Annotated in this window: 52 protein-coding genes and 1 riboswitch (1 of these 53 running past the window's edge); of the genes, 18 read left to right on the plus strand and 34 right to left on the minus strand. The window is 58.6% G+C overall.

Annotation, left to right across the window (positions count from 1 at the left end; all coding sequences use genetic code 11):
• Positions 1 to 269, minus strand: a 269-nt coding sequence (locus DWZ15_RS01510) for an arginine deiminase family protein (RefSeq protein ID WP_233504079.1), incomplete at its 3' end; no start/stop codon positions are given.
• Between the two features lie 558 nt (positions 270 to 827).
• Between DWZ15_RS01510 and ppk1 the strand changes: the two genes are divergently transcribed.
• The 5 genes from ppk1 (at position 828) to DWZ15_RS01535 (ending at position 6,986) form a co-directional block, all read left to right on the plus strand.
• A complete protein-coding gene (gene ppk1, locus DWZ15_RS01515) occupies positions 828 to 3,230 on the plus strand; it encodes a polyphosphate kinase 1 (protein WP_233544597.1) in 2,403 nt (800 codons plus the stop codon).
• A gap of 98 nt (positions 3,231 to 3,328) precedes the next feature.
• Positions 3,329 to 4,657: a 23S rRNA (uracil(1939)-C(5))-methyltransferase RlmD gene (gene rlmD, locus DWZ15_RS01520; protein ID WP_118448928.1), complete on the plus strand. Its 1,329-nt coding sequence runs from the start codon at positions 3,329 to 3,331 to the stop codon at positions 4,655 to 4,657.
• 106 nt (positions 4,658 to 4,763) lie between these two features.
• On the plus strand, positions 4,764 to 5,306 hold the full coding sequence (locus DWZ15_RS01525; RefSeq protein ID WP_055287259.1) for a DJ-1 family glyoxalase III: 543 nt from the start codon (positions 4,764 to 4,766) through the stop codon (positions 5,304 to 5,306).
• Complete coding sequence (locus DWZ15_RS01530) at positions 5,303 to 5,884, plus strand: nucleoside triphosphate pyrophosphatase (protein WP_118448931.1); 582 nt, start codon at positions 5,303 to 5,305, stop codon at positions 5,882 to 5,884. The genes DWZ15_RS01525 and DWZ15_RS01530 overlap by 4 nt, the downstream gene beginning before the upstream one ends.
• 100 nt (positions 5,885 to 5,984) lie before the next feature.
• Positions 5,985 to 6,986 (plus strand): P1 family peptidase, encoded by a 1,002-nt coding sequence (locus DWZ15_RS01535; protein ID WP_118448934.1) that lies wholly within the window; start codon positions 5,985 to 5,987, stop codon positions 6,984 to 6,986.
• A 376-nt stretch (positions 6,987 to 7,362) separates the two neighbouring features.
• Here DWZ15_RS01535 and DWZ15_RS01540 read toward each other — a convergent pair whose 3' ends face one another.
• Positions 7,363 to 8,394, minus strand: a complete 1,032-nt coding sequence (locus DWZ15_RS01540) for a glycosyltransferase family 2 protein (RefSeq protein WP_118448937.1) — start codon at positions 8,392 to 8,394, stop codon at positions 7,363 to 7,365.
• Positions 8,387 to 9,589 carry a UDP-galactopyranose mutase gene (gene glf / locus DWZ15_RS01545; RefSeq protein WP_118448940.1) on the minus strand — a complete coding sequence of 401 codons (1,203 nt, stop codon included), beginning with the start codon at positions 9,587 to 9,589 and terminating at the stop codon, positions 8,387 to 8,389. Before glf ends, DWZ15_RS01540 begins: the two co-directional genes overlap by 8 nt.
• Positions 9,590 to 9,821: 232 nt before the next feature.
• On the opposite strand from glf, the gene pta reads away from it, so the two are divergent.
• Entirely contained in the window at positions 9,822 to 10,802 is a 981-nt protein-coding gene (gene pta / locus DWZ15_RS01550; RefSeq protein ID WP_089573084.1) for a phosphate acetyltransferase, read from the plus strand.
• 352 nt (positions 10,803 to 11,154) lie between these two features.
• Here pta and DWZ15_RS01555 read toward each other — a convergent pair whose 3' ends face one another.
• From DWZ15_RS01555 to rnd, 9 genes are all read right to left on the minus strand, one after another.
• Positions 11,155 to 12,333 carry an acetate/propionate family kinase gene (locus tag DWZ15_RS01555; RefSeq protein WP_118448943.1) on the minus strand — a complete coding sequence of 393 codons (1,179 nt, stop codon included), beginning with the start codon at positions 12,331 to 12,333 and terminating at the stop codon, positions 11,155 to 11,157.
• 165 nt (positions 12,334 to 12,498) lie between these two features.
• The gene (locus tag DWZ15_RS01560; protein WP_006234305.1) at positions 12,499 to 13,677 is read right to left on the minus strand and encodes an acetate/propionate family kinase; all 1,179 of its coding nucleotides are present in this window, start codon (positions 13,675 to 13,677) and stop codon (positions 12,499 to 12,501) included.
• A 102-nt stretch (positions 13,678 to 13,779) separates the two neighbouring features.
• Positions 13,780 to 14,958 (minus strand): MFS transporter, encoded by a 1,179-nt coding sequence (locus tag DWZ15_RS01565; protein ID WP_118448946.1) that lies wholly within the window; start codon positions 14,956 to 14,958, stop codon positions 13,780 to 13,782.
• A gap of 119 nt (positions 14,959 to 15,077) precedes the next feature.
• On the minus strand, positions 15,078 to 15,968 hold the full coding sequence (locus DWZ15_RS01570) for a LysR family transcriptional regulator (protein WP_118448949.1): 891 nt from the start codon (positions 15,966 to 15,968) through the stop codon (positions 15,078 to 15,080).
• 41 nt (positions 15,969 to 16,009) lie between these two features.
• Positions 16,010 to 16,345: a histidine triad nucleotide-binding protein gene (locus DWZ15_RS01575; RefSeq protein WP_035137921.1), complete on the minus strand. Its 336-nt coding sequence runs from the start codon at positions 16,343 to 16,345 to the stop codon at positions 16,010 to 16,012.
• A gap of 49 nt (positions 16,346 to 16,394) precedes the next feature.
• Positions 16,395 to 16,661 carry an exodeoxyribonuclease VII small subunit gene (gene xseB, locus DWZ15_RS01580; RefSeq protein WP_006234311.1) on the minus strand — a complete coding sequence of 89 codons (267 nt, stop codon included), beginning with the start codon at positions 16,659 to 16,661 and terminating at the stop codon, positions 16,395 to 16,397.
• Between the two features lie 42 nt (positions 16,662 to 16,703).
• A complete protein-coding gene (xseA, locus tag DWZ15_RS01585) occupies positions 16,704 to 18,155 on the minus strand; it encodes an exodeoxyribonuclease VII large subunit (RefSeq protein ID WP_369833168.1) in 1,452 nt (483 codons plus the stop codon).
• A 115-nt stretch (positions 18,156 to 18,270) separates the two neighbouring features.
• Complete coding sequence (locus DWZ15_RS01590) at positions 18,271 to 18,975, minus strand: zinc metallopeptidase (RefSeq protein WP_118448952.1); 705 nt, start codon at positions 18,973 to 18,975, stop codon at positions 18,271 to 18,273.
• Between the two features lie 64 nt (positions 18,976 to 19,039).
• On the minus strand, positions 19,040 to 20,173 hold the full coding sequence (gene rnd / locus DWZ15_RS01595; RefSeq protein WP_117779286.1) for a ribonuclease D: 1,134 nt from the start codon (positions 20,171 to 20,173) through the stop codon (positions 19,040 to 19,042).
• A 98-nt stretch (positions 20,174 to 20,271) separates the two neighbouring features.
• Here rnd and DWZ15_RS01600 point away from each other — a divergent pair, with 98 nt between their 5' ends.
• From DWZ15_RS01600 to DWZ15_RS01620, 5 genes are all read left to right on the plus strand, one after another.
• Positions 20,272 to 21,189, plus strand: a complete 918-nt coding sequence (locus DWZ15_RS01600; protein ID WP_118448955.1) for a diacylglycerol kinase family protein — start codon at positions 20,272 to 20,274, stop codon at positions 21,187 to 21,189.
• A gap of 408 nt (positions 21,190 to 21,597) precedes the next feature.
• On the plus strand, positions 21,598 to 23,559 hold the full coding sequence (locus DWZ15_RS01605; protein ID WP_118448958.1) for a C69 family dipeptidase: 1,962 nt from the start codon (positions 21,598 to 21,600) through the stop codon (positions 23,557 to 23,559).
• Positions 23,560 to 23,961: 402 nt separating this feature from the next.
• Positions 23,962 to 24,534 carry a hypothetical protein gene (locus tag DWZ15_RS01610; RefSeq protein ID WP_118448961.1) on the plus strand — a complete coding sequence of 191 codons (573 nt, stop codon included), beginning with the start codon at positions 23,962 to 23,964 and terminating at the stop codon, positions 24,532 to 24,534.
• Between the two features lie 126 nt (positions 24,535 to 24,660).
• Positions 24,661 to 26,412: an ABC transporter ATP-binding protein gene (locus DWZ15_RS01615; RefSeq protein ID WP_118448963.1), complete on the plus strand. Its 1,752-nt coding sequence runs from the start codon at positions 24,661 to 24,663 to the stop codon at positions 26,410 to 26,412.
• Positions 26,405 to 27,151 carry an energy-coupling factor transporter transmembrane protein EcfT gene (locus tag DWZ15_RS01620; RefSeq protein WP_118448966.1) on the plus strand — a complete coding sequence of 249 codons (747 nt, stop codon included), beginning with the start codon at positions 26,405 to 26,407 and terminating at the stop codon, positions 27,149 to 27,151. The genes DWZ15_RS01615 and DWZ15_RS01620 overlap by 8 nt, the downstream gene beginning before the upstream one ends.
• A gap of 125 nt (positions 27,152 to 27,276) precedes the next feature.
• On the opposite strand, the gene DWZ15_RS01625 is transcribed toward DWZ15_RS01620, so the two are convergent.
• Positions 27,277 to 28,023: an aspartate/glutamate racemase family protein gene (locus DWZ15_RS01625; RefSeq protein WP_233544599.1), complete on the minus strand. Its 747-nt coding sequence runs from the start codon at positions 28,021 to 28,023 to the stop codon at positions 27,277 to 27,279.
• A gap of 84 nt (positions 28,024 to 28,107) precedes the next feature.
• Positions 28,108 to 29,364 carry an ATP-grasp domain-containing protein gene (locus tag DWZ15_RS01630; protein ID WP_118448972.1) on the minus strand — a complete coding sequence of 419 codons (1,257 nt, stop codon included), beginning with the start codon at positions 29,362 to 29,364 and terminating at the stop codon, positions 28,108 to 28,110.
• Positions 29,365 to 29,585: 221 nt separating this feature from the next.
• On the opposite strand from DWZ15_RS01630, the gene DWZ15_RS01635 reads away from it, so the two are divergent.
• Together DWZ15_RS01635 and DWZ15_RS01640 are read left to right on the plus strand one after the other, a co-directional pair.
• Entirely contained in the window at positions 29,586 to 30,218 is a 633-nt protein-coding gene (locus tag DWZ15_RS01635) for an MOSC domain-containing protein (protein ID WP_199580004.1), read from the plus strand.
• A gap of 233 nt (positions 30,219 to 30,451) precedes the next feature.
• Complete coding sequence (locus DWZ15_RS01640) at positions 30,452 to 31,585, plus strand: glucosaminidase domain-containing protein (protein WP_118448975.1); 1,134 nt, start codon at positions 30,452 to 30,454, stop codon at positions 31,583 to 31,585.
• Positions 31,586 to 31,637: 52 nt separating this feature from the next.
• On the opposite strand, the gene DWZ15_RS01645 is transcribed toward DWZ15_RS01640, so the two are convergent.
• The 7 genes from DWZ15_RS01645 to DWZ15_RS01675 all read right to left on the minus strand — a co-directional run bounded on the left by DWZ15_RS01645 (position 31,638) and on the right by DWZ15_RS01675 (position 36,557).
• Positions 31,638 to 33,053: a serine/threonine-protein kinase gene (locus tag DWZ15_RS01645; RefSeq protein WP_158572474.1), complete on the minus strand. Its 1,416-nt coding sequence runs from the start codon at positions 33,051 to 33,053 to the stop codon at positions 31,638 to 31,640.
• Positions 33,054 to 33,150: 97 nt separating this feature from the next.
• The gene (locus DWZ15_RS01650; protein WP_118448981.1) at positions 33,151 to 33,573 is read right to left on the minus strand and encodes an XRE family transcriptional regulator; all 423 of its coding nucleotides are present in this window, start codon (positions 33,571 to 33,573) and stop codon (positions 33,151 to 33,153) included.
• A gap of 40 nt (positions 33,574 to 33,613) precedes the next feature.
• A complete protein-coding gene (locus tag DWZ15_RS01655; RefSeq protein WP_118448984.1) occupies positions 33,614 to 34,156 on the minus strand; it encodes a DUF4352 domain-containing protein in 543 nt (180 codons plus the stop codon).
• A 164-nt stretch (positions 34,157 to 34,320) separates the two neighbouring features.
• Positions 34,321 to 34,590: a hypothetical protein gene (locus tag DWZ15_RS01660; protein ID WP_117564405.1), complete on the minus strand. Its 270-nt coding sequence runs from the start codon at positions 34,588 to 34,590 to the stop codon at positions 34,321 to 34,323.
• 83 nt (positions 34,591 to 34,673) lie between these two features.
• On the minus strand, positions 34,674 to 35,015 hold the full coding sequence (locus tag DWZ15_RS01665) for a HigA family addiction module antitoxin (RefSeq protein ID WP_118448987.1): 342 nt from the start codon (positions 35,013 to 35,015) through the stop codon (positions 34,674 to 34,676).
• The gene (locus DWZ15_RS01670; protein ID WP_118448990.1) at positions 34,987 to 35,268 is read right to left on the minus strand and encodes a type II toxin-antitoxin system RelE/ParE family toxin; all 282 of its coding nucleotides are present in this window, start codon (positions 35,266 to 35,268) and stop codon (positions 34,987 to 34,989) included. Before DWZ15_RS01670 ends, DWZ15_RS01665 begins: the two co-directional genes overlap by 29 nt.
• Before the next feature lie 101 nt (positions 35,269 to 35,369).
• Positions 35,370 to 36,557: an N-acetyldiaminopimelate deacetylase gene (locus DWZ15_RS01675; RefSeq protein WP_118448993.1), complete on the minus strand. Its 1,188-nt coding sequence runs from the start codon at positions 36,555 to 36,557 to the stop codon at positions 35,370 to 35,372.
• A 145-nt stretch (positions 36,558 to 36,702) separates the two neighbouring features.
• Positions 36,703 to 36,871: riboswitch (Lysine riboswitch) on the plus strand.
• A 65-nt stretch (positions 36,872 to 36,936) separates the two neighbouring features.
• On the opposite strand from DWZ15_RS01675, the gene dapA reads away from it, so the two are divergent.
• From dapA to dapD, 3 genes are read left to right on the plus strand one after another with little or no spacing between them, the layout of a single operon-like run.
• The gene (gene dapA / locus DWZ15_RS10640; protein ID WP_118448996.1) at positions 36,937 to 39,246 is read left to right on the plus strand and encodes a 4-hydroxy-tetrahydrodipicolinate synthase; all 2,310 of its coding nucleotides are present in this window, start codon (positions 36,937 to 36,939) and stop codon (positions 39,244 to 39,246) included.
• Positions 39,239 to 39,979: a 4-hydroxy-tetrahydrodipicolinate reductase gene (gene dapB, locus DWZ15_RS01685; RefSeq protein ID WP_199412215.1), complete on the plus strand. Its 741-nt coding sequence runs from the start codon at positions 39,239 to 39,241 to the stop codon at positions 39,977 to 39,979. The genes dapA and dapB overlap by 8 nt, the downstream gene beginning before the upstream one ends.
• Positions 39,980 to 40,018: 39 nt before the next feature.
• Positions 40,019 to 40,738, plus strand: a complete 720-nt coding sequence (gene dapD / locus DWZ15_RS01690; protein WP_117637490.1) for a 2,3,4,5-tetrahydropyridine-2,6-dicarboxylate N-acetyltransferase — start codon at positions 40,019 to 40,021, stop codon at positions 40,736 to 40,738.
• 244 nt (positions 40,739 to 40,982) lie between these two features.
• Here dapD and DWZ15_RS01695 read toward each other — a convergent pair whose 3' ends face one another.
• The 11 genes from DWZ15_RS01695 to DWZ15_RS01745 all read right to left on the minus strand — a co-directional run bounded on the left by DWZ15_RS01695 (position 40,983) and on the right by DWZ15_RS01745 (position 53,479).
• Positions 40,983 to 41,987 carry a nucleoid-associated protein gene (locus DWZ15_RS01695; protein ID WP_117583913.1) on the minus strand — a complete coding sequence of 335 codons (1,005 nt, stop codon included), beginning with the start codon at positions 41,985 to 41,987 and terminating at the stop codon, positions 40,983 to 40,985.
• A 111-nt stretch (positions 41,988 to 42,098) separates the two neighbouring features.
• The gene (locus DWZ15_RS01700) at positions 42,099 to 43,259 is read right to left on the minus strand and encodes an Mbeg1-like protein (RefSeq protein WP_118448998.1); all 1,161 of its coding nucleotides are present in this window, start codon (positions 43,257 to 43,259) and stop codon (positions 42,099 to 42,101) included.
• 114 nt (positions 43,260 to 43,373) lie between these two features.
• Positions 43,374 to 44,324, minus strand: coding sequence for an L-lactate dehydrogenase (locus DWZ15_RS01705; RefSeq protein WP_006234343.1), 951 nt, complete (start codon positions 44,322 to 44,324; stop codon positions 43,374 to 43,376).
• A gap of 201 nt (positions 44,325 to 44,525) precedes the next feature.
• Positions 44,526 to 45,689 (minus strand): pyridoxal phosphate-dependent aminotransferase, encoded by a 1,164-nt coding sequence (locus tag DWZ15_RS01710; protein ID WP_006234344.1) that lies wholly within the window; start codon positions 45,687 to 45,689, stop codon positions 44,526 to 44,528.
• 118 nt (positions 45,690 to 45,807) lie between these two features.
• A complete protein-coding gene (locus DWZ15_RS01715; protein ID WP_118449001.1) occupies positions 45,808 to 47,796 on the minus strand; it encodes an NAD(+) synthase in 1,989 nt (662 codons plus the stop codon).
• 133 nt (positions 47,797 to 47,929) lie between these two features.
• A complete protein-coding gene (locus tag DWZ15_RS10880) occupies positions 47,930 to 48,208 on the minus strand; it encodes a DUF4160 domain-containing protein (protein ID WP_117635420.1) in 279 nt (92 codons plus the stop codon).
• Positions 48,201 to 48,470: a hypothetical protein gene (locus DWZ15_RS01725; RefSeq protein WP_117635421.1), complete on the minus strand. Its 270-nt coding sequence runs from the start codon at positions 48,468 to 48,470 to the stop codon at positions 48,201 to 48,203. The genes DWZ15_RS10880 and DWZ15_RS01725 overlap by 8 nt, the downstream gene beginning before the upstream one ends.
• A 183-nt stretch (positions 48,471 to 48,653) precedes the next feature.
• A complete protein-coding gene (locus tag DWZ15_RS01730) occupies positions 48,654 to 49,562 on the minus strand; it encodes an AEC family transporter (RefSeq protein WP_158550973.1) in 909 nt (302 codons plus the stop codon).
• A gap of 58 nt (positions 49,563 to 49,620) precedes the next feature.
• A complete protein-coding gene (locus DWZ15_RS01735) occupies positions 49,621 to 50,832 on the minus strand; it encodes a hypothetical protein (RefSeq protein WP_118449004.1) in 1,212 nt (403 codons plus the stop codon).
• A gap of 118 nt (positions 50,833 to 50,950) precedes the next feature.
• Positions 50,951 to 52,375 carry a PTS transporter subunit EIIC gene (locus DWZ15_RS01740; RefSeq protein ID WP_117635424.1) on the minus strand — a complete coding sequence of 475 codons (1,425 nt, stop codon included), beginning with the start codon at positions 52,373 to 52,375 and terminating at the stop codon, positions 50,951 to 50,953.
• A gap of 267 nt (positions 52,376 to 52,642) precedes the next feature.
• Positions 52,643 to 53,479: a PRD domain-containing protein gene (locus DWZ15_RS01745; protein ID WP_117655301.1), complete on the minus strand. Its 837-nt coding sequence runs from the start codon at positions 53,477 to 53,479 to the stop codon at positions 52,643 to 52,645.
• Positions 53,480 to 53,736: 257 nt separating this feature from the next.
• Between DWZ15_RS01745 and DWZ15_RS01750 the strand changes: the two genes are divergently transcribed.
• Together DWZ15_RS01750 and DWZ15_RS01755 are read left to right on the plus strand one after the other, a co-directional pair.
• Positions 53,737 to 54,690, plus strand: coding sequence for a hypothetical protein (locus DWZ15_RS01750; protein WP_118449007.1), 954 nt, complete (start codon positions 53,737 to 53,739; stop codon positions 54,688 to 54,690).
• Positions 54,691 to 54,826: 136 nt separating this feature from the next.
• A complete protein-coding gene (locus DWZ15_RS01755) occupies positions 54,827 to 56,134 on the plus strand; it encodes a hypothetical protein (RefSeq protein ID WP_118449009.1) in 1,308 nt (435 codons plus the stop codon).
• A gap of 54 nt (positions 56,135 to 56,188) precedes the next feature.
• Here the strand turns inward: DWZ15_RS01755 and DWZ15_RS10390 are convergent, their stop codons facing one another.
• Positions 56,189 to 56,467: a hypothetical protein gene (locus DWZ15_RS10390; protein ID WP_158572475.1), complete on the minus strand. Its 279-nt coding sequence runs from the start codon at positions 56,465 to 56,467 to the stop codon at positions 56,189 to 56,191.
• 91 nt (positions 56,468 to 56,558) lie between these two features.
• Positions 56,559 to 57,671, minus strand: the 3' portion of a protein-coding gene (locus tag DWZ15_RS10395; RefSeq protein WP_147327747.1) for a hypothetical protein. It continues 15 nt past the right edge of the window; only the last 1,113 of its 1,128 coding nucleotides appear in the window; its start codon lies beyond the right edge, outside the window — the gene reads right to left on this strand; its stop codon occupies positions 56,559 to 56,561.

A 57,671-nucleotide genomic window follows, 5' to 3' on the forward strand; every position in this document is an offset into this window, starting at 1 on the left:
TGGTCGGTGAACTCGGCGCGGGCGCCGGGGACCTGGTCGAACACCTCTGCGACGAGGTTCTCGAGGTAGAGCACCTCCACGCCCTGGTCCCTCAGGATCTGGGCGAAGGTGTCGTGCTCCTGCTGCGCGACCTCCAGGAACGGGACGTCGTCGAACAGGAGTCGCTCGAGCTCGTCGGGCGGCAGGTTGAGGAGCTCGTCGCCGGGACGGTGCAGGCAGACCTTCCTGAGCTTGCCGATCTCGGAAGGCACGTGCAGACCTTTCGTCATGGCCTCCTACCTTTCTTTCGGGCCTTACTGGCCGAATGTATCAGCGCCCCTCCATATGGGACGCTGCTTGCTGACAGCTCTAGTTATATCCAAAAATCAGCCGCAATTCCACCTCGCCCCCGAACGGTCAACAAAGTGCGATGAACGGTATATCGCATGTGATTCCCCCATGATGTACTTCGGCGTTCTAAAGTAACTTTTCTAAGGTAAACGCTCTTTTTTCTCAAAAATCATTCGCAATTACAACTCCAATCTTTCGATTAAGAATTGCATATTGACAACGGTTTTATGTATATAAATGACGCTTGTTCGTGTTTCTGTCTGTATTCGATGATATTCAGCTACCTATCATTCTTATTCACACATACTCACCAGTTGAGTGAGGATATAGACCGTTTTTCACAACGCGACGGGCGTCAGCTCTATGGCTTGTCAGCGTAAGAAGTAGGTAAAGATACCGTTCACGCGATACGTCCGTGCCATAGGTCGACTAAATTGAGACAATAGTGAATAGTGTTAGGCAACCGTCCCCTGCGGGGACTGAACGGACAGATACATATGCCGAGCAAAATCGAAAAAAAGCAAGCCGCCGCAAAGCTGCGCAAACCGCCGCGCGACTTCTCGTACACGCAGAACCGAGAGCTCAGCTGGCTGCGCTTTGACAACCGTGTGCTTGACGAAGCCTTCGACGAGACCGTTCCGCTGTTCGAGCGTCTAAAGTTCGTCTCGATTTTCGAGTCCAACCTCGACGAGTTTCTCATGGTGCGCGTGGGCGGCCTGTCCGATCTGGCAGAGCTCAAAAAACAGCCTGTCGACAACAAGAGCAATATGACCGCCTCCGAACAGGTCGATGCTGTCATGGCCGAAATGCCCGGGCTCCTTACCCGATGGGAGTCCATCTTTAAGAGCATCGAGGGCAAGCTCGACACCCTGGGCGTTCACCGCGCCCGCATCGATTCGCTTACGCCCGAGGAGCGCACCTTTGTAACCCGCTACTTCCAGGCCTACGTGTCGCCGGTCATCTCGCCGTTGGTCATTGACCCGCGACATCCCTTCCCCAACCTGCGCAACGGTGCACTCTATCTGGCTTGTGGCCTGGACGGCGTCACCGACGAGGAGAGCCTGCTGGGCCTTATCGAGATTCCCGCCTCGATGAACCGCGTGGTCGAGATCCCCTCGCCCACCGGCACCTACTCCTACATCTTGCTCGAGGACGTCATCCTCGCCTGCCTGGACAGCTGCTTTGGCTCCTATAAGCCGCTCGACCGCGCGCTCATCCGCGTCACCCGCAACGCCGACATCGATCCGGACGGCGAGGGCGTCGAGGAGGAAGAGGACTACCGCCAGCACATGAAGCGCATCCTCAAGAAGCGCCTGCGTCTGCAGCCGGTAGTGCTCGCGGTCTCGGGGTCGCTCGAGAAGGCGACGCTCAAGACCATCCGCAAGGCGCTCGAGCTTTCTCGCCGCTCGGTCTTTACCTGCAATATCCCGCTCGACCTGGGCTACGTCTTCGGCATTGAGGGCAAGATTCCCGAGCATCTACGCAACGAGCTGCTCTTTACGCCGTTTAAGCCGCAGCCCAACCCCACCATCGATATGACCCGCTCCATCCGCGAGCAGGTGCTGCAGCACGACAAGCTGCTCTTTTACCCTTACGAGGCCATGAATCCGTTCTTGGACCTGGTGCACGAGGCCGCCTATGACCCCGAGTGCATCTCGCTGCGCATTACGCTCTACCGCGTGGCCAAGCAGAGCCGCCTGTGCGAGTCGCTGATCGATGCCGCCGAGAACGGCAAAGAAGTCACGGTGCTCATGGAGCTCCGCGCGCGCTTTGACGAGCAGAACAACATCGAGTGGGCCGAGCGCCTGGAAGAGGCCGGCTGCACCGTCATCTACGGCTCCGAGGGCTTTAAGTGCCACTCCAAGATCTGCCAGCTCACCTATCGCGAAGGCATGGCGCTAACGCGCCTGACGCTGCTGGGCACCGGCAACTTTAACGAGAAGACGGCCAAACTCTACAGCGACTTTATGCTCATGACCGCCCACCCCGGCATCGGCGAGGACGCCAACTTGTTCTTCCGCAACCTGTCGCTGGGCAACCTGCGCGGCGATTACCGCTTCCTGGGCGTGGCGCCCGTAGGCCTCAAGCCGCTCATCATGCGCGGTCTGGATCGCGAGATTCAGCGCGCTCTCGCTGGCGAGCCCGCCCGCGTGTTCTTTAAACTCAACTCGCTCACCGACCGCGAGGTTATCGACAAGATCGCCGAGGCATCGTGCGCTGGAGTCCGCGTGGACATGATCATCCGCGGCATCTCGTGCCTCAAGCCCGGTGTTCCGGGCAAGACCGAGAACGTGCATGTCCGCTCCATCGTCGGACGCTTTTTGGAGCACGCCCGTGTTTACGCTTTTGGCGTGGACTCGGACATGATTTACCTGAGCTCGGCAGACATGATGACACGCAACACCGAGCACCGCGTGGAGATCGCCTTCCCTGTGCTCGACCCCACCTGCCGCGCCCTGGTGCACGAGTACATGGGTATGCAGCTGCGCGACAACGTGAAGGCCCGCAGCCTCACGAGCGACGGCACCTGGGTCCCCGTGGAGCGCGCAGAGGGTGAGAAACCCTTCAACTCGCAGGAAGCTCTGCTGGAGCGCGCCTATCGCAACGCCGAGGCCGCGCCCGAGCCCGTCATTGAGGCGAAACCCGCCCCCGAGCCCGAGCCGCAGCCGGTAGCACCCAAAGTCCAAAAGGTCCAGGCGACCGTCATTGAGCCCGAGCCCGCACCTGTACCTCAGCCCGAGCCGCAGGTCACCAAGCCCGCACCCGAGACGAGCGCCCGTCACGATAAGCCCGCTGGCAAGACCAAGGCCATCGAGCGCCATCGCCCCGGTCGTGTGCGCATGGGCCTGGGCCTGATCGGCCTGGGTCTTAAGACGCTCATTACCGGCAAGACGAAATAGTCGCTTGTAGAAGCAGTTTGTAGAAGCGCCCCGCATTTGAGGAAAGCCTCGGATGCGGGGCGCTTTTCCCTGCTACCATGGTGCGAACAACAACACGAATGACAGGCAGGGATATGAAGCTCACTATAGAATCGATGACCTACGGCGCAGACGGGCTGGCGCACGCCGACAACGGCAAGGTCGTCTTTGTGCAGGGCGCCGTGGCAGGCGACACCGTCGAAGCCGAGGTCGTACAGGACGGCAAGTCGTTCATGCGCGCCCGCACGACCGAGATTCTGGAGCCGAGCCCCGATCGCATTCAGCCCCCCTGCCCCTTCGTTGGCATCTGCGGCGGCTGCTCGTGGGGCAATCTCTCACGCACGGCACAGCTTGTCGCCAAAGAGCAAAACCTGCGCTCCACGCTCGAGCGCATCGGCAAGTTCGCTCCTGAGCAGGTCGATAAGTTGGTACAGCCCATCTGCCACACCAAGGACGACTGGGGCTACCGCAATAAAATCGAGCTCGAACCGACCGTCGTCAACGGTCGCGTGCGCCTTGGCATGCACGGTGTCGACCCCAGCATAATCGTGACCGTCGATGCGTGCCCGCTGTTCGATAAGCGCTTCCCGAAGGCGCTCAAATCGGTCGTCGGCGCACTCAACTATCTAAGCGGCGGCCATGACTTGGGACTCGAACGCGTGGGCATTCGCGCATCGCGCCGCACCAAGGCGCTCGAGGTCGCACTCTGGACGCCCACAGGCTCTTTTCCGCGCTCGCAAGTCTCCCGCGTGCTGGCGGACGCCGCTCATCCCACGAGCATCGTGCGTGTGATGAGCAAGGGCGAGAAGAAGGCCCGTCGCGTCTCCAAGGTTGAGATGCTCGCCGGCGAGGGCTCCTGGACCGAGAACATCGCCGATGGCCAGATGCGCTTGTCTGCCCCGTCTTTTTTCCAGGTCAACACCAAGGGTGCCGAGATTTTGATCGAGCTTGTCATGGAAGCGCTCGACCCGCAGGAAGACGAGCTTGCCGTGGACCTGTACTGCGGTGCCGGCACCTTTACCCTGCCGCTCGCCCGCCGCTGCGACTTTGTCGCCGCCGTCGAGGCCTACGGCCCCGCCGTGCGCGATCTACGCCGCAACCTGGAGATCAACAAGCTCGATAACGTCGACGTCATTGGCGGAGACGCGGTGCGCGAGTTCCCCGACCAGGATGCCGACGTCTTGGTGGTCGACCCGCCGCGCGCGGGCCTCGCCCCCGAGGCGATCGACCTTATCGCCAGCACGAGTGCTCGCGATGTCGCCTACGTGAGCTGCGACCCGGCCACCCTGGCGCGCGATCTCAAACGCTTTGTCGAAGAAGGCACCTTCTCCCCCGTAAAGATCACGCCAGTCGACCTGTTCCCACAAACCTTCCACTGCGAGACCGTCGTCCACCTTAGGCGCAACTAGCCACTTAATCATTGCTCAGAAAAATCATTGGGAAATCGAGCGTGGCAAGCGGAGGTCTTCGGGGTATAAGACGGCTAATTGTATGCCGCCTATGAAAGGAACCCTCATGCCCAGCGTTGCCGTTCTCGCCGCCGATGGCTTTGAAACTATTGAATGCTTGACCATGGTCGATGTCATGCGTCGCGGCGGCGTGCGTGCCACGCTCGTCTCGATCATGCCCACGCGTGAGGTCGTAAGCTCGCTGCAGATCCCCGTGACCTGCGATGCGCTCTTTGATGAGATCAACTTTGACGAGTACGACTGCGTCGTGCTGCCCGGCGGCCTGCCCGGTGCTACCAACCTGCGCGCCGATCAGCGCGTCTGCGACGTGGTCTGCGAGTTCGCCGCGACCAAGCACGTTGCCGCCATCTGCGCCGCCCCGTTTATCCTGGGCGAACTCGACCTGCTCGAGGGGCGCCACGCCACGTGCTTCCCTGGCTTTGAGAAAAGCTTCCCCGAAGGCGCCTATACCGGCGAGAAGGTTACGCAAGACGGCAACATCATCACCGCCAGCGGCATGGCCCAGTCGCTCCCCTTTGCGCTTGAGCTGCTGCGCACGCTCGCCGGCGACAAGGCCGTCGAGAAGGTCGCCGAGGGCATTCAGCTATGATTTTGGCTTCGCAATCACCGCGCCGCATCGAGTTGATGCGCGAGGCGGGCTATGACATTCGCGTGATTCCCGCAGATATCGACGAAACGCCTTTTGATGGCGAGGCCCCGCTTACGCTCGTTGAACGCTTAGCACGCGCCAAAGCCGCCGCCGTTGCCGCCGAGCATGCCGAGCCCAACGAACTGACCGTCGCGGCCGATACTATTGTCACCTTCGATGGCAAGATTCTGGGCAAGCCGGCAACCGAGGACGAGGCGCGCACCATGCTCCGCGAGCTTTCGGGCCGCACGCACCAGGTCGCAACCGGCGTCTGCATCGTTAAAGCCGGCGACGCTACAGCTCCGCATGCCGCCGAGAGCCTGTCGTTTGTCGATGTGACCGACGTGACGTTCTATGAGCTTACCGAAGAGCAGATCGAGCGCTATGTTGCCTCCGGCGAACCCATGGACAAGGCCGGAGCCTACGGCATCCAAGGCACAGGCGGCCGCATGCTTGTGCACGATATTTCGGGTGACTTCTACAACGTGGTGGGCTTGCCCATCGCTCGCGTCGCACGCGCGATTCAAAAACTCTCGTAATTGCATCTGGCGCTGGTTATCCCCCAGCGCCTACAATTTTGCCGTACCGTACGGATCCCGACCGGGCATAAGGCCCGGCGGAAAACCGATAGGAGAAAACATGGACACACTGCTCGAAGCCATCGATGTTTGCAATGTCGATGGCTTTTGCTTTGGCAACTATACGGACGAGGAGGCTGGCACCGGCTGCACCGTAATCGTGGCGCCCGAGGGCGCCACCGGCGGCGTTGACGTTCGCGGCGGTGCTCCCGCTTCGCGTGAGACCGACCTGCTGCGTCCCGAAAACACCGTTGATAAGGTCCACGCCGTCTGCCTTTCGGGCGGATCGGCCTTTGGCCTCGAAGCCGCAAGCGGCGTGGCCCGCGAACTCGAGAGCCGCGGCATCGGCCTTCCCGTCGGCCCCACGCAGGTGCCTATCGTGTGCTCCAGCTGTATCTTCGACCTCGCCTTTGGTAACCCCACCGTTCGCCCCGACATTGAGGCCGGCATCGCCGCCGTGCGCGAGGCGCTCGACCACACCCCTGCCTCGCTCGAGCAGGGCAACGTGGGCGCCGGCACCGGCGCCACCGTAGGTAAGCTCATGGGACCTGCCACCTGCATGAAGGCTGGCCTTGGAGCCGCCGCCGTGGCACTCGGCCCCGTCAAGGTGGGCGCCGTGGTCTCGGTCAACGCCTGCGGCAACGTTGTCGACCCCTTCACCGGCGAGTGGGTCGCCGGTATGCGTGCCGCAGCCGATAGCGACCAGATCGTCGACATGGAACTCGCAGCCTTTGCCGCCGCCGGATCCATGCAGATGCCGCTCGACCGCACCAACACTACCATCAGCTGCATCGTCACCAACATGGAGCTCACTAAGGCCCAGGCCACCAAGGTCTCCCAAATGGCCGCAGACGCCTACGCACACGCCATCCGTCCCACGCACACCACCAACGACGGCGACACCATCTACACCCTCGCCAGCGGCAAACTAGACGCTCAGACAAGCGCCGCCGTGCCCCTGGACCTGCTGGGTATGCTCGCCGTAAGGGCTTTGCAAACCGCCATCGTAAACGGAGCCAAAACCGCCAAAACCTCCCACGGCATCCCCGGCGCCGCGAAGTAATCTCACTCGACCGTCGGTCGGAGGCGGGCGGGCATTACGTTTGCTGCTCTACAGTCCTATGCAAGACGAAGGCCACATTAAGTGGCCTTCTTTGCATGCGGAACTCGCGACAAACGTAATGCCCGCCCGCCTCCGACCGACTACCAACCAAAATCTTTTCAGCCCAGGCCCCTGTGTACCGCGCGTCCAAGATCTTCAAATTCAAACAATCCCAGAATCGATACTTATAGCAGAGGCCCCTTGGCCTTTAGTTTGATACAAGTTCCGCACGAGCCGGAAAGCACTTAATGTGCTTTCCGTGCGAGCAGGACTGTTCGCAGTAGCAAACTAAAGGCCAAGGGGCCCAGTCAACCTATCAGCAGCGATTACTCAGCAGCTAGTTGAATTTGAAGATCTTTGAGGCAAGATGGTATAGGCCGAGTGTGGTTTTGTCTCCGGCCCGTCCATGCAGGTTGGTAAAGAATCCGACCACGCCGTAGCGAGCGCGACGATACATGCGCTCGTCGTACTCCTTCAGGTCCTTCCACAGCGTCTTCAGGCGCTCATCGGCACAATCTTCCTCGGAAAGCTTGGTGAGCACCGAGCAAATCGCCATCATCATGGTGAAGTAGCCCATCATGTACGAACGCAGACGCGAGGACTCAACGTCCTGGTACAGGTGGAACGATTCCATCATGATGCGCGTTACGCGGAACTGCTGGCCCAGGCGCTTGACCATCGTAGCCTCGTTGACGCTCTGGCCCTCGCGACCGATAAAGTAGCGATAGAGGTCGATGTCGGCGTAGTACATGGTCTTGCAGCGCGGCAGCGGCACGTATGCGTAGATATTATCCACGTAGAACGTGTGTGCCGGCATAGGCAGATTGGACTCACGCAGCACATCGGTGCGATAGCACAGGCTGTGCATAAGCAGGTTCTGATCGGGACGGAAGTGTCCGATCTGGTCCCAAGAGAAAATCTTTTTGCGCGGCAGGGCAAACTTGTAGCCAATAGCGGTATGCGTGCCCTCGTAAACCTTCTCGTACACGTAGTTCGAGATAAACAGGTCGACGCGCTGGCCGCGCTCCTCAAAGCCACGCAGAATCGACAGCATGGTCGAAAGCGCCGCACCGTCGAGCCAGTCGTCCGAGTCAACGACCTTATAGTACGTACCATGCGCCTCACGCAGGCCCGAGAGGACGGCGATACCGTGGCCGCCATTCTCCTGGTGCACCGCGCGGATGATTCCAGGATAACGGGCCTCCCACTCGTCGGCCTTGGCGGCCGTCTCGTCCTTGGAGCCGTCGTCCACCACGATAATCTCGATATCGGTGGCGTAATTGCTCCCCTCCAAGATGGAGGTGATGCAATGGTCCATATCCTTGGCGGCGTTATACGAGGGAATACCGAATGTTATGACTTTATGCATGGCAGGCGATAATCTCATCCGAAAGATCGAGGGCAGAATTGGTCACGGCGTCCATATCGTAGTAACGATACTCAGCCAGACGACCCACCGGGTGGAAGTTCGTCAGGTTCTGGACGCGCTCAAGATAGCGCTCGTAGAGCTCACGGTTCTCGGGCTCCAGAATAGCGTAGTACGGCGTCTCGCCCGAGCCGGGCGTATAGGCCTTGGAGTACTCCTTCATGATGGTGGTCTTGCCGGGCAAAACCTGACCGGTCATGTTCTTGAACTCGGTGATGCGCGTATAGTCCTCGCTCGTGGTGTAGTTGACGGTGCCCACGGGCTGGAACTGGTCCATATCGAGCGTCTCGAACTTCATATCGAGCGTGCGGTACGGCAGCGCGCCCAGGTCGAGGTTAAACAGCTCGTCGAGCGGACCGGTGTAGACGATCTCGCCACCATAGACCTTGCCGTCGATCTTGACGGTGGTCTCGTCGATTTCAAAGAGGTCACGGGCGTCTACGTCACAGAATACGTCGATCAGATCGTGATCGAGCATATGCTCGAACAGCGCGGTATAGCCGTCCTGCGGCATGCCCTGGAAAGGAGCCTGCGGGAAGTAGCGATCGTCATCGCCCACAAAGACGGGAACGCGGCCGGTGATCGAGGGGTCGATCTGGTCGGGCGTCTGGCCCCACTGCTTCATGGTGTAATGCAAAAAGACATTCTCGTAGACATAATCGGCGACCTCGGCAAGATCCGGGTCGTTCTTCTTGCGCAGCTCCATAATGGGCACCTTGACGTCCTTGCCAAAAGTCTCCACGAGCTTCTGATACAGCTCCTCGCCGCGCTCATCGCCAAAGGCGAGCTTGAGGCTCGCGTGGTTAAAGGGCACGGGCATAAGGGTGCCGTTGATGTTGGCGAGCACCTTGTGCTGGTAGTCCGTCCACTTGGTAAAGCGCGACAGGAAGTTATGGACGCGCTCGTTAAAAGTGTGATAGATGTGCGGACCGTACTCGTGGACCAGGATTCCGGCCTCGTCAGCGCAGTCGTAGGCATTACCCGCGATGTGGCCGCGACGCTCCAAAACGGCAACACGATAGCCGATAGTTTCGGCAAGACGGCGGGCGCAAACGGCACCGGCATAACCGGCGCCGACAACGATCATGTCATACGCACCGGCATTAAAGCCTTCAGGCAGGCCTGAGGTAATCTGCATCGATACTCCTTGTCAAAAGCCACACGCTTTTTAACTGGGCTTTTTCTCGAACATACGTCGAGACATATTTATCAGAGCGATTATAGCGCTAATGCGTCCTATAATGAGCTTGCCACACAAGGAAAGCTCAAGCACCGCGGCGTACATAATTGTAAGGTAAACCCGCTAGCAGCGGGTTTATTCGTGTACAGCCGAGGGCCTGGAGCTTAGCGAAACGCTTGTAAGGAGTATCATGAGCGATTTCCTAAACCGTATGAAGTCTGCCGCCAAGGCCGACCTTAAGACCATCGTCCTGCCCGAGGGCGAGGATCCGCGTACCATCGTCGCGGCAAACAAAATCATCGAGGAGGGCCTGGCCAACATCGTCATCCTGGGCGATCCCAACGAGATCAACGTCCCTGGCGCCACCGTCATCGATCCGCGCAACGCCGAGAAGCACGAGGAGTACGCGCAGAAGTTTGCCGAGCTCCGCGCCAAGAAGGGCGTTACCATCGAACAGGCTCGCGCCCAGGTGATGGACGCCACCTACTTTGGCACCATGATGGTCAAGATGGGCGACGCCGACGGCCTGGTCTCCGGTGCCTGTCACTCCACCGCCGACACCCTGCGCCCCGCGCTGCAGATCCTCAAGACCGCTCCGGGCACCAAGCTGGTCTCGGCCTTCTTCGTGATGTGCACCGACACCCCGCAGTTCGGTACCGACGGCACGCTGATCTTCGCCGACTGCGGCCTCAATATCAACCCGTCCTCCGACGAGCTCTCCGAGATCGCCATCGCCTCGGCCCACTCCTGGTCCACCTTCATGGGCAATGTTGAGCCGCACGTGGCCATGCTCTCCTACTCCACCATGGGCTCCGCCGGTGGCGAGGTCGCCAAGAAGGTCCAGGAGGCCGTGAAGTTCTGCAAGGAGAAGGCTCCCGAGCTCGCCATCGACGGCGACCTGCAGCTCGATGCCGCTATCGTCCCCACCGTCGCCCAGCTCAAGGCTCCCGGCTCCTCCGTCGCCGGTAAGGCCAACGTGCTCGTGTTCCCCGACCTCGAGGCAGGCAACATCGGCTACAAGCTGGTCCAGCGCTTCGCTGGCGCTGACGCCTACGGCCCCATCCTGCAGGGCATCGCCAAGCCGGTCAACGACCTGTCGCGCGGCTGCTCTGCCGACGACATCGTGGGTGTCGTGGCCATCACCGCCGTCCAGGCTCAGATGGCTGAGTAGCGGACGCACTCGCCCGAAGGCCGTACGGGCTAACCCCTGAAAACGTCCTCGACCAATGAAACGCCCCCGTTCTGCTCCTTCGGAGCTACGAACGGGGGCGTTTCTGGTCTGCGGAATGTTTTCAGGGGTTAGCCCGTACGGCCTTCTACTGCTACGAAGCATTCAGAGCATCTGGAGTGGACGGCGGCTTGGCTACGAGCTGGGGCTGAGGATCTGAATGGATGGGTGTCATTGCTGGGAGCGCAGGCGTTACTGGTGATGATCACTTTGGGACTGGAATTTCCGCCTGCTAGCAAAAAGGCCTCCTGAGCTGCTGCTCAGGAGGCCTTTCGTTCAATCGCAAGCGAACGCACTAGTTATTCGCGGTCAGACGCTCGACGTCGTGGGCGATCATGTATTCCTCGTCGGTAGGGATGACCATGACCGTGACGGAAGAGCCGGCGGCGCTGATGACCTGCGGGCCGTTACCCACGGCCTCGCGGTTCTTGTTGTTGTCGATGCGCACGCCCAGCCACTCAAAGCAGTCGCAGAAGGCCTTGCGGATCGACCAGTCATTCTCGCCGATGCCGGCGGTAAAGGTAATGGTGTCCACGCCCGCCATGGAGGCAATCATGGAACCAGCCTGCTGCATGGCCTTGTATGCGAACATATCGAAGGCGAGCAGGCAGCGCTCGTCACCCTCGGAAGCGCGCGTACGAATGTCACGGGCATCGTTGGAGATACCCGAGATGGCAAGCAGACCGGACTGCTTGTTCATCATGTCGTCGACTTCCTGGTAACTGTAGCCGCCCTCGCGCTGCAGATAGCACACAGTGGCCGGGTCGATGGAACCGCAACGGGTACCCATCATCAGGCCGTCGAGCGGTGTGAGACCCATCGTGGTGTCGCGGCACACACCATCCTCGATGGCGGCAAGCGAGGCGCCGTTGCCCAAATGGCACGAGAGCAGGCGGTGGCAGCGCGAGCCCAGAATCTCCTTGGCCATCATCCACTCGTAGCGGTGGCTCGTACCGTGGGCGCCGTACTTGCGCACGTGGTACTTGTCGCACACGTCCTTGGGCAGCGCATAGGTGTAGGCAACCTCGGGCATGGTCATGTGGAACGAGGTGTCGAAGACGGCCACGTTGGGCAGCTCCGGATACTTCTCGCGGCAATATTCGATTGCCGCGGCCTCGCCGTAATTGTGCAGCGGGGCGAGCGGTGCCACCTCAAGAATCTTAGCCATGACCTCATCGTCGACGACCGCGGAATCATCGAAGTGCCAGCCACCCTGAACGATACGGTGGCCGATGCCATCGATCGTAAAGTCGGTCTTCTCGAGCTCCTCGAGCACGCGCGCAATGGCGCAGCGATGATCGGGAAAAGGAATCTCCTCGGTCAGCTTGGCACCACCGTTCTCGGAGTGGCCAAAGATGCCCATCTCCGAGCCGATACGCTCGCAGTTGCCCTTGGCGAAAACCTCGCGGGTATCGGTATCCAAAAGCTGATATTTAAGGCTCGAGCTACCGGCGTTGACAACAAGTACGTTCATGAGACTCCTTCGTGATTACAGTACGGTCGGCAAACCTATAAGGCGGCCGTACCCTTAATAAGAAGTTATCAGAATCCAATAAATAGCTATTAAACTCTTCGCTCAAAGAGCGTAAAAGGGGGGCTGAACGGCACAAGGCCATCCAGTCCCCTCCCCTTGCATCAATTACTTGCCGTTGACAATGCGCTCGACGTCGGAAGCGATCATGAACTCCTCGTCCGTGGGGATGACGAAGATCTTGACCTTGGAATCCTTGGCGGACAGGCACCAAGCGCCGTCGCCGCGCAGGGCGTTGCGGGCATGATCCATCTTGACGCCCATAAAGGCCAGACGGTCGGCAACGCCGGCGCGAACGGCCGGAGCGTGCTCACCGATGCCGGCGGTGAAGACCAGGGTGTCCATGCCGCACATGGAGGTGGCCATCTCGGCGGCCTTGGCGGCAATCTTGTAGACGAACATGTCGAAGGCGAGCTGAGCCTCGGGGTCGCCAGCGGCGGCGAGCTCCTCGACGTTGCGGCAGTCGTTGGTCTTGCCACCGGTCACAGCCAAAAGGCCGGACTTCTTGTTCATCATCTCGTCGACCTCGTCGAAGGTGTAGCCGCCCTCGCGCTGCAGGTAGCACACGGTAGCCGGGTCGATGGAGCCGCAGCGGGTGCCCATCATGACGCCGTCGAGCGGCGTCAAGCCCATGGTGGTGTCCATGCACTTGCCGTCCTCGATGGCGCACAGGGAAGCGCCGGAGCCGATATGGCACACGACGACCTTGCGGGCCTCGCCGTTGGTCATCTCGGCGACCTTCTTGGAGATGTAGCGGTAGCTGGTGCCGTGGGCGCCGTACTTACGGATGTGCAGCTTGTCGCAGACGTCCTTGGGCAGGGCGTAGGTCTTGGCGACCTCGGGCATGTTGAAGTGGAAAGCGGTGTCGTAGACCGTGACGTTGGGCAGGTCGGGATACTGCTCCAGGCAGTACTCGATAACGTTGGCCTCGGGGTTGTTGTGCAGCGGGGCGAGCGGAGCGACCTCGCGGATCTTGGCGAGGACGTCCTCGTCGACGAGGGAGGAATCGCCAAAGTACCAACCGCCCTGAACGATACGGTGGCCAATGCCCTCGATCTTGACGCCGTTAGCCTCGAGGTCCTTCAGGACAACCTCGATGGCGACCTTGTGGTCGGGGAACTCGATGTTCTCGGTCACCTTCTTGGAGCCGTTGGCAGCGTGGGTGAAAGTGCCGCCGGTAAAGCAGACGCGCTCGCAGGAGCCCTTTGCGGACACCTTGTGGGACTTGGTATCGATGACCTGATACTTAAGGGTCGAAGATCCTGCGTTGACGACCAGAACGTTCATGTGTCTCCCTACTAACAGGCGGTGTGGCGCCGCCAGGTTACATACGTTTCAATAATAAACCCAAACGCCCTCGCGCTCGGGTTTATTGCGTTGATATATAAGTTATCGGTGTCTAAATACCCATGTCCTTTGGCTTGTAAGACGAAAGAGCGCGGGGATATACACCAAAGAAGAGATTCCGAGTGCGACAAGCAATATGACTCGAATGCCCGCGATGCTGCTCAACGCAGCATTGAACAGATAGAAAAGGATGGCGCCCACCGCCACCATCTGGCTTTGAACCGAAATCAGTGAACAGCGCATCGAAGAATCGGCTGCTTTTTGAAAAATTGAGTATTTAATTGGAGCAAATAACGAGTACGCAACCGTCTGCAGCACATAGAACACGGGCAGCAAATTAGCCGGAGTAAGGGGAATCAAAAACAAAGCTGTCAGGAAAAGGCGCACGATGCCGCAAATACGCGCAAAGCGGCCCTTGTCGACATGAGCAATCGCACAGGGCACAATAAGTCCCATGGAGGCCGAGGCAAGGAGCTGGACCGCAATGGTCACACCCGAAGCGACGGCATTCATTCCGCGACCCGCAAGCAGCAGTGATAAAAAGTCTTCCAGGGCGACAAAAGCAAATGCCTGAGAACAGTCCATGATGAACGCTGAACGAAGAATGCCATTACCCGCAATAGCGGCACCGATCATCTTCGGGCTAATCCCATGTTCAGGTGTCGTCGCAGTGCCCCCTCTTCGCATCTCAGGAATGCAGACAACGACAACCAACGTCAACACCATTGCGATGATATCTGCCGAAAGACCAATGAGATATGCACCGACGGACGAAATGAAACCGCCCACGCAAGCGGAGATGGCATAAGAGGCATAGAAAACAAATCGCTCAACGACATTAAGTCTTACGAGCTGGTCCTGAGAGACGCTGTCAATGTAAATCGCTTCGATGGATCCGCTCACACACGCAACGGCAAAACCCTTGAGAGCGAACGCACCGATTAAAAGCAGGGGAGAACGGACGAGAAGCAGGGCGGCGTAGTATCCAAGCATTCCCACGACGCCAACGAGACCGCTTGTCTTTCGTCCAAACCTATCAGCAATATAGCCAGTGGGAACTTCAAGGATGAACTTGCTCACTTGATATGCAATCATCATGCTGGAAATCGATACCATCGAAAGTCCGACGAACTCAAGGTAGACAGTTAGAAAATACAAGATGGTGCTGAAGTTCGACAGAAAAACGAACGTCATATAAAGCAAAACCGTACGGTTTTTCATGCTCCGCCCTCCAAGAGTCAGCAATCTAAATCGGAATCTTGGAAAAGCATGAGGGCAAAGCTGTCAGCTATGTGTTACAAGGCGTCAATAATCACTTGATGCCTCGAAGCCAATTAATCTCACGAAGCAAGATGACGCAATAGGTGCAGAAAAACCGTCTGGTGTCGATCAGTCCAGGAATTTTGCCGATAGCAAAAGTAGATAGGCAAGGTTACATCACGCGAACCTTCAATGGAGCACTCACTCACTTCTGACCCATCCGATGCGAGAGAGGACCCAGACAAACTCAATATCAATCCCCCGGCTTGAAGAAACTCAGTCTGAGCCCTGCTTCCGTATTCAACATCACGGAAGCGAAAATTGACGAGCTGGGCTTCGGGACATTGATTGATTGCATTGAGACAGGGTGACAAATTAATGGGAACAGCGAGCCTGCCGCCCAGTAACTCGCGAATGGTCATGGCGCCCACAGATTGATGACCCGCTGGGCATGAAAGAACCTTGAGCTCCTTTTCACCCAAGTATTTCGAAGAAAGGACACTGTCCCTTGGTTCCTCAAATGAGATGGCCGCATCCGAAATACCAAGCACAAGTGATTCAAAGCATGTAGCCGTTGGCTGATGCCACACATCAAGGTGAATCTGAGGATGCGAGCGTTCAAACGAGTCATACCAGTTTTCGGCAAAAAGGCGCCCCCGCCCATGAAGGCAGGGGGCGTAAAGACGAAAGTGGCCATCGGGCGAAACGCCGTCGCTCCCCGATTGAGCGTACTTTTTGAGATCGTCGACTTGTGCCAGGATCACGCGTGCACGACGCGCAAATTCTCTGCCCGCCGAAGACAAAACAGCCTCCCCCGCCGATCGGTTGAGCAAAACAATCTGATACTCAGATTCCAACTTTTTGATTGCCGACGAAACAGCCTGCGGACTCACATGAACGGCGCGAGCTGCTTTGCGCACGCCGCCATAGTTCGCTACCGCTTGAAGGTATTCGAGTTGAGAAAGCTGCATAGATTACTCCAAAGGCAGCCAAGTCGACGGGCTACGCGCCCTCAGATGAGGTTCTCGCCCAGGTTTTTGCCGCCGAGGACGTGCATATGGAAGTGCATGACGGTCTGGCCGGCGTTGACACCCTTGTTGGAAATGACGCGGAAACCGTCCTCCAGTCCCTTGGCCTTGGCGACCTCCTGGATGGCGTGAGCCATGGCGCCCATGGTCTCGGCAGGCACGTTGTCGGCGATGTCGCTGTAGTGCTTCTTGGGGATCACGAGCGTGTGGACCGGCGCCTGCGGGTTGAGGTCGTCGAAGGCGATGACCTGGTCGTCCTCATAGACAACGGTCGAGGGGATCTCGTGGTTGGCAATTTTACAGAAGATGCAATCGCACATAGCTGGTTCCTTTCTTACAGACCAAGGTAATTATATTTGGTCGAGATGCTTAGAACGAAAGGTTATCATCGGTGTTGGCGGCCTCGCCGTCGGCGAGCACGTCGTTGCCGTCGACGTCCTTAAGGAGCACCGAGACCTTCTGCTCGGCATCGGACAGGCGGGTGCGCAGGCTTTTGAGGAGCTCGACGCCGCGGGTGTAGCTCTCGAGCGACTCCTCGAGCTCCATATCGCCCGACTCCAGGCTGCGGATGATGAGCTCCAGCTCCTGCGAGGCCTGCTTGTACGTAAGCTGCTCTACCGGGGTCTTCTCTGCCATATCTGTTTCCTTTCCTAAGGGTCTATCACTGCGAAACGCGGTCTACTCGACCGTATCGACCGTTGCTGCCACGTTGCCGTCTGCCATGCGCACGCGAATGGCGTCGCCAGGCTTAAAGGTCTTGGCACTCGTAGCCACACCATCATCGCTGTACGCGATGGAATAGCCGCGAGCAAGCACTTTGAGCGGCGACAGGGCATCGAGCGAAGCAGCGGCTCGGCCCAGGTCGGACGCGGGTTTGCTGAGCATCGAACGTCCCTGATGCTCCAGACGGGAACTCGCAAGCGTGAGCGCATGACGCTTGCCATCGAGCCCTGAGGTGCTTGCAACCAGGCGCTCGGGCAGACGCTCGAAGTTGGAGCGGAAAACCCCGACCGAGCGCACTATGGCGCCGGACAGACGATCGGCCGTCAGGGCAAGCTCAGACTCGCGACGCTCGACCATAAACGTCGGATCGTTGAGACACGGGCGGTATGCGGCCGCATCGAGCGCGTCGCTCAAGCGAGCCGTATAGGTATCCCAGGCACGGCGACCGCGCTGATCGAGCATCTCCAGGTCGATCTGATTCGACCCAATCATCGATGCCATCGCGGCACCCAGACGCTGATGGCGCGTCTCGAGCACATCGGCCAACTCCGTCATAGCCGGCGCCACCGATTCTGCCGCCGCCGTGGGCGTGGAGGCGCGACGGTCGCTCACCATATCGCAGATCGAGGTATCGGGCTCATGACCAATGCCGGTCACCACGGGCACAGGACAAGCCGCCACCGCGCGGGCAAGTTCCTCGTCATTAAAGGTCATGAGGTCCTCAAAGGAGCCGCCGCCGCGCACCAGCAAAATACAGTCGGGCGCCGGCGTAATGGAAGCGGCGCGGCGCAAGCCCTCAATGAGCTCGGCCGGCGCACCCTCGCCTTGAACCTTGGCGCCCACACAGACGAGCTCGACAAGCGGGTTGCGACGACGCAATGTGCGCTTGACGTCGTCGATTACGGCACCCGAAAGCGAGGTGACGACCGCCACGCGGGAGCAGAACACCGGGATGCGGCGCTTGCGCGCTTCGTCCATCAGGCCCTCGCGGCGTAGCTTTTCGGCCAGTTGCGCCACTTGTTGACGCAGCAGACCCTCCCCCGCCAGCGAGAACGAGCGGGCAACGAAGCTCATGCGACCCGTAGGCTTGTAGAGATTGAAGCTGCCCTTAAAGCTTACCTGCATGCCGTCGCGCAAGTCGAAGGTGCGCTTAAGGTAGGCGCCCTTCCAGATGATGCAGTCGACGGCGGCCGAGTCGTCTTTAATCTGGAAGTAGCAGTGGCCGCTTCGGGCGTTGGGACCACGGAAACCCGTGACCTCGCCCAGGACACTCAGCTGCGGAATGGCATCGAGCGCACCGGCGGCGATCTCTACCGCCTGGCTCACGCTGAGCTCCTTACGCTCCTGCTCGTCCGAACCGTCGAACTCGGCGGAAACGGCATTGCCGGTTAGATTCCAGCCTGCCACGCAGCCTCCTTTCGTCATCGTGCACAAGGGCTTCGGCCCTGCGCAAATTCAAGTCCAACACATAGTACAGCGCCGCGAGGACACGAATCCCCGCGGCGCCTGCCTGTCCCATTTGTTATCGGTTGGAGTTTCTGTTGTAGCGAGCCATAAGATAGAGCAGCTGAATAATCGAGGTGAGCGCAGCGGCAACATAGGTAAGCGCGGCGGCCGTCAGCACCTTCTTGGCACCGTTGACCTGCTTGGAACTCATGCCCGACTGCTCGATATACGCCACGGCGCGGCGGCTGGCGTCAATCTCGACCGGCAGCGTAACGAGCTGGAACAGCACGCTAAACGAGAAGAAGATCAGCGCGAGGGTCGTGAGTCCCGCGATGTTCATAAACAGGCCCAAGAGCAACACGATGGTCCAGGTGTTCTGGGTAAAGTTGACGACCGGCACGAGGGCGGTACGTACCTTCATCATGGCATAGCCGCTTTGACGCTGGGCGGCATGGCCCGCCTCGTGGCAGGCGACGGCAACGCTTGCGACCGAACCGCCCGAACGATTGGCATCCGACAGATACAGGTTGTTGTCCTGCAGGTTGTAATGGTCAGTGAGCTCACCGGCGACACCCTTGATACCCACGGCATTGCAGCCGTTGGCGTCGAGCATGCGGCGAGCGACCCTGGCGCCCGTGTCGCCGTCCGAGCGAACCTTGGACCACGTCTTGTACGTCGAATTGATATAGCTCTGCGCGGCAAGGCCAAGCACCGTGCAGACAAGAACAACCAGCAGGTACAGCGGGTCGATACCAAAGCCGTATCCATAGTAATAAGGCATGCGAATTCCTCCGAATCGAGTTACACGTTGGAGGCATTTTACCCACTCAAGCGGCTAGGCTTCCTTACAGCAATTCAATTTTGCCATCTTTGACCGTCAACCCCATATTGCCCGAGAGTAAATCGTCCAGGCGCGAACCCACAAGCTCAAAACGCCAGCCTTCGCGCAGGGGGCTTTGCTCAGGATGCTCGATGTAATCGGCCAGGTCATCGCGCGAGGCAATGACCGAGGTCGCCACCCCCGAGCGCTCGGCAACCAGGCGGATGAGCGCGTACATGAGATCCGTCACGCTCTCCAGCTCCGGAGAGATCTGGCGATGCCCGCGCACCATGAGCGGCAGGCGATCGTGCGGGCAGCTCGCACCGCGCTTGATGGCCATGAGCGCGCCGTCCACGTCGCGCTCCCCCAACTGGTCGGTACCGCGAATGCTACGGAACTCCTCAACGCGCACGGGATTGCGCTTAACGAGCGCCAGCAGCGTATCGTCGGACATGACCCACTTGCGCGGGATGTTGCGGCGCTCGGCGCGGTCCTCGCGCCAGGCGGCGAGCTCGCGCGCGATGCCCAACTGGTGACGGCTGCACGAATTGATGCGTTTGACCTTACGGAACGCCTCGTGGCGATCGGCGCGATAGTGCGACTCGTCAGCCAGCGGGCGCAGCTCGTCGAGCACCCAGTCCACGCGGCCCAGCTCGCGCAGGCGGCTCATCATCTCGGTATAGGCGACGATCAGGTACTTGACGTCATCGATCGCGTACTCGATCTGTTTGTCGGTCAGCGGGCGACGCGACCAGTCGGTCAGCGACTCGGTCTTGGGCAGCGAGACGCCGCAAAACGTCTGCACGAGCGCGCCGTAGGAAATCTGCTGGCGTTCGCCCAAAAAGGCGGCGGCCACCTGCGTGTCAAAAATCGGACGCGGCAGCACGCCCACGGTATGGAGCATAACCTCCATATCCTGCGAGCAGGCGTGAAAGACTTTGATCACGCTCTCGTCGGCCATAAGCTCGGCCAGCGGCGACAGGTCGTCGATCACCAGAGGGTCGACCGCAACGCTCTCGGCAGGGGTGGCAATCTGAACCAAACACAGGCGCGGATGGAACGTGCGCTCGCGCAAAAACTCGGTATCGACGGCAATCGCGTCAAACTCACGGGCGCGCTGGCAAAAGTCGAGTAGAGCCTGATGTGTGGAAATGTACATATCAACCCATCGAATAAGGTTAGGCCCGAAAAACACGGGTAGGATATCGGCATTGCCTTACAACTATACTCGGTTAGTCACAGAACGGGAACGTAAGTATGCGCTGCCTTATCATCCACAACCCGGCATCGGGCCCCAGCTCAGATGAAATCTACGCATTCACGTACGCCCTCGCGCAGGGCGGCGACGAGGTCGTGATGCGTTTTATCGGCGATGGCATGGAACCCGAAGACGCCGTGGCAGACGTGCGCGAGTTTGATCGCGTGGTGATTTCGGGCGGCGACGGCACCGTCTCCAACGTACTCGACCAAATGCGCGGATGCGGCGTCCCCACGCTCGTCTTCCCCTCCGGCACAGCCTGCCTGTTCTTTAACAACATCGGTAATGCCCCCGAGGCAGCGGCACTTGCCAAGGCCTGCCGTGCCGGTCGCACGGTCAAAGTGGACATGGGCGAGCTCTTTTGGCTCGACGAGAACGGCAACGAAAGGCGCCACGGCTTTATCATCATCGCCGGCTCGGGCTTCGACGCCGAGATCATGATGAAGGCCGCCCCTACCAAAAACGACATCGGCGAGATCGCCTACTTCCTCTCCGCGCTCGCCACGCCCAACCCCACGGTGGCGCACTTTACCATCGAGCATGACGGCATTGTCGAGGAGCTCGATGGCATCTGCTGCATGGCCGGCAACAGCTCGGTCATCCAAAACGACATCAACCTGTTCCCCAACTGCCGCATGAACGACGGCATGGTCGACATTGCGGTCATCGAACCCGTGCGCACCGTGCAGCTGCTGCCTACCGTGATCACCGCTGCGCTTGACCCCGCCGGCAAGGTACTCGGGCGCCCACAGTTCAAGATCATCCAGACCAAGGAAGCCAAGATCACCTGCACCCCGTCACTGGGCATGCAGTTCGATGGCGAGATTATCTCCAGCAATTCGGGCGTCTTTGGAGCCCGCGCGCTTCCGCAATGCCTCGACCTCATCGTCGACGAATTCTCCCCGCTCGGAAAATAGGAGGACCCTATGAACGACAATCCCCTGATCGGCTTTATTGTCATCGTCTTGGCCATGCTCGTCGGTTACGCCATCAACGTGATTCACCGCCGAAAGAAGTAAATCCACATTGGTATGATATTCATCCAGTTATCGACTCTCCCACTGTTTATGCATTCGTCAAACAGCGGGGGATTTTCATTTCGGGCATTCCCAGCTACTTTATTCGGCTACAGTAATTACAGGGCGTCTTTATTAAAGTAAAGCTGCAAACTGAGTACGATTAACCGTTCATCGCATATTTCATCACGCTTATCGAGTAAGTTTCTTTCATAGATGAATATTGTTTCCAGTTCGTTACGCTAATGAGGTGTCTTTATTGGCTGAAGCCCTCTGGCGACAGAGGGCTTTCGCACGCTGGGAGGGAAAATGAGGAAAACTCGCCCCGTCAACGCGCTCAAGAAGCTAGGCATAGGCCTCGCCTTTGGAGCTGCGACCATCATGTCCATGCCGACATCTGCGCTCGCCTGCACGCAGATGTACATGGGCAAAAACCTAACAGCCGACGGCAACACATATTATGGTCGCGCCGAGGACTTTGGCCCGCGCTACCTCAAGCACTTTGGCATTGAGCCGTCGCATGCCCCCGGGTATACCTACGGCTCAGACGAGTCCGACTTCTCATACAGGTCGACCAAGACTACATATCGTTATAGCTACGTGCGCGATCATCCTTCGCAGTGGCACGGGCGCTATGATGCCTACTCTGAGGCAGGCATCAACGAGAAGGGCGTGTCCTGCTCCGCAACGCTGACCACCAACATGAACGATAAAGCCGCCAAGGCAGACCCCCTGACCGACACTGGCATTGGCGAGTATAGCTACGGCAGCGTTATCTTAGGCGAAAGTGCCAAAGCACGTGAGGGTGTCGAGCTCCTCGGCAAGATCATCGACGAGCAGGGCGCCAACGGCAACGATCAGATTATCATCGCCGACAGCAACGAGACTTGGCTGTTTGCCGCACTTTCCGGCCACCAGTGGATCGCCATGAAGCTCGCCGATGACGTCGCCTCACTCAACCCCAACATCGGCGGACTCAATTACGATGTCAACCTTGATGACGCCGAGAACTGCCTCCACTCCGAGGGCATCCAGACCATGCCCGAGAAAAATGGCTTCGCCGAGTACACCGACGGCAAGTTCGACGTTGCCAAGACCTATGGCAAAAGCGTCGCCGATTCCGGCGTTCATCAGTGGACTCGCTATGTCCAGGGCCGCGATTACTTCATGGCCCCGTTGACCAAGGGTGCGGATTACGACATCGTCACGGTTAAACCGGAAAAAGGCCCCGACCAAATCGGAGCCATGGTCAGCGAGATCCAGCCCCTGTTCTTCAAGCCCGACAAGTCCGACTGGAACACCTTTGAGATGATCCGTGCATTTGGCAACCGCGGCGAAAATGTCCCCGGCCTCAACGCCAACGCCGACGGTGTCTACGCCATCGGCACCGAAAGAAGCACCGAGACCAACCTCTTCCAGATCCGTCAGGGCATGGACCCCGAGATCGCGACCATTCAGTGGGAGATGCTCTCCCGCGCCGCCTACTCCGTCGCTATTCCTCTGTACTCTGCACTGCTCACCGAGGTCAGCCCCTACTTCAGCAATCAGGATGTCTCCTACGATCACTGCGAAGAGACGGACATCGTGAACAACGAGGAGCCCGAGAACTCCATCAACTACGTCCTCATGGACATTAGTTCCCTCTGCTACGAGCACCGCGAGCAGCTCGGCACCGGCGTTCGCGCCTACCTCGACGCTCTCCAGAACGAGCTCATCGAGCAGAACCTTGAGGTCGATGCTGCTATGCAGGCCGAGACCACCACTGAGGGCCGCACCGCCCTGGCAAACAAGGCCGGCAAGGCTGCCACTGAGAACACCTACGTCAAGTGCAAGGCCCTTCTCCAGGAGATGCGCGCTTATCTGAAGGCTGAGGATTTCAGCACGCCCTTCACCCCGAGCGACCTGAACACCGAGACCAACGGCCTCAAGGTGTCCATCACCTACGCCAAGGACGCTCTTGCCACCGACCCGGTAACCCCGGATCAGCCTGGCACCCCCGAGCAGCCTGGTACTCCTGAGCAGCCCGGTACCCCCGAGCAGCCCGCTAAGCCCGAGCAGCCCGCTAAGCCCGAGCAGCCCACCACCAAGCCCGAGAAGCCTGGCAAGTCCGACACCACGACCACAGTAACCACCAACAAGACGAACACCAAGGGCGGCCTGCCCACCACCGGTGATAGTTTTGATGGCCGCGTGGTGGCTGCATTCGCCATCGCTGGCGTTGCCGTCATCTCCGCAGGCGGTTACTTCCTCTACCGTCGCAATAAGGAGTAACGTCTTAGCTGAGCGGGCGAGGCAGCAATGGCAGCCTCGCCCGCTTAGCCCGCTCTTTTGACCGACGGGAAACCCGCCTGAAATCTTTTTAAAAAAGATTTCCCCGCACACACTTCGCTGTGCTATAGTGCAGCGCAACAGCAACTAGGTGCGACCGCGCCACGGCATCACGAAAGGAGCCACCAACATGAAGAACACGATGAAATCTCTCAACAACTGGTGGTGGCGTGATGCGAATACGATCGGTCGACAGTGAGTCCCTCACGCCTGTTTTTGCGCTCTAGGTGATTGAAAGGCCTCCGGTTTCGACCGGGGGCCTTTTTCTATCTCGAGCCCGATCGCATTCGCATCACGCGCCTCCGCTTTCTTCTCTTGCACTTCCCCTCCGAAAGGATTTTCACCATGTCTCAGAACACCACCGCCACCCAGCCCCGCACCGTCCATACCGCCGATCGCGGCAAACTCGATGTCCGCGCCCTCGTCCTGCTCGCCATCCTGCTCGCCGCCGGCTTCATCCTCAACTTCACCGTCGGCAAGGCAATCTCGGGCATCTCGGGCGGCATGATCAGCCCCGAGTTCATCATCTCGGCCTTCTGCCTCACCATCCTGGTCGTTCGCCCCAACATCGGCCAGGCGCTCGTCATTGGCCTCATCTCGGCTGCCGTGATCCAGATCACCACCACTTCGCCGTTCGTCGATTTTGCCGCCGAGGGCATCGCCGCCATGCTCATGGCCGGCATCGTCAACGCCGCCGGCAAGAACGGTCAGGTCAAACCCGCCATCGCCATTGTCGCAACCTTCCTGACCACCTTTGTCTCGGGCGTCATCTTCATGGTCATCAAGATGGCCATGCTCGGCGTGGTGGGCGAGCTCGCCGCCGCCATGCTGCCCGTCGTCGCCATGACCGCCGTCTTTAACGCCATTCTGGTCGGTGCCCTCTACCTGCCCATCCAGAAGGCCCTGAAGCTCAACTAACCTGCCCGGCTTTACGAGCCACCCCAACGCTCCACCAGCAAAGACTGTCCCAAACAACTAGTTTTTGGGGACGTTCTTAAACGACTGGTCATGTAAGAACGTCCCCAATGACTATGAAAGGTATCCATGGAAACGATCATCAACGTCGACGATGTCTCGTTCTCCTATGGCACGCAGACCGAGCGGGCGCTCAGCCACATCTCGCTCAGCGTGAACAAGGGAGATTTCATCGGCATCATCGGGCCCTCGGGCGCCGGCAAGTCCACGCTTGCCGCCTGCCTGTCGGGTGCCGTGCCCCACCACTACACCGGCACGTTCTTTGGGGCCGTCATGGTAGACGGCCACGACACCTGCGAAGCCTCGCTCACCGACGTGTCGCAAATCGTCGGCAGTGTGCTGCAGGATATCGACACGCAGATGGTCGCTTCGGTCGTCGAGGACGAGATGCTCTTTGGCCTCGAGAACTTTGGCGTTCCCCACGACCAGATCGAGCAGCGCGTGAGCGAAACGCTCGAGACCGTCGGCATCGGCGACTTGCGCGACCGCGAGATCGCCACCCTCTCGGGCGGACAGAAGCAAAAGGTAGCCATCGCCGCCATCCTCGCCATGCGTCCGCGCGTCTTGGTTCTCGACGAGCCCACCGCGGCACTCGACCCCGCCAGCTCCACATTGGTCTTCGAGACGCTGCGTGAGGCAAACCGCACACTTGGAATCACCATCGTCGTCGTTGAGCAAAAGGTCGCCCTGCTCTCGGAGTACTGCAACCGCGTGCTCGTGCTTAACCATGGCGAAATCTCGCTGCAGGGCGAACCACACGAGGTCTTCGCGCATACCGACGAGCTCCGTGCCATCGGCGTCGACTGCCCTCGCGTCACGCGTATCTTCAATAGCCTCGAGGCCGATGGCCTGGTAAGCGGTACCCCTTGCTTGGATGTCGACGAGGCCGAGCGCCTGATTTCGGGCATCGTCGACCCCGCACACGCGGCCAGCGAAGCCCAGGCGCCCGCCGGCTCCCCGCATGCACCGTCGTTGCTCCCTCATGCCAAGGACGCCGAGCCCGTGCTCACCTTCGATCACGTTGAGTTTGCCTATCCCAATGGCGGCGCCGCCGTCCACAACCTTAGCCTGACGCTCTATCCTGGCGAGCTCGTGGGCATCGTCGGCCAAAACGGTGCCGGCAAGACCACGCTCACCAAGCTGCTCACAGGCCTGCTCAAGCCCGCCTCGGGCAGCGTGCGCGTCACGGGGCTGGACACCGCAGCCGTTCCCACGAGCCGCATCGCCCGCGAAGTCGCAACCCTCTTCCAAAACCCCGACCGCCAGATCTGCAAGGATACCGTACTCGACGAGGTCGCTTTTGGCCTAGAGCTTGCCGGCATCGACCGTGCCGAGGCTCTGCGTCGCGCTCGACTCGTTATCGACCGCTTTGGCCTGCCTGCCGATGAGGCACCTTTCTCGCTTTCGCGCGGCCAGCGACAAATGGTGGCGCTTGCCTCCGTCGTAGTTGTTGAGCCCAAGATCGTCGTGCTCGACGAGCCCACGAGCGGCCTTGATTACCGCGAGTGCATGACCGTCATGGAAACGGTGCGCACCATGGCCGAGCGCGGCTGCGCCGTGATTATGGTCTGTCACGACATGGAAGTCGTTTCCGACTTTGCCGAGCGTATCGTAGTAATGGCCGACGGTCGCATCCTCGACCGCGGCCGCACGCACGAGCTATTCTCGAACATCGATCTCATGCGGCGTGCCTACGTGGAGCCTCCCCAGGTTATTGAACTCTCGCGCCGTCTGGCATCTTCCGTCTCGCCCGCTTTTGCGCAGGTGAGCGAGGTCACCGATGTCGTTCGCATTACCAAGGAGATGGTCCACCGTGGTTAACGTCATCGACTACATGCCGGGCGATACGCTGCTGCATCGCCTGAACCCCGTCGTCAAACTGGGCCTCGCCGCCGCCATCATCGTCGGCATCTTCTTGTCCGACACCTACGTGGCGCTGCTGGGCTTTTTGGTGCTCACCCTTGCACTGGGTGCCTATGCCGGCGTCGTCGACCGTCTGTTCTCGCTGCTCAAGTTGCTGATTCCGCTCGCGCTTATCATGCTGGTGCTCCAGCTGGCCTTTATGCGCGATGGCAACGTGGTGTGGGGCTTTATCACCGACACGGGCCTCATCACAGGATCGAAGGCCTGTCTGCGCCTGCTGGGCGTGGCGTTACCACTCATCCTCATGCTCATGGTGACCAAGCTCAACGACCTTGCCAACGCCTGCGTCGAGGTGCTGCACGTGCCGTATCGCTATGCCTTCACCTTTACCACGGCGCTGCGCTTTGTTCCGGTGTTTGGTCAGGAGATGAACGCCATCATGGAAGCGCAGACCGCACGCGGCGTCGAGTACGACACCAAGAACCCCATCAAGAAGCTTAAGCTCATGCTGCCACTGTGCGTGCCACTGCTCATCTCGAGCGTGGGCAAGACCGATGCCACAGCCTTGGCGGCAGAACAGCGCGGCTTCTATCTGCGTACACGCGCCAGCTCGTACAAGCGCTACCCCATCAAGGGCCTGGACATCGCCGTGCTCGTCGTCAGCATCGCCCTCATCGCCATCGGCTTCCTGTTCTAGTTCGCCACCGACAGCAACCGCCCAACGCAAAAGGCCTCGGCTCGCACCAAACGAGACGAGGCCTTTACTGTTTCACCAGATAAAACCTACCAAAATGAACCTGTCCCTTTTTGGCAGGTCGAGGGCTACAGGCGGTAGGGGGCGCCGCTGCGGATGATGGATTCGCGCACCAGGACGTCCATGGCGTCAAGGGTGATCTCGGGCATCTCGCGGTACTTCTGCAGCACCGAGAGCTCCGTGCAGGCCAGGATGACGCGATCGCAGCCGCTGCGGGCGAACTCCCACATCACGCGGTCGAACTTATCCATATCGGGTTCGCGTCCCGCCTTTACGTCGTCGTAAATCAGCGACATTACATCAGCTTGGCGCTTCTCACTGGGATAGACGACCTCGACGCCCGCAGCCTCGCACTCGCGCCCATAGACGCCGGCACCCACGGTGCCGTCGGTACCCATGATGCCGATCTTGCGCACCGGCTCGGACGGCATGCTCAGGTTGGGATCGAACTCGCACTCCCCCATCACCGCGCCCGCCAGGGCATAGCGCACCGACTCGCGCGGCATGTGGATAATCGGCACCTTGGTAAACGACTGAATCTGATCGTAGAAGTAGTGCGACGTGTTGCAGGGAATGGCAATGTGCGTGCAGCCCAGCGTCTCGAGTGCCTGAGCGCACTCCTTCATGGTCGCCAGCAACTCGGCATGCTCGCCGGTCTTGATGGCCAGCGTACGGTCGGGCATGGTCGACTTGGAAAGCACCACCATGTCGATATGCTCCTGATCACAGGTAGCAGCCGTATGACGCACGACCTGGTCGTAGTAATACGACGTGGCCTCGGCGCCCATGCCGCCGATAACTCCCAGCTTTTCCATCGCCGCCTCCTTGGTGACGCCCACACAATTGCTCGCATCATACCCGCGCCCGTCCGATGCAAACCGGGCGGGCGCCGCGCTCATCTACTTGTAATACGTCTTGAACAGCTTAAAGTGACGCAACTTGGTGTGCCACATGCGCAGCCAGCGGTTAAAGACAAAGTCGCCCTTCATAAACGAAGGATCGGCAGCCTTGCCCTCCTTGGCCAGACGGTGTGCCTTCGCACGCAGCTCGGGGTCCTTGACATACTTGTCAACGACGCCCATGGGAACGACCATCCACAGAGCCTCGTCCTGTGCCGTCACAAATTCCGGCTCAAACGGGCGGTTATAGACGTACTCATCCACCACGTATTTAGCAACGTTAAAGCCGCTATTGGTGACATAGTAATTACTGCGGCCCTGACGCGTGTTGAAGTCGAAGAACTTAAACGAACCGTCGCGCTCGTCGTACTTAACGTCAAAGTTGGAGAAGCCCGTAAACTTAAGGTCCTCAAGCAGCTTGCGCACGCCATCCATGAGTTCGTCGTTGGGCTCAGTGATGATGCAGGCGTGGTTGCCGACACCATGGGGCTGATGCTCCTCGAGCAGCACGTGACCCAGGCACATCATGCGAACCTTGCCGTTGCGGTCGGAATAACTGGTAAGCACGCGCATGTACTCGTCGTTGCCGGGCACGCGGTCCTGCAAGATGAGGTCATCGGTGTAGCCGCTGGCGTACACATCGCGAATGACCTGCTCCAGCTCGGCGCGATCGGCAATCTCGTAGGCCTTCTTCTGACCCTCGAACTCGTGCTCCCACCACATGATGCCGTCAGAGGGCTTCAGAATCATCGGGAAGGGGAAGTCGATCTGGTCGAGCACCTCGGCGGGAGCCTCGCCTTGGGCGTTGAGCATCGCCATGGTAAAGGTAAACGTGTGCGGATAGGGCACACCGTGCTTCTCGCACAGCTCGTAGAAGATCTCCTTCTTCTGGCACTGCTCGAGCATGCTGTAGGGCGCATAGGGCGCGATGACGTTCGAGGCAAGCTGGCCGGCGTCCTGAGCCTGCGCGGCAAGCGCGACGTAGTTGTCGCCGCAGCCCATGAGAATAATCTTCTTATCAGGATTGGCCTGTGCGACGCCGTTAACGGTCTCGATCATGACCGGCATGGTATCGATATTCACGTTGGGCGTGTAATCGATAATTTGGCTGCGATACGCGGGGCCGGTCTGGTACTTGCCAAAGACCAGGCTCTTAACCTGATACTCCTCGTAGAAAGCGCGCGCCACCGAATACGCGTTGATGTCGCCGCCGAGCAGCACGGGGATAAACTCGCGCTCTGTAAACTGCAATGCCATGGAAACTTCCTATCTAGAACTGTCCCAGAACGGGCGGTCTTTGAGCAACCGTTCTATTTTAGCGTGCCGAGCCGCCGGCACCCAAAGCTCCACCGTATCTATGGCAATCGGTGCGACCATCCAGCGATGGGATGGCGCTCACCGGTGTATGACACCCGGCAGTGAACCCACCGTTGTTGTAGGATTCAATATATCGATATCCTCGAGCGAAAGGCGCACGCGTGCCCCAAGACCATCCGACCGACAACCCCATCCTCAAGGCCGCAAGGCGCGAACTGACGGAGCGCGCACAAACGACCGCTCCTCTGCGCACGGCAGACGATGCCTACAGCGGGTCCGCCCGCATCGTCTCAATCAACACATCGGCGCACAAGGGAACGCGCAAAACACCCGTCGCCGATGGGCACGACACCGTCATCAAGCAATTTGGCCTTGCCTCAGACGCGCACGCCGGACATTGGCACCGCCAAGTCTCGTTTTTGTCAGCGGAGTCCATCAATACGGCACGGACACGCGGGCTCGATGTGCGCGAGGGCGACTTTGGAGAGAACTTCACCACCCAGGGCATCAACCTGCTCTCGCTCCCCCTGGGAACGCAGCTCAAGCTCGGCAGCGAAGTACTCGTCGAAATCAGCCAGATCGGCAAAGTCTGCCACACCCGCTGTGCCATCTACTATCTCGCCGGCGACTGCATCTTCCCCCACGAGGGCATTTTTGGCGTCGTGCTGCAGGGCGGAGAAGTCCATATCGGTGACGACATACAGGTGGTCAAGCTCGGCGATGGCACCTGTTCCTTCACTCCCGCCGAGGCACTCAAAGAGGTGGAGCAGGCTCGTCGCGATGGAACCCTGTAGTTGCAAAACCCCACGTGAGGGCAACTTTTACAGCCAAAAACCCTCACAAACAGGGTTCCGTAACGTTAAAGTTGAACTCTATGGTTTCTCAACAATTCGCTATAACTGCAGGTCAAAGCCAAAGCCTCAAGTTTAACTTGACCCTTTGATACCTTTAAGGTTCAAGTTGAGGTCGAAAGCAGTAGTAGAATACACTTCGACCAATAACCTACGATTGATTGCAGAGGGACTGGATGCAGCATTCGAACCATCGCACCGCAGCGCTCATCGCGTCGAAGCCGGCTCGCATTATCACGAGCGCCGCGCTCGCCGTTGCGCTGACGGCCACGCCGATGCTCTCCCCCGTCGCGGCCTATGCCGCCTCGCAGGCAACGCAGGATCAGCTTTCCGCCGCCCAGAAAAAGATCGAGGACGCTACGAGCGCCTACAACGACGCCCGCACCAAGCTCGAGGATCTGCAAAAGCAGATAGACTCCAATGAGGCAAACATCGAAAAGATTGAGGCCGAGCTGCCCGAGCAGCAGGCCAAGGCAAGCTCCGCCATGCGCGATCTGTATAAGTACCAGAAGGGCACCAGCCCCATCGTGAGCTTCCTGGTGAACACGCAAAGCCTGGGCGACTTTATCACCACTTGCAAGTACACCAACCAGATCACCAGCTCGAGCGTCGACGAGATCGAAGAACTCAACAAGATGCAGACTGAACTCGAGCAGAACAAGACCGAACTCGATCAGGCTAAGTCTCAACTCGAGGGCGAACAGAAAAATGCCGAGGATGCACTGGCGCAGGCTCAGCAGCTCCGCAGCGAGGCGCAGGCAAAGGCCGAGCAGGAAAATGCCGCCGAGCTGGCAAAGCTCGAGGCCGACAAGGCCGCTGCCGCCGAGAAGCTCGCGGGTACCGGCGTGAGTGGCAATAACTCCAACAGTCAGGCCACCAACTCCAACACCACCATCGATACCACGGTGAACAAACCCAATACCGGCAACGCCGATTACGACTCGTTTATCAACGAGTGGACAAGCCGCATCGACAACTACCTTGCCGGCTCCCCTATGGCAGGCCAGGGCTACAACTTTGCCGTTGCCGCCTGGAACACCGGCGTAGATCCTCGCTGGTCTCCCGCCATCGCCTGCATCGAAAGCAGCAAGGGCCTCTATTGTGCCGGCTCCTATAACGCCTGGGGCTGGAGCGCCCGCGGCGGCGGCTGGCGGAGCTTTGGTAGCTGGAGCGAGGGCGTGTCTGCCCACGTTGCCTACCTAGGCGCCAACTATGGCTCCACGCTTACCCCGGCAGCGGCCAAAAAGTACTGCCCGCCCACGTGGCAGGACTGGTACAACAAGGTTGCTTCCCAGATGAACCGCATTTAAGCTCGCAAGCCTCAACTGCAAAGGGCCCCAAACGGGGCCCTTTTTCGTATATCTAGGAGACGACGCCCGTCGCGTTGCCGATAACGACGACAACGCACATAACGGCAAACATAAACCCGAGCGCTTTGAACCATAGTTCGACAAAGGCGCCTCCCCGATACCGATCGAGCACGGGAAAGCGACGCCGAAGCCTGCGGCGGTCGAGCATACCAAACGTAATAAGCAGCACCAAGCCATCGACCATAAAGAAATACTCAAGCGCTAAAAACCACATTGGATAGTTGCGGTTTTCACCTGTCGGCGTAAATACCGCAAAATGGCTGCCCATCAGCAGCAACAATGTTGTCGCGTAGACGCATCCGTTCCATATGCGCCCCACGGGCTCGGGGATACGCGAGAGCAGGCTTACGCACTTGGACGCCAAGGGCTCGGACGCCGAGGACGAGATGGTCGAATGCTGACTTGTAGAAGGTGAAAGCGCAGGGGTAACCGGTTGCTGCACCCGATGCGCTTGCGGCACCGCGGTCTGGGACACGGCGGCGGCAGGAGCCGTTGTGAGCGACGACGCAGGGGCGCACAAGCCGTACGCTGCGCGCGCAGCATTGCCCAAAGCCTTTGCACTTGCAAAACGTTTGGCGGGATCGAGCGCCATCGCCGTGCAAATCACATCCGTCAGCGGGACGGGAATGCCATGCGCCTCGCATTGCTCGCGCATGTCACGCCCGGGTTTGGGATCAGCCCCCGTTAGGCAGAAGAACAGCAGCGCGCCGAGCGCATAAATATCGCTACGCACGCTCGTCTGCCCAAAACCGTACTGTTCGGGCGGCGCATAAGAACGCGTGCCAAACTTAACCGTGTCGGCATCGGCTCCGTCACGCCATACCCGCGCAATCCCCAAATCGATAATCACCAGCGACGAGAAGGTCATGCCAGCATCGGGCGCATAGTTCGCGCCCGACACGATGATATTCGAGGGCTTCAGATCGCGGTGAATCACCGGCGCAGCCATCTCCCCCGCCGACGCAAAGCCGGCATGGAGCTCGGCGGCCGCATCGCAAAGGGCGCCAAACAGCTCGCAAGCATAATCGGGCGTCGCGCCCAGGCGCCCCACGAGCGCCTCGAGCGTCTCACCTTCGACATATTCCATCACCACATCGAGTTCCTCGCCCGCGCGGCGGCAGTCGACGATCCGGGGTAAGTGTTCAAAACGGCGTCCGGCCTGTTGAGCCGCAAACAAGCGCTCATAGGCCCCGCCAATTTGCGCCGAAGCATCGATGCGCTTACGGACAAAGGGGCCAAGCGAACCGCCGCCAGAACCCTCAAAGTACACAAGCTCGGTTGTCTCGACATCCGAGCACTTGAGTGCCCGCTCCACGCGATAGCTATCATCACGCTCGAGCGACGCCAGGTGCCCGGCAAGCGCGGCGGTTAACTCATCATCGGAATATGTTGGGCTCTGAGTATCCATGGCGTCCATCATAGCGCAGGGCGCGGACACCCCATGGCATCCACGCCCTGTTCGTTCGCATAGTTGTTTCGGCAACAGCCAACTCAGCCATCGGCCGCTAACTCACCGTCTCCTCGCCAAAGCGATACAGTTCCTCGTTGACCTTTTGCAGGCTGCAGCCGCGATCGATACAAAAGATGACAATCGCATCGCGACGGTCCTTACAGTTGAGGACGCTTACCCCGGCAGCCGTCAGAGCGCGGTTGGTCTCCTTGAGCGTCAACGCCATCGCAAAGGCAATCTGCAGCACCTTATTACGGCTTGGGTGGCGCGCACCGGTAAAAATCTGATAACCAAAGGTCTCGTTGAGGTCGGCCATGCGCACCACGCGCGAGCGCTCTAAGCCCTTTTCCTGCAGCAGCTGCTTAAGGTAGTCCGAAAGCGACGGGGCGGCAAAGTCGTGTTCTTTGATATAGCCATCGATGTTTGGCGCGTCGAGGAGCTCATCGAGCAGCTCGTCCGTCAGCTTTTTATCGGGCATACGACCTCACCTCCCCATACGGCGCAACAGCAGCGACATGCTAGGCCAGCACCCAGCTTGCAGTGGCAGACTTATCAAACATATTGGCAAAATACAGTGCCTTCTTGATATCGCCGTCAAAGTAGATATTGCCCGCCACGGAGCCACCGGCGGCAAGGGTACCAGACTGCAGCTCATCGGAGCCCTCGCTGTAGTAACCCTGATTCTGTTGAGCCCCGTTGGCGTCCTCGCCCTTCCAGTCGTAGATATTGTAATCTGCGCCCTCATCGCCATTGTTGACGTACGTGACGTGAATGCCCGTCATGGTCGAACCGTCAAAATTGACAAGACCGGCCTGAACGGAATCGACGGTGACGGAAAGACCGGCGGCCGTGGTCACGGTCGCGCCGACAGCCAGGTCGGTCGTAGGCTGCTCTTCCTTCTTCGCCCCTTCCTTCTTATCGCCATCGCCAGCGTCCTCGGTGACGGTCGCCTTATCGCTACCACAACCGGCAAGAAGACCGGCAATCCCCAAGGCGACAGTGGCGAATGCGCTCAGTGCAGCGCGACGGCTCAGCAGCGCTTCGTTTTCGAGCTTTTTCATTATGCATCCTTCCTACGATCCGGCTACCGCGCCGGCACACATCACATCGTAGGAAGGATTGAACTTGAATTCATTAGCTGAGAGCTAAGGTTGCGGTAAATGACCAATGCAGTTATCCAAACGCCGAGCAAACGCACTTTGCTCGACCGTCTGCTGGCAGTGCATCAACCCACCGTGACGGATTCCCCGGTAAAGGCGCTCACAAGCAACAGGATAAAGAAGGCCAAATAGCTGATGCTCAGCAGGTAGGCGATGATCAAAAAGGCAATCCATCCTACATTGGTCTTACCTTCGGCGCGGCGTTGCTCGCGAGAACGGCGCAGCCAGACCGTCACGCCAATGGCCACAATCAACAGCACAAGTGCTGCCGCGGCCAGTCCAGCAAGCGCAAACATCACGCCAATGCTCACAGCAATAACCGGGAGCAGCAGCAAGCCGCACCCACACCCACCCGGACTATACACGGCAGTCTGTCGGCGTCGTTCCATCGTCACTCCAACCTCAACATCTTTGAGCGCTACAACGCAACGGCCTGCTGAACGGGAACGATCTTATCCAGTTCCGGTTCGATGCGCTTCTTCTCCGCCTCGAGATCAAACGCTATCTGAGCGCGCAGCCAATAACCATCCGTCAGGCCAAAGTAGCGGCAAAGGCGAAGGTCGGTGTCGGCCGTCACACGACGCCTTCCCAAGATAATCTGTCCAATGCGTTGAGCCGGAATCCCGGTCTCCTTAGCAAGGCGATATTGAGAAATGCCCATGGGGACAAGAAATTCCTCTTTGAGAAGTTCGCCAGGAGTCACCGGCGGCAGCAAATCAGACGCAGTCTCATCACTTGTGATAATCGACGATTTCGACATTCCAAGCCATCCCCTGTCTCCACTCAAAACAGACCCGATAGCGCTCATTGACACGGATACTATATTGACCGGCGCGATCGCCCTTCAACGCTTCAAGACGATTGCCTGGCGGAACGCGAAGATCATCAAGCGAAGCGCAGATCTGCAGTTGGCGAATCTTCCTCAAGGCGACCCGCTCAAAAGGAATGAACTTCCTAATCCGCGCACCCATTGCAAAGCGTTCAGTGTCTTCATCTTTATATGATGCAATCATAGTATCGCCTTACGTTAATAACGTCAAACGTTTCTATAGACTTACATCTCTATTATACCGTACATCTGTTCGTGTTTTCTAGAACAGGCATCCTTCGACACTTAAGCAAGCAAAAGCAATCGTTTGTAGACGTCGAGGCCTTTGAGTAGGATTTCCTCGTCAAAGAGCATAGTATCAGTATGCAGGGCACTCGTGGCATAGGCGGGGCAGCCCTCGGCGTCGCTCGGATTATCCTGACTGACAGGAACGCCCGTGCCCAACAGGAAGAACACGCCCGGCAGATGGCGCTGATAGAAGGCGAAGTCCTCGGCAATCAGCAGCGGCTCGTCCACGAGCTGTAACTCCGGCAGAGCAGGCGCGATTCGGGCAAATAACTCAGGGTCGTTATCGACCGGCGGATAGCCCTCGGCAAAGTCGAGATTGTACGTGCAGCCCGTTGCAGTGCATGCCTTATCAAGCACGCGGCGTACGCCCTCGCGCGCGCGGTCGAACATGTCGTCCGTAAACACACGCAGGCTGCCGGCAACATGAGCCTCCCCCGCCACCGCATTGCAGACGGTACCGGCCTGCAGCAGACCAAACTTGCCGATACAGGGCTCGTCGGTGCCCAGCTCGTCCATCAGCTCGCGCTCGGCAACCAAAAACTTCGCTGCCGCCAACGCGGCATCGTGCGACTCCTCGATCGGAACACCATAGGTCTTAGCGATATGGATGCTCGTCCCGTGAATATGAATGTGTGTCTCACTCGAGCGCGCCAGCAATGGGCCGGAGCGGCTCGCCAACGTGTTCGCAGGCAGGTCGGGCCATACGTGGAACCCGAAGACACGGTCCGCCCCGTAGCGCTCAAACACCCCGCTCTCACAAACTGTCTTGGCGCCACCGGTCGTCTCCTCGGCAGGCTGAAACACAAAGAGCACGTTGCGCCTAATGGCGCCCGGCTGCTCGCGAATCGTACGGTCGACATACGTCGCGGCGGCAAGTGCCATAGCCATGTGTCCATCGTGGCCGCAAGCGTGCATCTTGCCGGGATGGGTCGAGGCAAAGGCCGCACCCGTCGCCTCCGCGATGGGCAGCGCGTCCATATCGGCGCGAATCGCCGTGGCATGCGCGGTGCCCGTGCCAGCATCGAAGAAAGCACAGACGCAGCTGGGGCACGGATGGATCACTTCACAGGCAAGCGAGGCGAGCACGCCCTCGATATAGGCTATGGTTTGAGGAAGATCGAAATCGAGCTCCGGAATGCGATGCAGGTCGCGACGATAGCGACGAAGTTCTTGGAGCTCGGTCATATTGGTTCCCTTCATAGGTGCGCGTCGGTTGCCATCTATTGTGCCGCAAGATTGCCACACCCTTGTTTCTAGCATGTCCCTGCATTTTTTAAACGTTATATACGAATACTCTTGTTTGGTAAAGTGCAACGTGGTAGGGTCGTTACCACTTGATAGAGGCGCGGGCACGAAGAACCGCGGGCGAGCCGGCAGGCTTTGACCCCGTGGGGAGGCGAAACCCGCCGAACTGGGTTTTTTGGGCACGAACAACCTGGTGGGCCTGCGGGAAACACCCGCAGGACTGCCTGCAGCAATGCGGGAGCGCTATCCGGACATTGGGTCCACGCTATGCGGATTCGATGCGCAGATGGCGCCGTCTGGATAGCGAGGTTTACGGGACATGACATTGACCCCCAACGAGGCGTATGCGGCCAAGCAGCCGTTTGTGGACAAGGAGACGCTCGAGCATATCGTCGAGCAGTTCCCCACGCCATTTCATCTATATGACGAAGCGGGCATCCGCCGCAATATGCAAGAGGTACGCGACGCTTTTGCATGGAACCCGGGCTTTAAGGAGTACTTTGCCGTCAAGGCCAATCCCAACCCGGCGCTCATCTCCATTCTCAACGAATACGGCTGCGGCTGCGATTGCTCGAGCTATACCGAGCTCATGATCGCCCGCTCGCTGGGCATCACCGGACACGACATCATGTTCTCGTCCAACGACACGCCGGCGGCGGACTTTGAGCTTGCCGACAAGCTAGGCGCCATCGTCAACTTTGACGACATCAGCCATATCGAGTTCTTTGAGCGCGTCGCAGGGCCCATCCCCAAGACGGTCAGTTGCCGCTTTAATCCGGGTGGCCTGTTCCAGCTCTCCAATGGCATCATGGATAACCCCGGCGACTCCAAATACGGCATGACCACCGAGCAGCTCTTCGAGGCCTTCCGTATGCTCAAGGCCAAGGGCGCCGAAGACTTTGGCATCCACGCATTCCTTGCCAGCAACACCGTCACCAACGACTACTACCCCAAGCTTGCGCGCATCCTCTTTGAGCTTGCCGTGCGCCTGGAGCGCAAGACCGGCGCACACGTCGCCTTCATCAACCTGTCCGGTGGCGTCGGCATCCCCTACCTGCCCGAGCAGCAGGCTAACGACATCCGTGCCATCGGCGAGGGCGTACACGCGGCCTACGACGAGATCTTGGTTCCCGCCGGCATGGGCGATGTGGCGATTTGCACCGAGATGGGTCGCTTTATGATGGGCCCCTACGGCTGCCTGGTGACCAAGGCCATCCACGAAAAGCAGATCTACAAGGACTATATCGGCGTGGACGCAAGCGCCGTCGATCTGATCCGTCCTGCCATGTATGGCGCTTACCACCACATTACGGTGATGGGACAGCCGGGTGGCGCCGACAAGACCGCAGCACCCGTTACGGACACCTACGACATCACGGGCAATCTGTGTGAGAACAATGACAAGTTCGCCATTGATCGCGAGTTGCCGCATATCGACATGGGCGACCTGCTCGTGATCCACGATACCGGCGCGCATGGCTACTCCATGGGCTACAACTACAACGGCCGTCTGCGCTCCGCCGAGGTGCTGCTGCGCCCCGATGGCTCGGCCGACCTCATCCGCCGTGCTGAGCGCCCGGGCGATTACTTTGCCACGCTCGACGTGCTGCCTAGCGGCCGAGAGCTGCTGGCCAAGTCGCGCGCCGAAAGTGCCCGCCGTCGCGCCCAGGACGAGCGTCTGGCCGTCGCCGCTCAGTGGAACAAACGCATCCAGATCGCGGAAGCGAAGGAGAAGAACATGGATATCCGCAACCTCGAGGGTTCGATCGTCGCCCTCGTCACGCCGTTTAAAAAGGACGGAAGCGTCGACTTTGACGCGCTCGAGCGCCTTATCGATTTCCACCTGCAAAACGGTACCGACGCCATCCTCACCCTGGGCACCACCGGCGAGAGCGCCACGATGACTGACGATGAGGACAACTCCGTTGTCGCCGCGGTGGTCAAGCAGGTTGCAGGCCGTGTCCCCGTCATCGCCGGCTCGGGCTCCAACTCCACGCAGACCATGCTCACCAAGTCGCTCACCTATCAGGGCCTGGGCGCCGATGGCCTGCTGCTCATTACCCCCTACTACAACAAGTCCAACGAGGAGGGCATCTACCAGCACTTTAAGACCGTTGCCGATGCCGTAGATATCCCCTGCATCCTGTACAACATCCCCGGCCGCTGCGGCTGCGGCATCAGCGAGCGCAACGTAGAGCGCTTGGCCGCGCACCCCAACATCATGGGTATTAAAGAAGCCTCGGGCAACGTCGCCTACGCGGCCAAGATCGCCCACCTGCTGTCCGATGACTTCCGCATGTACTCGGGCGAGGACGCCCTCACCGTGCCGCTCATGAGCCTGGGCGCCTCGGGCACCATCAGTGTGTGGGCCGATGTTCAGCCGCAGCTCGTGCACGACATGTGCCGCGCCTATCTGGACGGCGACGTAGCGCGCGCCCGCGATATCCAGATTGCCGGCCAGCCGCTCATCAATGCCCTCTTTAGCGAGGTCAACCCCATCCCAGTTAAGGAAGCGCTCGCCCAGATGGGTATGATCGAGGCAAACTACCGCATGCCGCTGTGCCCCATGGCCAACGACACGCGAGCCGCACTTACCGATGCTCTGAAGGGAGCTGGTCTGCTTGATTAAGACCGTCATTATGGGAACGGGCCGCATGGGCTCGCTCATCCGCACTACCGCCGAAGGCATTGTCGACGCCGCCGGGCAGCCCGTTTTTGATATCGTGGCCCACATCGGCTTCGACTTGTCCGAGCTCGAGAGCGCCCCGGCAGCCGACGTCATCATCGACTTCTCGAACGTCGTGACCTTCGATGCCGTCGTCGCCTATGTCGAGTGCACGGGCGCGGCGTTGGTCTCGGGCACTACAGGCTACACACCCGAGCAGATGGATCGCCTGCGCGAGCTGGGTCAGAACGCCCGCGTCATGCACTCCGGCAATTACTCCATCGGTATCGCAGCCCTGCGTCATCTGGTAGCACAGGCCACACGCGAGCTGCCCGGCTTTGACTGCGAAATCGTCGAGACGCACCATAACCAAAAGGTCGATGCCCCCAGCGGCACTGCAAAGCTGCTGCTCGACGCCGTAGTCGAGGCCGAGCCCAAGGCAGGCTACCACCCCGTCTATGGCCGCGAGGGCATGTGCGGAGCGCGCGACCCCAAGGAGATCGGCATGCACTCGCTGCGCGGTGGCACTGTCGCCGGCGTGCACGAAGTGAGTTTCTTTGGCCAAGACGAAGAAGTCACGCTCACGCATCGCGCCACAAGCCGTCAGATCTTCGTCAACGGCGCCCTGGCAGCCGCGCAGAAGCTCGTCACCCGCGAGCACGGCTTCTATACGTTCGACCAGGTCATGTTTGCCTAACCAGGTATCAACCGGATCCACCCAAAGGAGAGACAGCAAATGAGCAATGCAGCCGAGATGGATGCCCAGGAGATTATCAACTACATCGCCACAGCGCCCAAAAAGACGCCCGTCAAACTGTACGTGCGCGAGAAGCCCGGCATGAAGGTCCAGTGGGGCAATGCGCACGTCTACGGCGGTCGTCGTGGCAAGACCGTCTTTGGTGACTGGGATGAGCTCAAAGCCATCCTTGATGCCAATGCCGATTCCATCGATTACTACGATGTGGAGAACGATTGCCGCAACTCCGCCGTGCCCATGCTCGACCTTAAGGGCATCAACGCCCGCATCGAGCCGGGCGCGATCATCCGTGACCGCGTCGAGATCGGCGATCGCGCCGTCATCATGATGGGTGCCATCATCAATATCGGCTCCGTCATCGGTGAGGGCTCCATGATCGACATGGGCGCCGTGCTGGGCGGCCGCGCCACAGTGGGCAAGAACTGCCACATCGGCGCTGGAACCGTGTTGGCAGGCGTCGTTGAACCCGCAAGCGCCACGCCCGTCATCATCGAGGACGATGTCATGATCGGCGCCAACGCCGTGGTCCTGGAAGGCGTGCACGTAGGCAAGGGCGCTGTCGTTGCCGCCGGCGCCGTGTGCGTCGAGGACGTCCCCGCTGGTGCCGTCGTGGCCGGCGTCCCCGCCCGCGTCATCAAGATGCGCGACGAGAAGACCGACAGCAAGACCGGACTCGAGGAAGGCTTACGCCGGCTGTAGAAGTTACGCGGTTTTACCAAACCGCGTAACGGCTCGACGCTGCAAACGCCCCTAAGCGGCAATCTGACGTTCAATCGTCGGTCGCGTACCGAAGTACGCTTCCCTCCTCTTTCACGTCACCTTGCTCGCCTAGGGGCGTTTTCGCTGACGTATGCTCAGTCTGCAACTCAATTCAGCTCCAAGCAAAAAGGCCGAAGTCCCGAAGGGTTTCGACCTTTGTTTTTCTGCAGCGTCCAAGCGCAGTTTATCTATTCTCGATGCTGCCGATGTTTTTGAGCTCGATGGAAATGAGGCCGTTGGGCTCGTTGACGAACTCGATGTACTCGGAGTTCGAGCCCATCTCGGCCGGAAAGCTGATCTCGATGCCCGTATCGGTACGAATCTTGTGGTTGCGCACGGCCGCACGCTCGACCTGCTTGCGCTCCACGGGCACACGCTCGGGCACCTTCTCTTCGGTCAGCGCCGCGCGTACGCTCTCCTTGATGACCGGCTCGTCCTCAAAGACCTCATCGACGATATCCCAGGGCGGCAGCTCCTCGTCATCCTCAACCTTCTCGGCAACGGCAGCCTTAACCTTAGCGAGCGCTACGGCCGTATTGGCACCGTGCTCCTCGGCGACTTCCTCGACCACGCGCGTCACGGTGTCGATGACCTCCTTGCCCGACACGCCCGTATCGCACTGCAGCAGACCGTCGGGAATGAGCATGCGGTCTTCGCCGGCAATCTTGCGCTTCTTGTCCACATAGCCGATCTCCATGGTGCTCGCACGCACGATGGCATAGCTTGGCACCTTTTGGGAAGGATTCGGCAGGATAGCATAGTGGCGCGCGATGTCGTTGCGTACCTCGCCCTCCTCGCGGCCCACCTCGTGCATAAAGGCCTGCTTGGAGCCCAACAGCATCACGGCAAACCAGCGGGCATCCTCATCGTCGTCAAAGTCGGCCACGAGCACATCGGTGGACTCGGCTTTTTCGGCCTTGGTAAGCTCGGAGGAAATGAACTCCGCAATCTGCTGCGACAGGTCTACGAACTCGCGCTCGCCAAAGAAATAGCCCTTGAGCTCGCCGCCAAACGCAGAGTTCTCGGCAAACGCGGCGCGTTTATTGTCGGCCGAGGTACGTGCGCGGCGCAGATGCGTGGTCACGAAGTTGCGCACGGTACGGCTCTCGATATCGAGCTCGCGCTGGCTCATGACGTTGACAGCCGAGTCAAAGTCCAGGATATGCAGGATAGCGTGGTTGATTTTCATATACGGCATTCCGTTCTAGATCGATTTGAGCACGAATCAGTATAGCGGTCGAGCCCACCCCAAGCGCATCGAAGATTGGTGCATCGGGGACAGGTTGCTTTGCACCAATGGCTAGCGCAGGAGCTCGGACTGCCACGCCTCGAGCTGTTCTGCCAGACTCTTACCGGCGGCGGACATGTCGATCTGGGGTCGTTTGGGCAGCAGTGCGCATTTAAGGATTGCCACGATGGTCTGCGAGACAAAGCGTCGTGTATCCTTGTCGAAACCCTGCGCAGCCTGGAGCATCACGGGCAGGCTCTCGCGCAGATTCCCAGCGATATCCGCAAACCGCTCAGCACCCGTAGCCTCAAACACGGAGAATAACGCATCTACAAAACGCTCGCGCTCGCTAGGCCCCACTGCAAGCAGCATCTCGCGAATGGAGCCATCAACGTATCGAGCACCGGCGGACAGGCGCTCACAGTACACGAAGTCGCGACCATCAACCACCCAGCTAAAGGGATTGTGCTGCAGCAGGCTGAACTCGGTGCTCTCAACGATGGCATAGTCCTCCTGCGTCTCAAACATCATGCCAAAGATCGACGACCGAGGTAGCGTCTTGTCGATTCGACCGGAAAGATCGGCAAAGGCGTTGCCGTTCAGAAACTCCTCGACGAAGCCCGGACCATCATGGGAATACACCCGTTCGATTCGCTCACGGGCAACATCGGAGCACATCGTCGCACCGTACACCGCAAGGTTTCCACCCTTGGAATGACCTCCGCACAAAAGCGGCCCGTCAATCGCATCCGCCGCCTCGTCCACATAACGCGCCGCGGATTCCTGGGCCGGCACAGGACACCGGAATGCCATGTTAAAGTCCTCTTTCCAGCCCACAATCGTGCTGTCGGTCCCCCGGAAGGAAAGATAACTAAACCCCGCCGGAAACCGGAACGCCATGGCTGCAAACTGCTCTGTCGCCACCACATCGCTCACGGCACGATAGCCGCAAACGTGCACGCCACGGTAGCGAGGGCTTGCTGCCACGGCCTCCAACAAGGCCCTGCTCCCCTCTGGGTCCCACAGGTCGCCAATCATGTCCCAGTAGCACTCGGCACGCAGCAGCTCGCGTACGTCTAGGCCCTGCCAGTTCGTCAGCTCCGCCATATCACCCGGCAAACGCAAATAGGACAGCCACGCAAAGACCAGGCTATCCACCGCACAGAACGGCCGTTCCTCAAACGGGTCAAACGCCGTCTGGGCATAGGTCAAAAAATTAGGCGAATCCGACATGGCGCTCCCATCAACTATGGCGCATTGGGGTCAGGTTACTTTGCACCAAAAAGGCGCCCGGACCGTGTGGACCGGACGCCTTTCATTGTAGCCTGTTGCCCAAAAGAGCTGGATTTAGCAGGAGAAGTCGACGCTGTCGATGATGTCCTTGAGGGCCTTGGCGGAGGCGGTGAGCTCATGCTGCTCGTCATCGTTCAGCGGCACGGGGACGCGGCAGACAACGCCGTCGCGGCCAACGACGGTCGGCATGGAGATGGCAAGATCGGACAGGCCATACTCGCCCACCATGAGCGAGGAGACGGGCAGAACGGTCTGCTCGTCACGCATGACGGCGGTGCAAATGCGCTTGACGGCCATGGCGACGCCATAGTAGGTGGCGTGCTTCTTCTCGATGATGGTGTAGGCGGAGTTCTTGACGTCCTCGGCAATGCGCTTCTCGGCAGCCTCATGCTCCAAATGACCGTGAAGCTCGCAGAAGGTGTTCAGCGGAACGCCGGCAACCTGAGCGCTGGACCAAGCGACAAACTCGGAGTCGCCGTGCTCACCCATGACGTAGGCCTGGACGTCGCGCGGATCGACCTCGACGTGGGCGCCGAGCATCTGCTGCAGACGACCGGTGTCGAGCACGGTGCCGGAGCCGATGACATGGCCCTCGGGCAGGCCGGACATCTTGATGGCGGCATAGGTCAGAACATCGACCGGGTTGGAGACGATGAGCAGAATGCCGTCGAAGCCAGACTTCTTAATCTCGGGAATAATGGACTTGAAGATGTTGACGTTCTTGTTGACCAAGTCCAGGCGGGTCTCGCCGGGCTTCTGGGCAGCACCAGCGGTGACGACGATCATAGCGGCGTCGGCGACATCGGAATAATCGCCGGCATAGATCTTCATCGGCTCGGCAAACGTCATGCCGTGCGCGATATCCAGGGCCTCACCCTCGGCGCGGTTCTTGTCCACGTCGATGAGGACCATCTCGGAGAACAGACCGCTCTGCATCAGCGCGAACGCCGAAGACGAACCGACGAAACCACAGCCGACAATAGCGACCTTCTTCTCGTTAACCATTAGAAACTCCCATCTCTCTCCACAAGCAAGCCGCCCGGGAACGACCCGAGCGGCTTGCCGTAATCCCAATATAGCCAATCGGGACTTTGATTATGCGCCTATTCGCAGCCAAAAATCGACCGTTTACCGAAATTGTTTGCAGGATTCGTAAAATAACTGCACGAAATCGGTTTCGAGCTATTGACGAGTCGAAACAGGTTTCTAATACAGACCCGCCTCGCGGATGGCCTCGACAGCCAAAGCAATCTGATCGGGCGGCAGGACCAGCGCCATGCGCACGTGCCCCTCGCCCGAAGGACCAAAGCTCGCGCCCGGCGTCACCACAACGCCGGCCTTCTCCATGAGCTCCTCGCAAAACGCCATGGAATCGGTGCGACCACCGGGAAGCTTGGCCCACACAAACATAGAGCCATGCGCGTTGGGACGCTCCCAGCCCAGGCCCTCAAGACCGTCGCACAGGGCATCGCGGCGCTCCTGGTACTTCAGACGCTGCGCCTCGACCTCATCGCGCGGACCGTTCAGGCAGGCGATAGCAGCCTTCTGGATCGGGAAGAACATACCAAAGTCGATCTGGCCGCGCAGCTTGGCAAAGGCCGAGACCACATCCTCGCGACCGACCAAAAAGCCGATACGCGCACCGGTGACGTTAAACGACTTGGAGAGCGAGAAGAACTCAACGCCCACCTCGAGCGCGCCGGGATACTGCAAGAAGCTGCCGCCCGGCTCGCCGTCGAACACGATGTCGGAGTATGCGTTGTCGTGAACGATGAGCAGGTCGTGCTCGCGGGCGAAAGCGATGATCTCCTCGTAGACCTCGGGCGTGCCCACCGAGCCCACCGGGTTGGCGGGCAGCGACACAATCATGTACTTGGCACGATCGGCCACCTCGGGATCGATACCCGCCACATAGGGCAGGTAATTGTGCTCCGCCACCAGCGGATAGTACTCGAGCTTGGCATCGGCGATCTTGGCACCTGCCTCAAAGACCGGGTAGCACGGATCGGGAACCAGAATGGTGTCACCCGGATCGAGCAGGGCAAGGCCCAAATGGCCAACGCCCTCCTGCGTGCCGTTGCACGACTGCACCATAGACGGCGTAATGCCCGAAACGCCAAAGCGACGCTCGTAGTAATCGCACACGGCTTGCTTGAGTTCGGGCAGGTCGCGCAGGGCATACTTCCACATCTCGGGGTCCTGGGCCGCTTGCGTGAGCGCCTCGACCACGTGGTCGTACGGCTTAAAGTCGGGCGTGCCCACGCTCATGTTGTAAATGGTCTTGCCCTGAGCCTTCAGCGCAAGCAGTTTGTTGTTGAGCGAGGCGAAGACCTCCGCGCCAAAGCGGTCGAGACGCTGCGATGCCTGCATGGTGCCACCTTTCGATATGAAAAACGCGGCGCTCCGACAAGAGCGCCGCGCGATACGGGCCATCAGATTGCAAAAGTGTAACGCTTGCAACCCCCGCATTGGTTCAATTTAGCCAACCTTAGTCAATTGCATTAAGCGCGTCGATCTGCGCAAGCCACAGTCGCGAGCTGGCGTCACTCGGCATACGCCAATCGCCGCGCGGGCTGAGCGTCACCGAGCCCACCTTGGGACCATCGGGCAGGCAGCTGCGCTTAAACTGCTGGGCAAAGAAGCGACGGTAGAACGTACGCAACCACGTGTGGACAGTCTTGACGTCGTAGGCGCCCTCGAAGCTCTTGAGCGCCATGCGGTAGATCTTGCCCGGCTCAAAGCCAAAACGCAGCAGGTAGTAGAGGAAGTAGTCGTGCAGCTCGTACGGGCCCACCAAATCCTCAGTCTTCTGCGCAATCTCGCCGTCGCCCGTGGGCGGCAGAAGCTCGGGGGACACCGGCGTATCGAGGATATCGAGCAAGACCTCGGCAATACGCCCGCCAAAAACATCAGCGGCATAGCGCACCAGATGGCGCACAAGCGTCTTGGGCACGCTCGCGTTGACGGCGTACATGCTCATGTGGTCGCCGTTGTAGGTAGCCCAGCCGAGCGCCAGCTCCGACAGGTCGCCCGTGCCGATGACAAAACCGCCGGCCTGATTGGCCAGGTCCATCAGAATCTGCGTACGCTCGCGGGCCTGGCTGTTCTCGTAGGTCACGTCCTGGACGGTCGGATCGTGCTCGATGTCCTTAAAATGCTGCTCCACGGCTGCATGGATCGAGACTTCGCGAAAGCTCACGCCTAGGTCGCGAGCGAGCGACTCGGCATTGGACTTGGTGCGGTGCGTCGTGCCAAAGCCGGGCATGGACACGGCCGTGATACCGGTGCGCGGCAGGCCCAAGGCGTCGAACGCACGCACGGTCACGAGGAGCGCCAGCGTGGAATCGAGGCCGCCCGAAAGGCCGATGACGGCCGCCTTGGTGCCCGTATGGGCAAGGCGAGTCTTGAGGCCAGCAGTCTGCAGATTGAGAATAGTCTCGCAGCGCTCGGCCAGATCACCGTGGTCGGCCGGCACAAAAGGCGCGCGAGGGAAAACGCGGTCGATATCGCAGGCATCGCGCAGAACAGGCTCTTTGGCCAGCACGCCCTCAAACGAAAACTCAACGGTCGTGGCCTCCAGCGCATCGTCCGCGCGTGTCCACGTCGTCGAGCGACGGCGCTCGGCAACCAGGCGGTCAAGATCGACGTCGGCGATGGCCATGTCGCAGGTAAGCAGCTTGGTCGCGGCGAGCTTGGAGCCGTTTTCGTAGACGAGGTTCTCACCCGCAAAGACCATATCGGTCGTGGACTCGCCCTCACTCGCGTCCGCATAGGCATAGGCGCAGTACAGGCGCGCACTCTGATTGGAGATAAGGCTGCGGCGGTAGTCTGCCTTACCGATAATCTCATCCGAGGCCGACGGGTTGAGAATCACCGTCGCACCGGCAAGCGCCATCTCGGTCGAAGGGGGCGCCGGCACCCACAGGTCTTCACAGACCTCAACGCCCAGCACCATATCCTCGGCACCTTCATCACAGCAGCGGTAGACAAGCCCCGAACCCAGCGGGACCGGACCCTGACCGGCAAATTCAACCCACACGGGATCCGCAGGCGCCGGAGCAAACCAACGGCGCTCATAGAACTCGCCATAGTTGGGCAAATACTTCTTGGCCGTGAGGCCCAAAAGCTCGCCCGCACAGCACACGGCCGCGCAGTTGTAGATGTTTTCGGCCACCGCAACGGGAAGGCCGACGGTAAAGACAATCGGCAGCTCGCGGGTTTCATCGAGGATATGCACCAGAGCAGCCTCGCAGGCATGCAGCAATGTGCGGTTATGGAACAGGTCGGCCGCGGTATAGCCGGTTAGGTTAAGCTCGGGCAACACCAGCGCGCGAACGCCACGCCCGGCAGCATCGCGAACAGCCGCCAGCGCAACCTCGGCATTGCCCTCAACATCGGCCACGCGAATCTTGGGCGAGGCCGCTGCCACGCGCAAAAAACCGTCGTTCTCAACTTGACCGTTTAGAAAATCGTTCATGCGAGCTCCAGCACATCCGTTAGCCGCAACGAGCGGCGACGATATAGTCCGCCTCCATTGTACTGTCAAGTTCAATCAGCACAGATGGGACAAGCTCATGATTAAAATTGGAAAAGAGAAGCCGGGATGACGTTTAGCAGTAGAACGAGATCTCGTCCACAAGGAAAAATGCCTTCCATTTAGAGCAAATCAATTCATGCTGAGCGGCGATGATTTCACAGAGGTCATCAAGCGTGCTCCGGGGGATCTTCGCTTTGTTATTAGCGACAATGCAGCCACCTCTTCGAGTCAGCCAGATTTTGGCCGAGTTATCTGAAGGCGCCCCCTTGCAAACATGGACATGGATTGGCTCGCCCGCTTCATTGGACCAAAAGAAGACCCGATAGCCGCCAATAAGAAAAAGGCTAGGCAACTTTAGCTCCTCCGTTTGCGGCGTAGCGATACAGCAGATGGGCGTTATTGCTCAGAAAAGTCTCAAAACCTCGCTTCTCCTCGTCGGTAAAACGCCCCTCCCACATGGTCCAATTGTAAGAAGGCAGCTCGCAACGAGCGGAGTCGAAACCCTCTGCCGTCGGTCGTTCAAAATGCACGATGACCTTTTCGATATCGCCATCTGTGATCAGGTCAGAATGAATGACCTCGGTACCATCTTCGAATGTCATATACGGGTACATCACGTAAACCACCTCGCAATCATTAATTCAGTTTAGCATCAAGCTAGTGCACCAATGATAGCAAGCCCCCTTGATGAGTTGATGGCATCTGTTGCCAGCACGATCGACGGCGGTCCGGATTGTTGGGCCCCGGCCATAATCGACCGCCACGAAGCGTTCATCCGCAGGTGCGTGGCATAGCGCCTAGAACACTAGCTGAGACAAGGACACTATCGCTGGCATAGTGAACATAGACAGAAGGGTGGTAACACAGACTGTTCCACATGCATATCGATAGTCCTTATTATGCTGCTGGGCAAAGATAGCTACATTCGCGCCGGTGGGGGTCGCAGCTGCAATCAGCAGCGCCATCTTAATTGACCTATCACATGGAAAGAGACATAGGAACAGGAGCGAAAGAATCGGAATGACAAGCAGCCTGACCGATGAGACGGCAAACAAGCTTTTCGCCCTCAGGAGCGCCATCAAATCAGACTGAGCAAGATAGATACCGAGAGTCATCATTGCTAGCGGAGTGTTGAGCCCCGAGATATACGAAAGCACTGACTGTGCCAGAGGGACCGTTGGGACACGAAGGATAAAAATCAAGAAACCGCCCAATAAAGCCATGACCATTGGACTTGTCAGGATCGCTTTAGGACTCATACATTTTTTAGACCCCGACAGCAGATACTGCCCGTATGTCCATTGCATGGCATTGAGAAGAGCGATCATGCACGTGATGAAAAACACGGCATCTTTTCCAAGCGCCGCTTCAACAAGGGGTATTCCCACAAATCCAGCATTCGAGAATGCCGCAGCAAAAATGTCGATGGGACGGCCCCTGAACAACAGGCGGGCAACAACGCAAGCGAGCAACAACATCGCCGCCGACAGCATTAAGGTCATTCCCAACTCATACATCCTCTGAAACGAATACTCGATCCAAAATGATTTGAGAATGATTGCGGGAATCACAAGGTTGATGAGCAACTTTCCGAATTCTATTGCAGCCTGCTCGCTCAATATGCCCAAGCGGTTTAGAGCGTAGCCCATTCCCATGAGCAAAAACATGATAAGGACTTGTTGGATGAGAGGTTCAATGATTGACACAATACATGCTCCGTATAATCCTGACCGGTTCATCTACCACGATGGTCTATAGCGCCTGCTATAGCGCGGCACCGACCGCCTGAATGATTCGCGCAACGAACGCATCGGCAACCCCGCGCGGCGTTCGCGAGTTGTAGGTTTCAAAATACTTGCCGTAGTCTTCCTGAGGCACAAGGTAGTTGCAGTACGTGTTCGCATAGCCGATAACAAAGACGTTGTATTGGCTAAACGCCCTCTTAAAATCCAAGCCTAATGTGCTACACGTATCGCATGGCATCGTGATAAAAATGCAGTTACCAATTACCGCAAACTGGCTCGGAAGCTCAAGCTCGATTTTCCCCATCGAGAGCTTAAGCTGTTGCCGCTTAAGGAGAAGGTCTCGCATCGGGCTCGCATCCATAGCCTCTATCCGATTGGTCATCTCGATCCAATCCGGATCTGTTTTTGCATCGTAGACACTCTTCATGCTGATAGAGCCCCAACGCGGAGTATCAACTCTGAGTGCCGCGCGCTCACGCTTGGATTCAATTTGAGCGCAAAGTTCGTTAGCCGTACGCTCGAGTTCGGCAACTCCCTCCCCTTGCCGATAGAAACGCGTCGACACATCCCCGCACGTTCCGTTGACGCAAAGTACAGGACAGCCATATTTCCTCTCCAAACGCTGCCTGACATGCCCAATCAAATCAGCAGAGAGGACGGCGCTTTTCCCATTAAGGATGGTAGGATGAGCGGACATGAACAGCATTTTTCCAATTGGGCGACCACCTTGAGCGTCCTCAAACGAGAAAATACTTACCTGTTTATCGGCCGGACCGCCCTGAACATTTCGATTCCCGTACAGTCCCTCGATGCCTAACATCTCCATCGATACGGTCGCCTTCGACCTGGACGCCCATGCAGATACCGCCGCCTCGGTAGCCAAGCCAATCAAATCACTCGTCAATTCGGTTTCAGGTAACGTGTCCTCGTAGGCAAGCTTAAAATAGCATGGTGCAGAATGGGTATGAATGCATGCGACGACGATATTGCTCGAATCGATGCCCGTTTTTGACGATACGGCGTTCTTGACCGAAAGGGAAAAATCTTTCGACACCATTATTGAATCGAGCTCGATAAGAATAAACGGGACAAGATCAACACAGACAGCGCTAGCGTTGACCTCAATAGGATCAAGAACATCCGTCCAGGCACCTTTTCTGTTGTAGCCGCCCATGCGGCAAGGAGACTGGGGTGTTACGTCAATCTTCGAGATTCCAAACTCTATGTTCATTCCAACTCCAACTCTTCGCGGCACACGCCGCCCAAACATCGGAAATAGAAATACAAAAAGAGAAGGGCGTCATGGACGCCCTTCCAATGCGTCCTGCCACACGCAGGCCGTAGAAAACTTAACGCTCGGAAACGGGACCATTCTCGAGCTCATCCGCCGTAAAGCCCAGGAAATACGTGCCCAAGGCGCTCACAAGGAAGCCTGCACCAGCAGCGATTCCAAAGTTGATGAGATTCTGGGTCCCGCCGCCCGCAAACGCGAGGAACTCCAAGAAGTTAGATGCCGCGCCGGCAGTATAAACCGTGGCTCCGAGAGCGATTGCAAGCGCACCGGCAACAAAGGATCCGATAATCTTCCAGACAAACACGCGGCGATAGCGCAGCATCATGCCGTAGATGAAAGGCTCGCCGACGCCTCCGACAATGTTTGCGACCAAATAGCCGAATGCCATGCTCTTCTCGTCTTTATCGCACAGCTTGAGCCAGGTCGCCACCTCGCAGCCGAAGGTCGCCCAAAGGCTAACGCCCGTCGCAACCAAAACAAAGCTGTCGGTTCCCACAGTCATATAGTTAGCGATGGCAATCATCGCAACCGCCACATGCATGCCGGTAATAATCATTGGGCACCAAAGACCCGCCAGAATACCTCCTCCGAGGATGGCGGCGATACCACCGGAAGTACCAAGGAACTCAAAACCGGCGGCGAGGGCATTACCGGCCCATGAACCAACAGGGGCGAGAGCGCAGAGAGACACAGGAACAGCGACGACCATGGTAAGGAAAGGCGCGAAAACCGTTGAAAGGGTATCTGGCACATATTTGCGGAAGAAGCGCTCGATATAACTCATCGCCCACACGGACAGAAGAATGGGAAGGACCGTCTTTGTGTAGTTTGCGGCGACGCAGGGAATGCCATAAACGGAGAACTGAGCTCCATCGGTCGCAAGCTGAATCATGGTCGGGTCGATAAGAATGCCGCCCATAAAGGCACCGAGGACAGGCGTTACGCCAATGTTCTTAGCCGCATTATAGCCAAGGTAGATGGGGATAAAATAGAACGCTGCGTCATAAACCATGTTCATCAGAACATAAAGGTCGCTTGTGTCGGACAGCACGCCCGCCATCGTAGGTCCCAGCACCACCGCTACGGTCTTGAACAGGCCAGCACACATTAGGACGGGGATCATAGGCACCATGGAGCTTGACAGGTAGTTGAGGATGTTATTGCCAATAACCTTAGGTGTGAGCTTCTGCTTAGGAGCATCAAGGTTCTCGTCGATGGCGTCCTGCTTGGCAAAGCCGCCGATCTTGCAGAGCTCGTCATAAACCTTGGGCACGTTTTGGCCCACGATTACCTGGAACTGCCCTCCGGAGATTTGAGCACCCAACACACCGCCAATCTTCTTCACTTCTTTGATATCGGGGGCATCGATATCTTTGAGGTTAAAACGCAGGCGCGTCATACAGTGCGCAACAAACGTCACGTTCTCCTTGCCACCGACGGCCTCGAGCACGTCCGCGGCGATTTTCTTATTGTCAGTCATAGCTGAACTCCCTTGCTTTTCTGTCTTCCCGTTTGCGCACACGCGAAGAACCGATTACGGCAGGCCTGACACGAGGCAAATCGAGAAAAGCAAGAAGAAGACAAAAACAGAAGAGCCCCAAAGCACAAAGCGGACAGGGAACTGTCTACGTCATGCTTCGAGGCTCTTCTCGAATAACACCTTATGTGACTATGAAACTACATCCAACAGTTGCTTTTACGAAAGTCGAAACCGGCCAACGGTCAAACTTCAGCGGCGAGCGGTCGATTAGGACCTAGATCCCGCGCAGACGCGATTGACGTGGAGCATCAGGTAGACCTTCTCTTCATCGGCGAGCCCGGCGTCAAAGCGCTCTTCGATAAGCGCGGCCATGCGGTCGACGCACACGGCCACGTCGGGATGCTGCTCGCAGAGCGGTCCGTAAAGCGCGCCGTTCTCCGTGTTGAGGGGCTCTCCTGTCTGCACGCGTTCTAACAGGTAGCGCACGTGCGTGGCATAACGGCAAAAGTCAAAGCCGTCGCGGTCCACGCAAACCCCCAGCTCGGATTCGATAATCTTGGTGAAGCTCTCGAGCATCACCTCGTCCTTACGCACCGTATTGGATTTGGCCTTTGAAGACGAGGCGACCACGCTGTTGACGATACAGAGCGCGATACCGCTCGCCTCCCCCCGCGGCATCTTGACGTTGAAGCCGCGATTGATGCCCTCGATCGCGAACTTGGCGATCTTGTACTCAATGGGGTACATCTGCTGCACATCATAGGAGAGCGGCATCTGCACAAACATATGCTCGCGGCAGCGTTTGATGGCAAAGGCGATATGGTCAGCCATGGTAAAGGGAAGGTTTGCCGAGAGCTCACGCGAGATGTTGGAACGGGCGATATCGGCAATCTGGGCGGAGAACTCCATCACCTGAGGATCGATCTCGTCGAGCAGCGCTAGGTAGCGCGAGTCGACACCGTAGAAGGTTCGCTCGATCTTATCGAGTGTGACCTCATCGGGGCCATTGGGAAACCCGATACCGCGGCCAATTGCCACGAGTTCACGGCCCTTGGCGTTTACGCAGATAACCGTATTGTTGTTGATCCGCTTGAGGATTTTCATGACGCTCCCTACCCGGCGCAAGCACCAGCGCCGCGAGCTCGATTATTCCACGGGAATTCAAATCCGGTCAACCTTCCTTCCGACAACCGGACGATTCTCCCCGTCTCCCCGTCTTCATTTGACAAGCTTGAGGAGAAGCTTCGCGGCTTTGGTGAGTTGGTGATGTTGCGGGCGAGTCCATCTTCGGTCCACACGAGATGGGTACCCTTGGGGCTAAACAACTTGTTGTAGCACTAAACGAACCGGGAGGGCCCCGTATGACAACCAAGTACACCGACGCGCCGCGCACGCGCGTCATGACACCGGCCGCGCTCAACAACGGCGTGCACGAGAACCATTCCATCGGACAGACCATGGCCATTGCGCCCAAAAAGGGCCTTTTCGACGACATTTCCATTCCCCAGATCATCGCCGGCGCCGCAGCTGCCGCCACGAGCGTGGCGCTTGCTTCAAAGATCGGCATTGCCGGCTCGGTGATTGGTGCCGCCGTGAGCTCAGTCATCACTGTTGTGTCCTCGCAGGTCTATCGCCACTTTATCTCCGCCAGCGCCGAAGCAATCAAGGGCACGCATGCCGCTGTCGACTACCCTACCGGCGCCTACGAGCCCGTTGAGCCCAATGTCGAGGAGCACCTAGGTGGCGCCGCAACCACGCAGGAGATGCGCCAGGTTGCGGGACGCGCGACCACGGCGCGCGTCGCTCCCAACAGCCTGCGCGCCAAGGCGGCGGCTGAGCGCAGCCAGACGCAAAAGAAGGTCATCGTCTTCTCGATCGCTATCGCCATCGTCGCGGTCATCGCCTGCGCCGGCGCCATCCTTATCACCACTGCCGGTGAGGGTCTGGGCGAGCGTCCCGAGCCAATCCTGTCGTCGCGCACGACCGAGAGCGATGCAAATGGCAACACCCAGTCGCAAGATCAGCAGGCACAGACGGACGATACGCAAGACAGTTCTACCTCTGCCAATTCGTCCTCGAACACCCAAAACCAATCGCAGGGCGTCGATTCCTCTGCGAACAACAGCGGCACGCAATCCGGCACGACTGACTCAAGCCAAACGACTGACGGCTCTCAACCGAGCACGGGCGACCAGGCGAATGGCAATACACCGAGTACGGGATCTACCGACAACAGCAACACCAACAGCTCGAGCGGAACCGCGTCCGGCACGGCATCTGACAGTTCAAGCCAAGGCACGACATCGGGCAACTAGGCACTGCATCCCCAGATAGGCAACCTGTATAACGGGCGCGAATCGACAGCGGTTCGCGCCCGTTTGCCTTGGGCGCCGCCATGGCGAACGCTATGCGATGGTAAGATGCTTTACATGTGTAAAGAGGAGATTTGCCATGAGCAAGACAATAGTTAGGCCCACGCTTTCGCTGGGCAACCACATCTATCTGTATCGCCTGCTACGCGATGCGATTGGATGCGGCAAGCAAACGTTTATGACGCAGGTCGAAGAGGCTCTCGCCGTTGGCGACATGACTGCTTATGACCTGGGCTTCGAGTCCACGCGCGAGTTGCTCGAGGAACTCGACGACTGCATTAAGCTGACTGTCTTTAAGGGCGGTCGCCTGTATGCCACCGTCATCGCCAACGAGGCATGGGATGCCGCACTTGCCAAGGGAGAGGACAAGCCCAAGGCTGCCAAGGGAGCCAAGCAGTCGTACAAAAAGAAGAAGCGCGGTGAGAAGGACCTCAAGGCTGTGCGCCCCAAGCACGTAAAGCGCACCGAGCCGGAAGCCATGGTTGAAGCCGTGCCGGAACCCGAGCCCGAGACAGAGATCGAAGTCGCTATTGAGGTGGCAGCAGAAGCCGAAACCGAAATCGCCGCCATGACCGATCCCGAAGTCATGTCAGAACAGGAAGCCGCTGCGGAGCTCAACGAGGCTCCCAAGTCGACAACCGAAGAAGCCGCTGACCAATCCGAGACGCCTGCGTTCCAAAACAGCGATGTCTTTGGCGACGAGGCCGAGGACAATCAACCCGACGAGTCCGCCGATCAAGACGCTACCGAGTCGACGCCGGAACCCGAGACGCCGCAGCCTGCCATCTCGCTTACGGTCGTCTATGACCCCGAGAACGCCAACGCTGGCATCACCACCATGGCATCCACGCCCATCGAGGCAAAGTCGAGCGTCGAGAATGAGAACGCGACGCAGGTTGAGGTTGAAACCGCAGTTGCAGACGCACCCGTCACCGTGAAGCCCGCAGATTCCGAGATCAAGCCGAAAGTAACGCCGGAGCCCGCACCCGTCATCGAATCCATGCCCGCCGCCGCTTGCGACCAAATACCCGCATCCGCACCGGCTTCGCTACCCGCAGCGGCCCCAGCCCCCGCACCTGCAGCGCCCGCCATCCCCAAGGACTTCCCCGTCGATTTCGCAACCGAGGTCTTCTGCCCCGGCCCGCTTCTGCACCAGTTGTCGACCTATCTCCCCTACGGCGCCGACACGCTCGGCATCGTCGGCGAGTACTACTGGATCGCCCGCGAGCGCGGTACCATCGAGGCCGCGCGAAACCGCACAAGCTTCCCCCTGCGCTACACGCAGGCCGGCAAACGTCAGGAAGTCACCGTCCGCATTCGCCGCAACACCACCGGCGGCCTCGGAGCCACCTGGGCCATCGACAAGGTCGAAGCCCCGGTCGAGTAAAAAACGGCCTCGGATAGCCAATTGACCATCCGAGGCCGTTTGAATTCAGGCCTTTTAGTTGTCATCGGCGCATATAGACGCCAGAGAAGCAAGCTCATCCTCAAGTTGCGGAGCAAAGTATCTAAAAGAAACCTGCGCTCCAGTCGGTATCGACTCAATCATATTCGCAGCATTATCTGAAACTCGGTACGATGCAGTTTCACCTGTCTTCAAATCCTCTATTGAGCAGACAGCGTCTTCAGCATCAATCGACCTAAGCACGCCTTTTCCTTGTAACATCACATCGGCATGCCCGCCAGCTATTTCTAATGAACCTGAGTCTGTCGCAGTCACTTCTCCGGAACCTCCGCGCGATATCTCTTCCTTTGTTGAACAGCCCACCAATGAAGCCATCAGCACCAAAGACAGAGCTAGACGAATCGCCCTACTTCGAAAAAGTCGTTCCATAAGTCCACGCATAATAGCTCTGATCATACTTCAGGAAGGATAAAGATGAATTCCAGCCGTCCGCTATGCCAATCATCTGCCTTGTCTCTCCAGTTTTCTTACCAGTAAGTGTGGCGTAAGCCTCCGCTGTTACAGAATGGGCTGATCCGTTGTACAAACTCGCATGTAAAACATTCGGTCTATTAGAGTTAATCTCATTTTGAATGCTCGCGATAGCCGGAGAGGAGACAGTGCGGGCGATAAGAGTACTTCCTCTGCTTGCGCAGTAATTTGTAAACCCCGTTGCACAGGTTGATATCGGCGTTCCGCCCAAAACAACGCCGGGAACAGTCTGTTCTTCATCGGAAAGAGCATGGGTATTGGTGTAATTCCATATCTGCATATATTGCGAAGGGTCGCTATATAAATTGGCAATGCCATACAGTTCCGCAACGTTCGAAAAAGCTGTCACCATACAAGCATAGTGGGCAGTAAGCCTCTTAATCTCGCTTTCATCATATGACATAAACTGAGAAATGGAACGAAATCCAGATACTGTGTAATCCTGCATTTGAGTTGCGTAAATTACGACATCGTTCCAGCTTGAAGGTTTATTCGATAAAACGACAGGCCGTCCTTCTATGGAAACAGCCGGGATTGTTCTTCCGCAATTTGTTGTTATTGAACCGTCCAAAGATTGCACACCGAATTCGAACGGATTGATCATTACGACTGGGTTATTGAAAGAATAAGACTCAACACCAAGATCTCCTCCCCGATCCATAGGGCTGACTAAGCCGTCACCAAAACGATATCCCGTAAGTATTTCATCATCTGAAGCATCTAAAACCAAATAGCCCGCGGCTCTATTGAATGTCACAACCGGAACAATGTAGCCAAGCGGGGACCCATCAACGTCTACAAAAGGAATAGGGTCAGAAGGCGTATACGAAGAGCCGAGGAGTCCCTTTATATATTTATCGGCAAGCTCTTGCGCAATTTCTGAAGTAAATTGTATCTGCTCACCATCAATATTGCCCGTCGAAGCAAAAACCTCTTTCGGACGTGCGGCTAAGGCGACAATTGAAGACGCGACAAGTTGCAGAAAACG

The sequence above is a fragment of the Collinsella sp. AF29-7AC genome, from assembly GCF_003475665.1.
Taxonomy (GTDB): domain Bacteria; phylum Actinomycetota; class Coriobacteriia; order Coriobacteriales; family Coriobacteriaceae; genus Collinsella.

Bases quoted from the DNA above. Each gene is read 5' to 3' on its own strand.
- ppk1 (WP_233544597.1), top strand. From the start codon at position 828: ATGCCGAGCAAAATCGAAAAAAAGCAAGCCGCCGCAAAGCTGCGCAAA.
- rlmD (WP_118448928.1), top strand. From the start codon at position 3,329: ATGACAGGCAGGGATATGAAGCTCACTATAGAATCGATGACCTACGGC.
- DWZ15_RS01525 (WP_055287259.1), top strand. From the start codon at position 4,764: ATGCCCAGCGTTGCCGTTCTCGCCGCCGATGGCTTTGAAACTATTGAA.
- DWZ15_RS01530 (WP_118448931.1), top strand. From the start codon at position 5,303: ATGATTTTGGCTTCGCAATCACCGCGCCGCATCGAGTTGATGCGCGAG.
- DWZ15_RS01535 (WP_118448934.1), top strand. From the start codon at position 5,985: ATGGACACACTGCTCGAAGCCATCGATGTTTGCAATGTCGATGGCTTT.
- DWZ15_RS01540 (WP_118448937.1), bottom strand. From the start codon at position 8,394: ATGCATAAAGTCATAACATTCGGTATTCCCTCGTATAACGCCGCCAAG.
- glf (WP_118448940.1), bottom strand. From the start codon at position 9,589: ATGCAGATTACCTCAGGCCTGCCTGAAGGCTTTAATGCCGGTGCGTAT.
- pta (WP_089573084.1), top strand. From the start codon at position 9,822: ATGAGCGATTTCCTAAACCGTATGAAGTCTGCCGCCAAGGCCGACCTT.
- DWZ15_RS01555 (WP_118448943.1), bottom strand. From the start codon at position 12,333: ATGAACGTACTTGTTGTCAACGCCGGTAGCTCGAGCCTTAAATATCAG.
- DWZ15_RS01560 (WP_006234305.1), bottom strand. From the start codon at position 13,677: ATGAACGTTCTGGTCGTCAACGCAGGATCTTCGACCCTTAAGTATCAG.
- DWZ15_RS01565 (WP_118448946.1), bottom strand. From the start codon at position 14,958: ATGAAAAACCGTACGGTTTTGCTTTATATGACGTTCGTTTTTCTGTCG.
- DWZ15_RS01570 (WP_118448949.1), bottom strand. From the start codon at position 15,968: ATGCAGCTTTCTCAACTCGAATACCTTCAAGCGGTAGCGAACTATGGC.
- DWZ15_RS01575 (WP_035137921.1), bottom strand. From the start codon at position 16,345: ATGTGCGATTGCATCTTCTGTAAAATTGCCAACCACGAGATCCCCTCG.
- xseB (WP_006234311.1), bottom strand. From the start codon at position 16,661: ATGGCAGAGAAGACCCCGGTAGAGCAGCTTACGTACAAGCAGGCCTCG.
- DWZ15_RS01590 (WP_118448952.1), bottom strand. From the start codon at position 18,975: ATGCCTTATTACTATGGATACGGCTTTGGTATCGACCCGCTGTACCTG.
- rnd (WP_117779286.1), bottom strand. From the start codon at position 20,173: ATGTACATTTCCACACATCAGGCTCTACTCGACTTTTGCCAGCGCGCC.
- DWZ15_RS01600 (WP_118448955.1), top strand. From the start codon at position 20,272: ATGCGCTGCCTTATCATCCACAACCCGGCATCGGGCCCCAGCTCAGAT.
- DWZ15_RS01605 (WP_118448958.1), top strand. From the start codon at position 21,598: ATGAGGAAAACTCGCCCCGTCAACGCGCTCAAGAAGCTAGGCATAGGC.
- DWZ15_RS01610 (WP_118448961.1), top strand. From the start codon at position 23,962: ATGTCTCAGAACACCACCGCCACCCAGCCCCGCACCGTCCATACCGCC.
- DWZ15_RS01615 (WP_118448963.1), top strand. From the start codon at position 24,661: ATGGAAACGATCATCAACGTCGACGATGTCTCGTTCTCCTATGGCACG.
- DWZ15_RS01625 (WP_233544599.1), bottom strand. From the start codon at position 28,023: ATGGAAAAGCTGGGAGTTATCGGCGGCATGGGCGCCGAGGCCACGTCG.
- DWZ15_RS01630 (WP_118448972.1), bottom strand. From the start codon at position 29,364: ATGGCATTGCAGTTTACAGAGCGCGAGTTTATCCCCGTGCTGCTCGGC.
- DWZ15_RS01640 (WP_118448975.1), top strand. From the start codon at position 30,452: ATGCAGCATTCGAACCATCGCACCGCAGCGCTCATCGCGTCGAAGCCG.
- DWZ15_RS01645 (WP_158572474.1), bottom strand. From the start codon at position 33,053: ATGGATACTCAGAGCCCAACATATTCCGATGATGAGTTAACCGCCGCG.
- DWZ15_RS01650 (WP_118448981.1), bottom strand. From the start codon at position 33,573: ATGCCCGATAAAAAGCTGACGGACGAGCTGCTCGATGAGCTCCTCGAC.
- DWZ15_RS01655 (WP_118448984.1), bottom strand. From the start codon at position 34,156: ATGAAAAAGCTCGAAAACGAAGCGCTGCTGAGCCGTCGCGCTGCACTG.
- DWZ15_RS01665 (WP_118448987.1), bottom strand. From the start codon at position 35,015: ATGTCGAAATCGTCGATTATCACAAGTGATGAGACTGCGTCTGATTTG.
- DWZ15_RS01670 (WP_118448990.1), bottom strand. From the start codon at position 35,268: ATGATTGCATCATATAAAGATGAAGACACTGAACGCTTTGCAATGGGT.
- DWZ15_RS01675 (WP_118448993.1), bottom strand. From the start codon at position 36,557: ATGACCGAGCTCCAAGAACTTCGTCGCTATCGTCGCGACCTGCATCGC.
- dapA (WP_118448996.1), top strand. From the start codon at position 36,937: ATGACATTGACCCCCAACGAGGCGTATGCGGCCAAGCAGCCGTTTGTG.
- dapD (WP_117637490.1), top strand. From the start codon at position 40,019: ATGAGCAATGCAGCCGAGATGGATGCCCAGGAGATTATCAACTACATC.
- DWZ15_RS01695 (WP_117583913.1), bottom strand. From the start codon at position 41,987: ATGAAAATCAACCACGCTATCCTGCATATCCTGGACTTTGACTCGGCT.
- DWZ15_RS01700 (WP_118448998.1), bottom strand. From the start codon at position 43,259: ATGTCGGATTCGCCTAATTTTTTGACCTATGCCCAGACGGCGTTTGAC.
- DWZ15_RS01705 (WP_006234343.1), bottom strand. From the start codon at position 44,324: ATGGTTAACGAGAAGAAGGTCGCTATTGTCGGCTGTGGTTTCGTCGGT.
- DWZ15_RS01710 (WP_006234344.1), bottom strand. From the start codon at position 45,689: ATGCAGGCATCGCAGCGTCTCGACCGCTTTGGCGCGGAGGTCTTCGCC.
- DWZ15_RS01715 (WP_118449001.1), bottom strand. From the start codon at position 47,796: ATGAACGATTTTCTAAACGGTCAAGTTGAGAACGACGGTTTTTTGCGC.
- DWZ15_RS01725 (WP_117635421.1), bottom strand. From the start codon at position 48,470: ATGTACCCGTATATGACATTCGAAGATGGTACCGAGGTCATTCATTCT.
- DWZ15_RS01735 (WP_118449004.1), bottom strand. From the start codon at position 50,832: ATGAACATAGAGTTTGGAATCTCGAAGATTGACGTAACACCCCAGTCT.
- DWZ15_RS01740 (WP_117635424.1), bottom strand. From the start codon at position 52,375: ATGACTGACAATAAGAAAATCGCCGCGGACGTGCTCGAGGCCGTCGGT.
- DWZ15_RS01745 (WP_117655301.1), bottom strand. From the start codon at position 53,479: ATGAAAATCCTCAAGCGGATCAACAACAATACGGTTATCTGCGTAAAC.
- DWZ15_RS01750 (WP_118449007.1), top strand. From the start codon at position 53,737: ATGACAACCAAGTACACCGACGCGCCGCGCACGCGCGTCATGACACCG.
- DWZ15_RS01755 (WP_118449009.1), top strand. From the start codon at position 54,827: ATGAGCAAGACAATAGTTAGGCCCACGCTTTCGCTGGGCAACCACATC.